Genomic DNA, 57671 nt, shown 5'->3' on the forward strand with positions numbered 1-57671 from the left:
TCTGCGCATCCGATTGCCACTTACTTCCCTTGTAAGGCGGATTACCACAAATGTAGGTTTCCCCACCAGCATTCTCAAAGTCGATTTCTGATTGATCGAGCGGCGTTTCGAAAAGGTCATCTGCTCTAACCTTCACGCTTGTTCCTGTCGGAGGACAGACGCTCAGCCAGTCGAGGCGAAGAGCGTTGCCGCAAGTGATCCAGTTCTCGCTGTCGAGCGGGAGGAATTCGGCCAGGGCTTCTTTCTGACCGCGATAGAGCACATCGCATTGATACTCGGCGATGATGAGCGCAAGGCGCGCAATCTCGGCAGGGAAATCGCGGAGCTCGATTCCGCGAAAATTGGTACTTGGAATATCAGTTTTGCGGTCGGGTTCGCTGCGCCTACAGTTAATCTCCGCTTCGATCTCACGCATCTGCTTGTAGGCGATGACGAGGAAGTTACCGCTGCCACAGGCTGGGTCGAACACCCTAATCTTCGCCATCCGGTTGCGTAGATTAGCAAGCTTTCGACCGTTATCGCCGGCTTCCTCCAGCTTCGCTCGCAGGTCATCGAGGAACAGAGGGTTCAAGACCTTCAAAATGTTCGGCACGCTGGTGTAATGCATGCCGAGCGCGCCGCGCTCCTCATCATCAGCGACCGCCTGAATCATCGAGCCGAAGATGTCGGGGTTGATCCTCGTCCAGTCGAGACCGCCAATATGCGTGAGATAACCGCGCGATGTCCCGCTGAAATACGGAACGTCGATGCTGCCGCTAAACAGCTCGCCGTTCACGTATGGGAAGCCGTCAGCCCAGCTCTTGATGCCGGCCGTCTTGCGATCGGCAATCGGCGTGTTCATGGCGCGAAACAGCTCTTGGATAACCTCGGCAGTGTTGTCCGCACCGCCGCCGCTCATGGTCGTAACCGTTTCGGTAAACTTATAGCTTGGATGAAATATGTCCGTGTCTTCGGCGAAGAAGCAAAAGATGAGCCGTGCCATGAAATGGTTCATGTCCTCGCGGCGGTTCTCCCAATCTGGATTGTCCTCACGCAGCTTCGTGTAGAGCTTGTTCAGCTTCCCCGTCGCACGAATGTCGATCGTGCTGTCTTTGATCTGCGGAACGGTGGTGACGCCGGCAAGGGGCAGCAGAACCCCAAAATGCTCGACCAGATCTTCATACTCACAGACGATCAGTTCGCCGCTTGAGAGGTCTTCCACATGGATGTGCTCGCCATCAGTGGAGAGGATGAACTTCGCCTTCTGGCTGGCCGTTTTGGGGCTCTCACGTAGCGCAGAAAGCGTATCCGCCGTCGCACCAGCCGCGCAGGTGGCAATGTGAATGTTGCTGCGCTGAAGAACGCCGCCTGCGACATCCGACTGATTTGTGGAGCCCTTACGCAGGCGATCGATCGTGGTTTTCTTGTTCCCGAAAGCAGTCAGGAACTGAAATGGAAATTCGGCAGCATCGAACGGCCGCTCAACAAGCTCTGATACAGCGTCTGCAATCTCTACGGGGTTCATGTGCATACCCCTACGGCGAATTCTTTCAGTCGCCAAGCAAGACAAGTATTGCGTGAGTGCATAAACAGAAACATAAAGATGTTAGTGACTTGTGACGGGTGGTTGTTGGGGGATGATGCATGGCGCTGACCCGCGCTGACATAGTCAATGCATTGGCCGGTGAACGTGCGATCAATATGCAGGGCGCACCGTTCGAGGTGTTGAACGCGGAGTGGGAGGAGGATCTGATCGTTCTCTCTGTCAAGCCGGGCAAGTCACGCAACAAGCTACCGCTTGATGAAGGTCTCGAAGGTGCTCGCATCCGCTGGGGTGTAGAGCTGGACCAAGGCGGTCTCATCAAGATGGTTGATCCCGACAAGGAGCGCATCGTCCTCCAACTGGTCGAGGGCCGCATGCCCGATGCAGGCAAAACCGCATGGGTATTCCAGAATGATTTCCTCGGTCCACTTATCGACATGTGGAATGGCCCAATGGCGAATCTCGCCGCCAAACGTCTGCGGCAATCAAAAAAGCAGTTGGAGCCGCTCCAGCTGATTAAGCCGTTACCAGACGACTACAGCGACTTGCGAGAACGTCAGGTGCTTGCGGTCCAGGGCACTGCCTACCGTTGCTCGATAATGATCGGGCCGCCGGGAACGGGTAAAAGTTATACGATCGGCGCGATGACCTCTTACCTCTTGCGGAGGTGGGAGAAGGGGCGTGTTCTCGTTGTCGGTCCTACAAACGTCGCTGTCGATACTGCTATTCTTGCGATCGATCACTGTTTGCAGCGCTTGGGGCGGCATGATCTCGCGAGGCAGGTGAAGCGTGTCGGAGCACATTTCGACCCAAAGAAATATGCCGATCGACCGCATCTTCTCGCTGACGGAATAGCCGACCGCGTCACTGAGTATCTCATGCTCGAAGCAAGCGAACCACCTAAGAGTAAGATCGTCGAATACGTGAAGTGGAAGGATCAGCTAGCGGCTGCGAGACGAAGCCTTGGCGCTGACATACAGGAAACAGCAGCTGCTGCGCGCGTCGTAGGCGTCACCGTAGCGACGGCTGTTCGCTGGCATGAGTTCTTGCGCGAGCCTGCGTTTCCCTTCGTGCTGTGTGATGAGGCGTCACAAGTTCTCGGCCCAGCGGCTATGATGGTGACCGCGCTCGGCCAGCAAACGATCTTTGCGGGTGACCCCCACCAGCTCTCCCCGATCGCGCGCACCGACAACAAGAGCGTGCACAGAAGGCTCACGCGAACTGCCTTCGACATCTTCGATCACGTTCATACGATAAGGCTAAACGAGCAGTCGCGCATGACGCAAGCGATCTGCACCGCGATTGGCACGACGTTTTATGATGGCGACCTGCGTGTGTGCAAAAAGGCAGTGAAGGATGCAGATTGGAAACGCGAGCGCAGCGCTTTCTTTGTCGATGGCCGTGAGGTCCCGCGGATATGTTTTGATCAAGTCAAAGAGCCGGCGACCTACTCGACCAAGTATGGCGGCTTCATCCGCTTCGAGTCTGCGCAGCTGGTGCTGAACGCCTGCGATCAGCTGGCCGGGTCATACGTAGACCCTACTGACATCGCGGTCCTGACGCCTTATCGAGCGCAAGTTGCACTGATCCGACAATTTCTCCGCCGCAACCACCCTCAGATCAGCGTGAGCACTATTCACCGTGCACAGGGCAGTGAGAAGACCTTGGTTATTGTTGACCCCGTCGATGCTTCAAGCACATTCTTCAATGGAGCCGAAGGGAGGCGGCTGATCAACGTGGCACTCTCACGCGCCAAAGCGCATGTGGTTATACCTTTTCATGAGCGAGACCTCGCCAACCCCTCACTCAAGAAGATCCACACGCAATCGACGAAGTTTTGGAACAAGGCGGGCGCTTACGCTGAACCGTTCAGTTTTCGATAGGAGCGGCGGTCAAACGCGAATGAGTTAGCAGAGGTCACGGAACCGTCTCCATGAATTGGTTGCGACAGAGAAGTCCTAGGGATGATTGCCATACCGCATCCTGATGCCGCCTATCGGGCGTAAGAAAAATGGTTTGTGCCATCCATCGATCCGCTTTCATTGTACCTAGTTCATGCACGAGTGATCGCATCACTCACCAAACTTGATCGTAATACGACTGATCGCAAATGTGCCAGCAGACATCTGTCTTGCTGGCATTCCACACAAGCTGCCCTATTTACAGATGGTTGTTCTGCTAATTTACTGCGGGGGATATGGATGAGCGAAATAAACAGCCAAATTTCTGACTTGCGCGATGCTATTGCCAACGAGCATCTGCTTAGCCATTTGGCAGAAGTGCCTTATGGTGAGGTCGAAAATGTCGCTTCCGCTTTTGTAAGCCTTGTCCAGGATGGCGAGTTGGACTTCATGTCCGAGTTCAGCGCGCGCACACTTTCTGGGCTGACACAAACAACATCTCGCCGGATTGAGCAGGTTCTGGCAGAGGTATTGCCGCAGATTGATTGTGAGCCATCCGTGGCGATGGATATCAGTCACGTGTTGATTGATTTGTGCGAGCAGCCGGGATCAGAGCACACTGCCATTTCCATGTTCGAGAAATGGCTGGATTCTCGCACTTCCAAAAGCTCGGAAGTGCTCGCCGCTTTGGAGGCTGACTCGCGCGATAGCCCACTCCTGCTAGGCACTTTACTAGCTCTCGCCAAGGTGAACGCTGATGAGGCGGTGACTCGTTCTGTGGCCATCTGCGATGATCAACGTCCGGTCATGCGCCGCCACGCCGTAATGGCGCTTGGCTATATGGAGCTAAGTGGAGAACACCTGCAATCGGCCAACGACTTCCTTGTGAAGCGCTCTGGCCCCGCATCGTTGGAAAGCGATCGTGTGAATGCCATCAGCGCTATTCATCGGCGTTTGCAGGGCATCGAAGACCCAAAAGATAAGCCCCCGCAGTTGTTTGAGGCTCTACAAGCAGCGTGCAACAACCCGCCCCCTGCAGTTCTTAACGAGCTTGTCCACGGGTTGATACTTGAAAAGATCAAGCATCCCACCTCTCTCAAAGAGAGCATCTTCGCCCTCATCCCCAATGTCCAGGCGGATCAGGCGCAAACCATCGATCTGATCGATATGGTACTCTACGGGCTTGATCTTGATACTGAGCGTGACTTGGTGTTGCGCGTCATCAAGGGGATGCTGACCGGCGACCCGCAGGCCATCGGAATTGATGCAATTGATTCGACGAAGCACAAGTTGGCCGGGGAACCTCCGAGTGTCCTTTGCTGGTATATCGTCGAACTTCTGCTTGATGGACGCCAAACTTTAGGCGAAGCGGCGGCGAGAGTTTTCCCTCCGCTTGATGTAAAGCTCTATCCCTTCGATCTAGCCCCGCATGACCTTTCGGAGGATGAGCTCTTCTATCTCGTCCAGAAGGTTTTCGCCTATTTGATGCTTTATCGCGGACCGGCGGTCTCGCTGCTGGCGGCATGCCTCGAACTCCTTTCTGGAGACGCGCTCAAGGCAATGGAAGACGAAATTGCGTCATTCTGGCTTGGGAATTACCCAGGTGATATTGCCCTGTTTGAAAGTGTGCTCGACACTTCATCGAAATTGAAGCCGTCGGTGAAGCGGCTTAAGAAAGCAAGAGATGAATACCTGAACGGTCTTTCTGATGGCCAAGGCAACGATGCATTCAAGCCGTCGCCACCAGAGCGTCAAGCCCAATGGGATCGAAAGCGCAAAGAGCAGCATCAGATTGCGAAGCAAGCCCACAAATCGTCGGTCTTCCTTTCTTTGATCCACACCAAGACGATGCTCTACGGGCGTGGTGCAGTGTCCTATGTCTATGGGTCTGGGGCGGATGAACCGACTAGGCATGAAATGCTTTACCAATCGCACGAGTCTTCGACGCCAATTCCCCGAATGGAAGTTCACTGTCCGGAAAGGCTTGCCTATTTGAGGTTGCGCTTTCGGTTGGAGGAACGACCCCAATGAAGGCACTCCTCAAACAATACCTAACGTCGCTCAAGGAACGCGATGAGCTGGATGTCGTATTGCCAGACATTCTGAGTGAAGTCGGTTTTAATGTGATCTCTCGCCCCAAGAGGGGGACGAAGCAATACGGCGTAGATGTTGCAGCCATCGGCACTTGGCCAAAGACCGGTGACAAGGCACTTTTCCTACTTTCAATAAAATCTGGCGATTTGAAGCGCACAGATTGGGATGTCGGCCAGCAGGCGCTGCGCCCGTCACTCAACGAAATACTCGATTACTACATCCCGAAACACATTCCGAAACGCTATCAGGACCTCCCGGTCGTAATTACCATGTGTTTTGGCGGTGATATCCATGAGGACATTCGTCCAACGGTCGATAGCTTTGTCGATAAGAACACCGTTGCTCAGCAGATCGAATTCGAGGAGTGGAACGGAGATCATCTTGCAGACCTGATCGCAACGGGACTCTTGCGTGAGAAGATATTCCCGAAGGAAGTCCAGTCGAACTTCCGCAAGGCAGTTGCATTTGTTGATGAACCTCAAGTTTGCCTAACACATTTCTATGGCGTCATTGCTGAGCTCGCTTCTCAGGATTTCAAGACAAAGGCCGCCCGGCTAACGGCGGTTCGCCAGATTTACCTCGCAGCGTGGACTATTTTTGTTTGGTGCCGCGATGTGAAGAATCTCGAAGCAGCTTACCTATGCAGTGAGCTTGCGGTGCTTTGGACATGGCACCTGACTCGCGATCAATTTGAGAAGCGGTCGAAGGTAGCAACCGAGTTAGAAAGCGCGGTCAATAAGATCATTCAGCTCCAGCGGAGTATTGGCGAGGCTTATCTCGAAAAGCACGTTTTTCCTCTGACCGAAGCCAGAGATGCTCTTGCATCCTCGGTGCCATCGTCTTCGCCGCTGGATGTTAATCTGAAGCTCTTCGATGCGATGGGAAGGGTTGCGCTACACGGATTCTGGATATTGTTGACGCGAAACCGACTTCCAGACGATACAGCCGATGAGGTTCTTGACCAGTTCAATGCGGAGATAGAGCGAGTTGAGCGAACGCTCATCAATATGGTTGAGAACAACCCTGTCTATTTCACGCCGATCAAAGATGACCACGCCATCGAGATAATGCTGGCGTGCCTGTTTCTTGCTCAACAGGGACGCCACGATTCCATTCACAAGTGGGTCGAACAGATCGCCTACGCAACGATGATGGCATACCGGCGTGGCGGTTACTATCCATGCACTTTGCAGGAATATTCCGACTTGGCGGAGCACCCGCAGCCATCTGACGAATATCGAAAAGAAGTAACCGCCGGCTCAATCCTCTATCCCACACTTGCGATCTGGTTGGCGATCTTGCGCCACGAGCAAGCTTTGAGCGACATTGCTGACTTCAGTGCCAAGGGTATGGAACATTGTACGTTTCAGCTTTGGCTTCCCGACAGCGCAACCGAAGATCACCTCTACCGGAATTCCGCGAGGCATGGTGTTGGACTGGATGGTTTCGATCTCGAAAATGGGTCTGAGAAGGTGATCGAGTTGATCGAGAAAGAAATCGAAGCAAGTCAGGCTTTTTACGAGCTATCAGCATCACGAACTAACCTGTGGCCGGTCATAATGATGGCATGCCGACACTATCGCCTTCCATTGCCACCACATTTTTGGACCGTCGGTCCATCTCAATCGGGAGAGTGGGACGACACCTCTGTTTAGCTCAGAGCCAGACATCATTGTGATATGAGCCCTTTAACGCCGCCTTGGGGGTCGGTTTGGGGGTCAAACGTGGAAATAACGGTAAAAAAAGACGTTCAAACAGTAGCTTATGTTAAAGCTGCGAGTCCTCTTCTGGCACCAGATTTTCCTATGATCCTGAAAGCGCTGATGAATCGTCTGAGAGACGATCCTCATCCAACACTTGCTCCGACCATCTGCTACATCGTAGCAGTCCACGATCCTCCAATTCTCCCCGCAAACGCGACGCTGATCGAACCGCAGAGTGCTACGACAGACTGCTAGGAGATCGTCCTCGTGGAGTGTTCCTTCGACGGAAACGATTCTACTGCCGACGCTCGGTCCCTAACTAAGCAGCGCTCAGCCGGCGCAGATGGACGCTGGCTCCCGGATCCGATGCCAGACAGATCATAGGGCTAGCGCGGCAACTTCGCTACACTGGATAGCCTTGGGACAAGAAGTTCGGGCTCGAGCTGATGAGGCTGACCATCAATGACGCTCAACGGTCTCGAGCTAGGGCACTCATTGGATATTCGCACACGAAGATGGAGAGGCCATGAGAGCCCCTCCATCCAGAGTTGAACCGTGAGACTCCAAGCGGTCAGAACTCACCGGCGATCCCGGCGCGCACTGCGGTTGAGTTGCCGCCCGCATAGGTGACCCCGCCGGTGATCGCGATGTCACCTTCGAAGCGATGCGTCAGACCCAGCGATACTCCTACCTCACCGCGATAGGTCGCCACATTGCTGGCGTAACTGGTCTTGCCAGCTTCGCTCGGGAAGTGCGGGTTCGCCTGCGCGGCAATCGACGCGATGCCACGCTGTGCGTCGCGGTCGATCGTTCCGGCAAGGTCAAAGAGCGTGTCGACCTGCCCTTCGAGAGTGGTGACCCGGCTTGCAAGCTGGCTGAACTGTGCATCTGTGACCTGACTCACGATAGGCGCGAGGCTTGGCGTGTTGGCCGCCGCAAGCGCACTGCTTGCTGGAGTGGAGACCTGCCGCGTCCCTGCATCAAAATCAACATCGGCAGGAGGCTCCGGCACATTCTGTGTCGCATCGTCCATTGCTACGCGTGCAGGCATGCGTTCGGATGCGATTTCCGTCACTGGGCGTCCCGGGGCGACCGATTCCTCGCCGCCTTGTGCCGGCGTGCTGGTCTGGATTGAACGCGACGCATCGGCGGTTGCGATGCCTGCTCCCGGCACGCCAGCTGGTCCGCCATCCACGCTGGTTGCGCTGATTACGGGGGCGTTGGATGGTGCCGTTGCTGTTGCCGGTGCAGTTGCAGTTGCAGTTGCCGGTACCGATACCGACGTCGGTGCCGATGTCGGCTGGGTTGCAGCTACAATGGCCGGAGCAGATGTGCCAGCTGGGCTAGCGTGCGTAGTCAGTCCAGGGGAGGTTATCATGTCGGTAAAGCCAAGATTCCCGTCCGCATCGACCGTGACATAGAACAGCGATCCGGATTGCGCCGCATTGGAATCTAAGGTCGGCAGGCTCGGCATCGTGATCGTCGCCGAAGGACCGCCTATCACGATCTGGTTCGCCCGCGTGGTGAACGCCCGGAAACCGATTGCTAGTGACTGGTCAAAGGCAGCTGTCGCGGCCTGCCCGACTGTCATCGAGTTAACGCCCGAGGCTGTTGATGACCCGCCCAGCGCCACCGCACCATTGGCGGTCGCGCGCGCGAAAGTGCCGATGGCGGTCGAGTTGATCCCGGTCGCTTCGGTCAACGCGCCGAGCGCATAGCTGAGCGCGCCGCTTGCCGTGGCATCGTTGCCCACTGCAATTGCAAAGTCTCCGGTCGCCTCCGCGCCGTCGCCATCATTCTCAACCGGGGTATCCCCGCCGATTGCGGTGGAGTTACTGCCCGAAGCAGTGGTTCCGGTGCCGAGGGCTAGCGCATCGGTGCCAGTAGCACTCGCCGCCGTGCCGCTCGAGTTGGTCGCCAGATAGGTGGAGCCATTGGCCGCGATACCGGCAATTGCCGTGTTAACCTGACCGACCGTCGCCGCATCGCTGTTGGCGGTGCCATTTGCAACATTGACGATCCTGCGCTCCGCACCCGCGTCACCGACTGACACGGTGTTCGCGACATCCGCGACCGATCCGTGTCCCAGAGCCACACTGCTAGTGGCTGAGGCAGCTGAACCAGTGCCCAATGCAACGGAATTGGCCGCGGTGACCGATGCACCTGAGCCCGCGGCCAATGCCGAGTTGCCCGCCGCATTGGCGCCTGTACCAAGCGCGGTCGCACTGCTTCTGGAAGCAGCGGCGCCTTCGCCAATGGCTACGGCTCCGGTCCCACTTGCGAAGGCATCGGCACCTAATGCAACGGTTCGTGTCGCGCTTGCCGAGCTCTGGCTGCCGATAGCAATTGCTTCGGAACCGGAAGCGCTAGCGGGATTGCCGGTCGAATTGACAATCACATAGTCGCTGCTGGCGAAGCCTGCGCTCGCCGCCACAGCGTTAAGCTGGGCTATCGTCGCCGCGTCGGTATCGGCTGTACCATCAGCCACATTGGTGATCCGGCGCTCTGCTCCGGCTGAACCCACAGAGATCGTGTTTGCTTGGTTCGCAACCGAGTAAGAACCGATCGCCACCGAGTCTCTGGCTGTGGAACTTGCGCCTAAACCGAATGCGATGTTGTTTCCGCTTCCGGTTGTGGACGCATCCGCACCGATTGCGATTGACGCTTCCGCGTTTGTGTTGGCGCCATCTCCAAATGCGATTGTCTCGTCTTCTCGTGCGACGGCATTGATACCAATCGCGATTGAGTCAGTTCCAGTTGCCGTTGCGGCAGCACCACTTCTGATGGCGATCTGCGGGATGGAAGCGCCCGCGACCGCCGCATTGAGCTGGCCCACAGTCGCCGCGTCGCTGTCTGCCGTGCCATCGGCCAAGTTCAGGATGCGGCGCTGATTGCTGCTCGAACCAACCGAAATGGTGTTCTCGACATCGGCAACAGAAGCGAAGCCGATAGCAGTCGCTCCTTCGGCAGTAGCAACAGCATCAGATCCCAGCGCGACCGCATCGACTGCGTTGGCCAGGGCCGAAGAACCCAGAGCAAGGCTGGTACCCGCACTCGCTTCTGAATCGACACCGAAAGCGGAAGCGCCAACGCCGGACGCGAAACTGTTGGACCCGACTGCAATGGCATCGAATGCCCTTGTCTCGCTGCCTCTGCCCACAGCTATGCTTTGGTCTGCGAAGGCATAGGCGTTGTCGCCGATGGCAACTGCACTGCCGCCGGTTGCATAGCTATCTGCCCCAAGTGCCACAGAATATGCTCCCAAGGCTTGCGCCCCGGCCTGGCGACCGACCCCTTCGACAAGGCAGGTGACGCCGTCGGCGTCGAAAGTGATGCAGAAGGTTTCCTCTGCGTCTGTCCCGTCAGAGCCAATCGCGACCGCCCCTTCCCCGCTGGCGAAAGCGAATGTGCCCATTGCGATAGCACGATCAGCACCAGGGAATACGGTGGCGGCTGCGCCCAAGGCAATGGAGAGATTGCCGCGCGCAAGCGTTCTTGAGGGCACAAGAGAGCCGTCTCCGGTCTGCCCGTTCAAAATTTCCGAGCCGAGAGCAATGGACGCCGTCCCGCGCGCATCGGCGTTCTCGCCGCCAGCAAATGCGCCATCGCCTGCGGCCCAAGCATCAAACCCGATCGCCGTCGACCCTGCTCCACCTGCGGAGGTCTGGCTGCCGATGGCAATCGCATCGCTACCGGAAGCGCTAGCGGGATTGCCGGTCGAATTGACAATCACATAGTCGCTGCTGGCGAAGCCTGCGCCCGCGACAGCTGCATTGAGCTGGCCCACAGTCGCCGCGTCGCTGTCTGCCGTGCCATCAGCAACATATGTCAGGCGGCGAGTGATGCCTGGCCGACTTTCGTCGACCCCGGAGGTCGCGGGATCATCAAGAACTTCAGCGCGGCCAAAGGAGACTGTGTCGGCCACATCAGCCACCGATAGAGAGCCGATCGCGATCGATCTTTCCGCAGTTGCCTGCGCACGACTACCCAAGGCCACTGTGCTTCCTTCGCTTGCCAGAGTTCCGTTCCCTAGCGCGACTGCCGAGACCTCAGTTGCCGAAGCAAATGCGCCGAGCGCGACGGAAAACCCTTCGATGGCCTCACTTGATTCCCCAATAGCGACGGAATTGTTACCCGAAGAAACGGCGTTGGTGCCGATTGCGATGGCATCAAAGAACGACGCTGCTGCGCCATACCCCATTGCCACGGAACGGGCCGCTGTGGCCGATGATCCGACGCCAATGGCCACGGTATTTTCCGCGCTGGCTTCCGTGTCGGCGCCTAGAGCTACGGAGTAGTCGCCCGTGGCGAGAGCGCCGATGCGGACCGAGCTGTCGTTAGGATCGTCGGTGTCCGGTCCGTCGCTGCCGATGGCTATGGAGCCTTCGCCTGATGCAATGATGGCTCGACCCAGAGCAATGCTGCGTTCGCCAATAGCCAAGGCGCCTGAACCGACTGAAGTCGCATCACTTGCACCTGCAAAAGCGCCTGCACCCAACGCAGTAGCATCAGCGCCACCAGCCAATGCCGCATTGCCAAGCGCGACAGCGTCATTTGCAGGGGCCACAGCGTTAATGCCGATAGCAACTGTGTCATTTCCGCTGGCAACGGAGTTATACCCGATTGCAATGCCGAAATCGCCCGTGGCGGCGGCGTTGTCGCCAATGGCGGCAGAGCGCAATCCGCTCGCATTGGCGTCTGACCCCAAAGCAACGGCGTAATTGCCGCTCGCCTGGGCACCGGTGGCTAGGCTTGTTCCTTCATCAAGGCAAGTGACGCCATCTGCGTCAAGTGTAATGCAGAAGGTATCCTCTGCATCATCACCGTCTCCGCCGATTGCGATTGCGCCCACACCCGAGCTTCCGGCGAAGGTGCCCAAAGCGATCGCATCATCCGCGTCGGCGGATGTGATCGCGCCAGCGCCAAAAGCGATGGAGCGATCGCCTTCGGCGAAGGTTCTCTCTCCGATCTCATCACCTTGAGCGTTTTGTCCGTTTGCTATCTCTGAACCAATCGCGATGGCCCCCAGACCCTCGACACTGGCGCGATAACCTGCCGCAATGGCTCCTTCACCTGCTGTGCCCGCACGCTCTCCGATAGCAATCGAATAGTCATCGATTGTAGAGGAGCTTTTGCCAAGGGCCACCGAGCCTGTTCCTTCGGCATCGGCGTCATCGCCAACGGCAACGCCCCCAACGTGGGACGCGCCCGAGCTGAAGCCCATAGCGATACTGCCAGCCGCCTGCGCGCTAGCATCGGCGCCGAGAGCGACAGACCCTACAGCAGTAGCCTCCGCGCTGTCACCAAAAGCCGATGAGTCTGTCGCGCTGGCCGAAGCACGCGATCCAACGGCAGTAGCGTTTGTAGCTGTCGCTTCGGAGCGTTCGCCAAGGGCGGTGGCTGTCAGGCCCGAGGCGAGTGCGCCGGTGCCAAGTGCAACTGTACTGACCGAAGAGGCATTAGCGTCGGGTCCGATAGCGACGGCGAAACTGCTGGTGGCTTGCGCGCCATTGGAATCGCTATCCGTTCCGTCGCCTCCCAGAGCGATTGAGGACAGGCCGCTTGCGTTCGCTTGGTCTCCAATAGCCACTGCGCTCGATCCAGCTGCGCTGCTGTCCGCCCCCAGAGCGACGGCGTAATTGCCGCTCGCCTGAGCGCCAACTGCCGGTCCGGTGCCTTCATCGAGGCACGTGATGCCATCTGCGTCGAGCGTGATGCAGAAGGTATCCTCTGCATCCGCGCCGTCCGCGCCAATGGCAATAGCGCCCACACCCGAGCTTCCGGCGAAGGTGCCCAAAGCGATCGCGTCATCCGCGCCGCTTGTGACGGTGGCACCGGCACCGAGAGCCGTGGAGCGGAAACCGTCGGCCTGGGTGTTGCTCGAAAGGGCGCTGCCGTCATTCGCCTGTCCATTGGCGACACTTGCACCCAGCGCGATGGAGGCCGTTCCTTGTCCTTCTGCATCATCACCGATTGCAATTGCCCCGTCGGCATTGGCGTAAGTGTCGGCACCAACCGCGACTGAATTGAGCCCTTCGGAGTTGGATGATCCACCGATAGATACCGCGCCTGCGGCATTGCTGAAGGCGCTGCTGCCAATCGCAACGCCATTGATTTCGAGGGTCACAGCGGAGTTGCCAAACGCAATACCTGCTGTTCCATTGCTGTAGGCAAACCGCCCAATCGCAATTGCGCGATTTGCATCCGCAGTTACAGTGTCACCAATCGCAATAGCTTGATCCGCAATTGCCGTCGCGCCGCTTCCGATGCCAATAGCCGATATATGAGTCGCGTCCGCCGCGCCGATCGCAATGGATCTGGAATTCCGGCTGTCGGCACCGTCACCAAGCGCCACTCCGCCTAAACCCGTCGCGCTCGCCTGATAGCCTACGGCAGTGCCCTGCAGGCCGCTTGCAACACTTGCATCGCCCACGGCGACGGCGCGGTTGCCGCTGGCGCTGCTGGCATTGCCCAGTGCGAGCGCCCCGAACCCGGAGGCGCTTGCCGCCGTTCCCACGGCAGTCGAGTCGGTAGCGTTCGCTGAGGCCTGATAGCCGAATGCTGATGATCGCAGTCCGCTTGCGACGCTGGAATCACCAAGAGCGGCTGAGCGATTGCCGGTCGCGCTGCTGGCATTGCCAACAGCTACCGCGCCAAAACCGCTGGCGAGGGTGTCTGTTCCTAGAGCCACGGAAAAATTGCCAGTCGCCTGCGCGCCGATTTGAACTGACGAATCGTTGGGATCGTCCGCGTCCATGCCGTCTCCGCCGATCGCAACTGCGCCCACTCTTGATGCTACAGCATTGGAGCCAAGCGCTGTCGAATCGTCGCCGGTCGCCTCTGCAGAATTGCCAAGCGCTGTTGCGTCGTCACCTGTGGCGACGGCATCGGGTCCGCAGGCCAAGGCATTGTTGCCGCTGCCATTCGCTCCGCCATCGGTATCTCCAAACTCGGTGACCTCATCATCGTCAGCGGTATCGAGAAGGCATTCTTCGGCCTTGGCCTCTTCAGGCGCGAGCGTGGCGGTTCCAACAAGGGCAAGAGCGCTGGCGCTAAGGAGCAGATGTGTGGTCTTCATGGTGTACGGTTCCCGTCAGTTCTGATCGCGCCAGAGCGCGTGAGTGATGGGGACGGGGCTATGGCGATGAAGGTTAATATAATCATTGGGAAGACTACTGAACCCACAGATTGAGACGCTCGCTAAACGAAAAAGAGACGCTGAGAAAACTCTCGCCGATCCGAGGCTTTCCGCATTCAGTGAAACTGGTAAGGTCCCAATCACAGAATGATGCTCCTCGCCTTTCGGGTTCGCACTCCGGGCGGAAAACAACCTGGACAAAAGTCCAGAAAATGAAACGATGACGATTGAAGATAAACCACTTCAGCCGATGCGGTTGGATACGCGCGGGCTCCCGCTCGAGGAGGGCCTGCGGCTTGGCCATGATCTTCTCGGGGGAGGAAACACCCTTCTTCCACTTCCGGGCGACCCGCAGAAATTTTCGCTGAGCGGCGAGCTGTGGGTTTTCGCGGAGCTTGCAGCGACAACCCAAATCGACATGAATCTTCGATGGTCACGTCAGCGCGGCACGCCTCCTGTTGATGCCATTCGTTATCATGTTGCCACTGAAGGTCGGCTCGACGGCATTATCGACGGTGAGATGGGTCAGCTTGTGCCGGGCGATATAATGGTCATGTCGAACACCGTCCCCCTCGTCGCCGATGTGGAAGCCTATGCGGGCCGTTTCGTCAGCATGTCGGTCGCCTCACTCGGCGATGAACGTGCGAGCGGCTTTGGATACAAGATCTTGCGCGCAGACGATCCTGAAACAAAGTTCATCGCTTCTTCGATCGAAACCTTCATCAATAGCCTTAAATCAGTGGACCTGCTCACCGGGCAACGTTTGGCGCGAATGCTGCGGGGTGTGCTGGAGACGCACCTAGACGGCTTACTGGATGACGTTGATTTGACTTCTGTCGGCGGACCCAAATGGCAGGCCCCGATGCTTCGTTTCATCGAGGAAAATTTGCACAATTCGGGATTGTCGGCTGAAATGCTTATCGAGTCATTCCCGGCATCGCGCGCCGTCATCTATCGCACTTTCGAGGAATTTGGCGGTGTGTCCCGGTACATTTCCCGGCGCAGGCTTGAGCGTGCTCTGAGCGTGATGCTCTTCGACCAGCCGGATGCTCCGGTGAACCAGATCGCGCGGGAGCTTGGCTTTGCCGGATCCAGCCAATTCTCGACAGCGTTCAAGAAACTATACGGTGTACCGCCAAGCGAGGCACGGGCGGCATTTTCAGTGGACGAGCAAAGTATTTCGGCGGCGCCAGGGATTTCCAACCAAGGCGTGCTCATGAGGGAGATGCATGAGCGGTCCGGACATGTTTGAGTTACCAATTACAACTCCAAGTACCGAAGCAAGAAGCCTTGAGCATCGTGGCGCGTCCCTGCGGTGATGTAAGCGCGGGTTTCTTGGATCCAAATACGCTGATCGATTGGAGTGCACAGGATCAAGGGCTCACTGACCTCGGCTTACTAAGCCTCGACTGGCGGTTTCGCAGCGACATGTGGTTCGGTCGGCTGGTTTACGGCGTAGTTTTTTGAAATCCACGCAAGCTGAGGCGGACCTTTCGAAGGTGCGAACGCGTCGATCACAAATCGATCAGGCCGCACAAGCGCAATGGTCTTTCCCTGTCCAAAACACTCCGCAAGCAAGCCCGCCTGTTCATTGCCGTCGCGCCGATTGGCGGCGTTTGAACCACTGGAGAGCGAAACCCTGTTTGCGCCTATCTGGTCGAGCACCGCTTGGTCTTCCCAACTGAGCTCTTCGTTGATGTCGCAATTCACACCAATTGCAGCAAACCCAAGTCCCAGCAGGTCATCGAGCGGCGCGCGGAGATCGCCGTTCTGAACCATCGGCTGGTCAATCATTTGGCCAACAGCTTCTGAACGGGCCCAGTTTACGAGCGGGGATCCTGCGATGCTCGGCTTGGGGATCATATCGCCGCGGTTCATCTTGTCCCGAGTGCGCTGGAAGCGCCATGAGGTCAGCATAATCCGATCGCGAAACCACGCCTTGATCGCGCTTGTCGGCATGATGGTGCCGCCAAGCTCAATGGCAAGGTCGGTCATAGCCTTCACATGGGGTCGCCGTTCTTGTTCATAGGTGTCGAGAATAGCGTCACTGAACACGCCGGATACAGCACCTGCCAGCTTCCAAGCGAGATTTGCCGCGTCACGCATCCCGCTGTTGAGGCCTTGGCCTGCAAAGGGCGGCATTACGTGCGCTGAGTCCCCCGCAAGCAGCACGCGCCCTTCGCGGAAACGGTCGGCAAAGCGCGCATGGAAGGTGTAAACTAGGCTCCGCTCGATTCTGTCCGCCTTGCCTGCTCCATAGCCCGCCATAAGGGCCCGCGCGCTTTCGTGACTGGCGAGCTCAACCTCGTCGTCGCCCGGCATTACCAGGAACTCCCAGCGCCGACGGTTTTTTGAGACCGGTAAGGTCACAGCGGGGCGCTTGGGATCGCAGAAGAAACGGATTTCGCGCCCCTCATAATCATCGCCTTGCACATCGATGACGAGCCATTTCTCGCGAAATGTGCTGCCTTCGAACTGGATGCCTAATTGACCTCGCACAGCGCTCGCGCCCCCACTGCAATCCACCACATAGGAAGCGGAGCAGGATCGCATTTGATCAGAGGTTGATCGCAGCTTCAGATCGACTGCATCGCGACCGTTTTCCAGCCCGATCACCTCAATACCGCGCTTTAGTGTGACACTTGGTCGGTCGGCTAATCCCTTGATCAGCGCCGCTTCAAGCTCGGGTTGATAATAGGTTCCCCGTCCTGAATGGCCGAACGAAGGAGGGCCGTCGGATATGTGCGCAAGGGTTTTGCCGTTGGCGTTGAAGTAGTGGACCGGCACGTCCAGTTCGAGCGTTTCGCTAAGCGCTTCATAGCAGCCTACTGTCTGAAACAGGCGCAAGGTTTCCGGATCGAACGCGATGGCGCGCGGTTCGCTGAACGGCGTCTTACGCTTTTCAAAGACGGTCGTTTGCACGCCGTGAAGACCAAGCAGATTGGCCAGCATGAGCCCGGTTGGACCCGCGCCGATTATCGCGACATCGGTTTGGATTGTAGCGGAGCTCGTCACGTTGCCGGCCTTTGTGATTTTGTGATGACATCTTCGAGCGTGCTGCCTTTGAGCCTTTGCGCCGCGTGCAGCGTCGCGGCGATCGCGCCTACAATGCCGCCCGACGGAACTTCATCGCGAAATTCGGAGCGCGCATCGAGTTGATCAAACCATGCCGAGAAGGACGGGTGCCAGCGAGCCATCGGATAGCCAGCCGCAAGCAATCGCCGCGCGTAAATGTACCAAGCTATATCGACCAAAGTCAGGCTATCACCCGCCAGATAGCGATGATGACCGAGCCCTTCTTCGAAGCGATTGAGCGCCTCTCGAAAGCGCGCGACCGCCTTATCAGCCTGCCCATCTGTGATCCCGCCATTGGTGTTCATATCACGCCAGAACGTCATCTCATGCTCACGGTGCTCATCCCGCTCGCCTTCGACTGTGCCGCTGCCGGCGCGCTCATAAGCTGAGATGTCCTTCTCGAGCCGCTTGGTCAGGAAGGACGGGAACACAAAACGCATGGTCAGCGCGCGTATATCTAGGTGCAGATCATCCTCCGCCTTGAGCAGCGTAGCTATGCGCCCGCTCTCGCCACTGGGGGTGAGCGCTGGCTCGGGGAACTGCGCTTCGAGATAGGCAAGGATATCGTTGCTCTCGATAATCACCTTTCCATCGTGCACCAATGTGGGGACGAGCCCGCGCGGATTGATGCCCATGTAGAAGGGCGTCAGATGCTGTTTGCGCGCCAGATCCAGATGATGCGAGGTCCACTCGATGCCCTTAAGCCGCAAAAAGATCCTGATCTTTTGCGAGCATGTCGAACCTTTGAAATGGAAGAGGTGTAGTCCTTTCCAATCCAGCACTTCTTTTGTCTGGATATCGCATTCCTGAAGCATCACCATCAGGGCGACCCCTTCGATACGACGGATGCAGAGCCGATGCGCCCGTAAATCATCTCGCCCAGCGCCGGATCTTGAAAAACAGCCTCACGCAGTTCGCTTTTTGCTTGCTCAACAATGGGGTGAGCGTGCGCGGTAATGGCCTGAGTCCAAGCGCTGCGCGCTTTCAATCGGCTGTAATAGCCGCTGACATGCTCAATGGTTTCAGTCTGTTCGAACCATTCGAGCCACCCCGTTTCATCAAGACGCAGAAGCACACTGGCGAGCGTGATGTCGGCCAGCGTATAGTCGCCCCCCAAAATCCAGTCGCGCCCATCCTGGTCAAGCGCCGCGTTTAATCGCACCAGATGCGCGCGCATGTGATCGCGGCTTTGGTGCATGATCGCGCGTGCAGGTGAGCGTTCCATCATGAATCGCAGACCAAGCAGCTTGGATGCAGTGAAGAGCGCCGGGCGCTTTTTGTCGAAATGAAACAGAAAACCCACGAGAATGTTGCGCAGCGGGATGTGCTGAATGGCGGTGACAAACAGCGGCATGGTGAGGCCCGGAATGCACGCTCCGGCGCGGCTCTCCATGCCCTCCATCGCATCCCCGCTCGAGATCGCGCAGAAATCCAGCCAGTCGTTCATCTCCGCAAGCTTTTTTGGATCTCCGGGAACCAACCGCAGTGCGCCGGCGCGCGCGATGTTTTGTGCGTAGGCGAGAATGTCGTCGGATTCGAAAACGGGATGGCCCTGATGGACCAAAGTCGGCACGAGGCCCGACGGGTTCACCTTTAGATAATCGGCACTGATCGTCTGATACCAGCCAGTTTCGATGAGATCGACGGCGTGGTGTTTGGTTTCGATGCCGAGTTCAGCGAGAACCAGCCGAGTCTTGCGCGAACAATGCGAAAAGGCGTTACTGTATAGCTCGACCTCGGCAGAGTGTGGCAGCGAAATGGAGCGATCAATTCCGCCTGTTACAGGGTGCGTACGGCGGCGCGATTTCTCTATGGCAAACCATGCGAGCGCAAGGGCTATCAACCCAAGAAGTGCGCATCCTAGAACGGTCATGATCTGGGCGTCTCGCTTCGCCAAAAACGCAGCATGCGCAGCGTCAAATGCCGATGGTGCTTTGAGGCCAGATGATAGAGCGCGGCGGCTACATGCACGACGATCAAAACGATAATCGCTTCCGTAGCCAACGCATGCACGGTGCGGATCGCGGCAAACAAGTCGGCGTTGCCAACACCATCGCCATAAACAAATAACCCGAAAGGCGAGACCGCCGAGTTCGCGTTAATGGCTGCGGCGATGCCGGAAACAATCAACAACCCGATCAAACCGTACAACGCCCAATGCGCCGTATGGGCCAACCGCGCCTGCCAAGCAGGAATGTCATCTGGCAACGGAGGCGCCCCGTGCTTAATTCTGAGATAAAGGCGGATGGCAAAGAACACCGCAACCAGCGTGCCCAAAGAGGCGTGGTCGCTGCGCGATTCAAATCGGTCCCAATCCTCCATCACCCCGCCGAATTTCTGCGCGATAAACAGGTCAAGCATGATCGCGATCCCAATAAGCCAATGGAGGACCTTTTGCGCCACGCGGTAGTCGAGCTGTGATGCGCCTTGGGGTGAGTGCAAGGCCACCTCAAGCCACTCCTTGCTCTTCCGCGACCACTACATTGCGTTGGGTGCCAAGATCGATCGCCCCATCGGGTGATCCGATATGCGATGTGACGACTTGACCGGGGCGCAAATATTGCGTCCGCCCTGCCTGTGCTTTTAGGAACAGCTCCCACTTCTTGGCTTCGGGCAGAAGCGCGGCGACCTTTTGCTTCCCAGACGATGGAATTGAGAGCGCGCACCCGGCTGGCGTGCCAGTGGCGAGCAAATCGCCAGGCGCAAAGTCTTGGACCGCGCTTAGCTCTGTCAGCGTGTCGGCCGGTCCGTAAACCAGGTTGGCGGTGGTGTCTTGCTGGCGCACTTCCCCATCAACTTTTAGTGTGAGTTCCAGCTGATCGAGCTTGGCGTAGTCGTCAGGCTCTAAAAGCGTAAGCCACGGACCAATCGGGCCAAAGGTGCGAAAACTCTTGCCTTTATAGAACTGCATCTGCGGAATCTGGATGTCGCGCGCGGAGTAGTCGTTCACCACGGTGATGCCAGCCACGTAATCCGCCAAATTCTCAGCGGTGACTTCGGTGGGGACTGTAATTGAGCGGCGCATGATCAGACCAAGCTCAATCTCGTAATCGAGAAAGCGGACCGCCTTGGGCATCACAACGGGGCTGTCCGCCGCGACGATGCAGCTCGCTGCCTTGGTGAAGATCATGTTGAAGTGCTTAGCATCGGGATCGATGCCTGATTCCAGCATGTGCTGGCGATAATTGGCGCCTTGGCAAACAAATTGTTGGTTGCGGGTGACGGGGCTCAAGAGCCTGACATTGGCAAGCGGGATCGCTTCGCTCTTCGTCGCCTTGATCGCTTCGATCGAGGCGGCTCCGACAAAACTGCCCGTGGTCGCGAACCTGGCTTCCAGCGGTTTGACATGGTCGCCCTCTACTACGCCCCAATTTGTTCGAGACTTGTGCTCAAATCGAGCGATATTCACTGGCATTAAATCTCTCCTGTCGGGCGGCGCTCTGGACGCTGATTAGGCCCGGTTGTTTTGGGATTGGGCGGACGAGCGTCGGAAAAAGCTTCTGAGCTTGGCATTGAGGCTCAAGACAAAGCTGAGAACGCCCGGACTGGGTCTCAATGCTCCAGCAAAAACCGGGTTGGGCATGCCCCATTGGACCGACAGCAAATCGTCGACCGTCGCTGTGTTGGAGCCATCGCTGGCCGTGAACAGATCACCGTCGGTCCAGTGTTCCAGTTCGTGGCCCCATGGGTCTTTCCAGTAGTCGAATATCTGGCTGCCGAGAACATGGCGCCCGATCCCCCAAGCCGCTTGGCGCTTTTGCGCTTTGAGGTGCGCATGGCCAAGCATAAGATCGTCCAAACATGCAACTTCAAAGGCCGCATGCATAAAGCCCGGCTTTTCCGGCAATTGTGTAAGAAACAATGTGTGATGGTCGGTCGGCTGGTCCCCGCGGTCACAGCGCATGAACGCACCAATCGCTGTCCCGCTTGAGGCTTCAATCTCATCGGACGTGATGAAGCCGAAACGATCTTTGTACCACCGCTCTGACGTGCGGAAGTCTGAAACGTTGAGCACGCAGTGACCGAGGCGCCGAACATGCGATGGGCCCGGTTTAAGGCGCACGGCTGAGCGCAGGCGTGCTTTGTGCGCCGCCGAGTTGCGCGCTGGGCCTTCAGAAAGGTGTTGGACGGAGGAGAAAGATTGTCCCGAGACCACTTCAACACAAAACCCATCCGGGTCTTGAAGTCGGACAACATGGCCGCCGCCCGGAGCTTCAAGCGCTTGGACCGGAACGTTTTCGTGCTGCGCCAAGCGCTCAAGCTCTTCAATACTATTTGCGCGAAGTCCAAGCCCGCGAAATCCAGCCGAGCCTTGCTCTGTCGAGTGACTGAATGGCGCCCCATCGCTGCCTTTCCCGTACAGAAACCCGTCGTTATCCATCCAGTTCTCAAGCCCGAAATCCGTCAAGAACGCCTGCATTTTGGTAAGATCAGGCGCGGCGAAGCGGACATGTGCGATGTCTTCGATTGTGATGACGCTCATGGCCCGATTCCCTTTCCAAAACTGAGTTGACTATCTGGTCAAATACGAAACTTGACCAAATAGTCAACTCTCAACTAGAAGCGCGCTTATGGAGGAAGCCAAGCCCGATCGCGCAACGCGGACCCGAAACGCCTTGCTAAATGCCGGGTTTGAACTGCTGGCGGATCGTTCGGTCGAAGCGATCCCGATTGACGACCTCATCTCAGCGGCTGGTGTGGGGAAAGGCAGCTTCTTTAATCACTTTGGTGACAAAGATGGCTTCAAAGCCGCCATCGCCATACACATTCGCGGCGAAATCGAAGCGCAAATCAGCCACGCCAACTCTGATGTCGAAAACCCGTTGGAGAGATTGGTTGGCGGCATGCGAGAAGTCACGAAATACGCGCTTGAGAACCGTACTCGGACCTTGGTCCTCCTACGGATGAACGCAGGCGCGACCACAAAGGACTATCCTCTCAACGAAGGGATCTTCGCAGACATCGAGGCGTGCTGCGCCGCTGATCTAATCAGGACGCAAAGCGTGGAAATGGCTGTTCTCTATTGGCTCGGGTTGTGCGTCGCACTGATGGCCCTCGTTGTTGAAAATAGCCTCTCACAGGCTGAAGCGGCTGGAAAACTGCAAGAGATGATAGTCCTCGGATTAACCGGCTTGGGAACGCAAGAAGCGTCGACCCACACCATTGCAAATCAGTCAGCAAGCCTCCTGAAACATGGGTAGCGCGAAGTGCCCCCAGTTCGGTCATATTCCGATAGCTCAAACTGAGGTCGATTGCGGATCGTCTGCTTTGAGGAAAGCCCTCGCTTAAACAGCCCGTTTCAATTCCGAGGTGCAGCGTCTTTGCTACGGAGGTCAGAGGCTTTCTCGATCAGCTCGAATAGCGGCAACAATTTCAAATCGTCGCGGCCGTCCGCCGAAAGTGGATAGCCGTTTGACAGACCGACACTGAAACCGACCTTGCACGTCGCGCCATTCTTATGAAGCCGGAGCTGTCGCTCATCGGATGCGTGCTCAATCCGTTTGCCCCTTCGGGTCGAGCGTTTCCAGCAATGTTCAACCGGCGCGTCAAAACCACGCTAAATTCCATTGCGATAACGCGCTTTCCCGTTGATCTTGGGACGAAAAGCGGACCCGTATCGGTCTGTTAAAATAGACCCAAACCAGATCCAGGACAGGCATCATTCGCTTATGGCGTCAGGAATGGCATAGCGAGTGCGCTCTGCTAAAACCACATAAGTGCTTGTTCTTTTTATATTTTCTCAGCGACTTCTTTTGTACGGCAACCAAAGCGTGATTTGAGTGCCACTGCCGATAGAACTGTGGCGTCTCAATACACCATGCAAAGCTTCGGCCCGCGCATTCATGCTGGTCAACCCTTTGCCTTGAGACACGGTGTCCGGAGCAAAGCCCACACCATTATCGATTATATGAACTTCGACGCCAGATACATCGTCATGCTGCGCTTCCTTGCATCCGATACTCATCACGCTCGCCTTAGAGTGTGCGACCGCGTTGCTTATCGCTTCTTGGAAAATCCTGAGGACGTGAAGGGCATTGGTCGCATCGAGCCATGGCAGGTTGCCGCAAGGCTCCACCTCCCATTTGCATTCGATCGCAGCCGCTTTCAAATCTGCGGCCATTCGGTGTCTCAAATTCCCAATCAGAGCAACGACATCGCCCTCAACTGGCTCCAACGAGTCGACAGTCAATTTCAGGTCGTTGAGAGCATTTGAAAGGACTTTCACCGTGCTGCTTGGCATGTCTTGCTGCCTTGCAACGGCCAAAGCGGTCACCAGGTTTGAACCTATACCATCATGCATTTCCTGCATTAAACGGCCATGCTCCGTCGCAATAGCTTGCTCAACACGCAATTGCTGCCGCGCCTCTTCACTTTCGGCAAGTTCGGCTCTTGTTTCTGCGATCCGGCTCTCAAGCACGGTGTTAGCATTTTCAGCACTGACGAAAGCATCCAGAGCACGCTTCCCGAAGGATAAAATGAACGCGAAAGTATATAAAAACGGCATGAAGACGCTGAGATAGATTGCCCCACCTGACCCGCCATATTGGTAGGCTGCGTAAATATCGATGATCGCAAACAACGGAGTGGCAGCCATAGCCAATCCCAACGCACCATATTCCAGATTACGATTGCGCCACAGACTAGCTATGCCGACTAACGCCATGGCAACAGACAGCAGGAACGACCATAAATAGTACACTGTCCAATCCAAGCCTAAGACCTTTTGGATGACAGTGATCGACAGCGCCATCACGAAAAAGCCACTTACAATATTTTGAACATGGCGAGCGCGGATAAAGTAAAAATAGAATGCCAGCGTGGACCATGATCCATACAACGAAGCGTTCTCGGAAATATCCGAGAAGAGCTGTAGATCGAATGGAATATCCTCGGCGAAGAAATGATAATATCGCGCGAACCAAAAAAATGTTGAGAGCGCGAGGAACAATAGCTCGATTTCGTGCCTGCGCCCGATCCAGAACAAGAACACCAAAACGCCGAGCAAAAGCATGGTGTAATTGGCGATTTGCGGCGCGGTGATGCGCCAGAAATACTGCGAACTGTAATAGGATTGAACAGCCGCACTGTCGCCGACCATTAACCGCCCGACTCCAACGGACCCTTGCGATACTGTCCGAATTTCAATCGTATTTGCGCCCTCCTTAAAGGTGCCTGGGGCCAAAGAGATAAAATAGGGACGGTTCCAAGATAACTTTTTGTTACTCACATCTGCGAAGTTGCGAAACACTTCAGCATCGTTGATCAGCACGACAAACTGGTCGCGCGTACTGATCGTATAAAGCGCCAACGGGCCATCAGGGAGGTCAGTGCGTTCAATCTGGAAGCGCCCTGTTACCGCGTGATAGTCACCAAATTTCCAACCCTCCCAATTGATCTGATAGACATTGGGAGTAGCGGCGGGTGCAAAGCCGCTCGTCGGCGCAATTTTGCCGGGGGCCATGCTGTATTGACCTTGAGTGAATTCGATAATCTGACCATCAGAATGCTCAAACTGCGCAAAAGCGCTCGGCGCAGCAAAGGCCGGGGCGCCCAAGATCAAAAAGCAAAAGATGATGAGCCGGACCATTGGATCACGCCTTACCCGGTCTAACGTGAAAGCAAACCATGCGATGATGCCTCGAACAGCGCTTCTGCCCGGCTGTTCACCTCCAGTTTGCGATAGATATTTTTGATATGAGTGGCGACGGTGTTGGCTGAGATGTTCAATATCTCCGCACATTCGGCGTTAGAAAACCCACGCGCGAACATATTGAGCACTTCGTATTCGCGCGCAGACAGCTGCGGGGCGCTGTGTGCATCGGTCGCATGATCTTGGCTGTGTTGATTGCCGCCCTCTTGCACGTCTTCTGATTGGGAGGGTGCTTGCCTGATCTGCCCCAAAAGCTGGCGCGCAATTATCGGGCTGATAGGGGACCCGCCCTCCCGAATATTACGGATGGAATCCAAGCATTCCTCGATGCGTTCATCCTTGAGCAGATATCCGCGCGCTCCCGCCTGGATTGCGCTAAGCACTTTGTTCTGGCTGGCGAATACAGTGATGACAAGGATGTCCGTGTCGCGTCCGCACGCCACTTCTTTACGGATTACATCGACGCCGCTGCCATCCGGAAGCCCAAGGTCGCACAACATCACATCATAGCCGCCCGCAGCAATAAGCGGCGTCGCTTCGGCTACGTTGGCGGCTTGGGCGACAACACGCATGTCACGTGACGCATTGATATTATCCGCCAATACCGCCCGCAGCACGGGATCATCTTCAACAATTGCGACGCTAATCATCGTTTGCACCTCATGACTGGAACGGTGCCCTTCACGCCGCATTGGATAATCGCAGAAGAGCCTGTTGATGGCCATCACCTGATCAGGTGATTTCGTTCTGCGCAATTCATGGCATTCAGCGCATCGGGTAATGGACGGGAGCCTTCTATGATTGCAATCCAGCGCACAAGTTCTTCGATAATGGCACCACGCATGATACTGTTGTCGATTGTAGCGGTATTTTTCCTTTGGACCACTGTCGCCAACGCGCAGTACATGCGGATCGAGAATCGCTGGAGCCGCGATTATGTCCACAACCAATATGGCAAAGCCGAAGCCGGCCCCATTCTTTCCAACTGGGCTAGTGCGAAATGGGCTGTCGAATCCGCTGATGGAGGCCGATATTTCCGGTTCAAAAACGCATGGCGCGGCACTTACATTCACAACCAGAACGGCAAGCTGGAGCTTAGCGAGGCACAGCCGGGTTGGTGGAGCGCCATGTGGCAGTCCGAAGATGTTGGCGGTGGTTTTTTCCGGCTAAAGAACCGTTGGAAGGGCACATATCTTTACTTGGATGATGATGGATTGCTGGCCGAGGGAGAAATTCCCTATCCCAACTATTTGCCAGCACAGTGGCGACTTACGGAGCTTTCGGATCCGATCAACAATGTGAAAATAACTCCGCTTGAACAGCAGTGTTTCGATATGATCGATGGTGTAATTCCGCACAGCCGGGTGCCTCAGGAATTCTATAACTTTATCTTCAACTATGCCAAGGCCAATATCGACGGATGGAGTAAAGCCCCGGGCAAGCTAACCTATGACCAAATGCAAGAAATGCGCGGCCAGTGGCTGCAATTGCAGCAAGGCAAAAATCTGTCGGTTGATTACGATAGAAATTATAAAAAACGCGAAGAGGCAAAGCGATATTGTGTCGGTGTGCCCAACACGTACAACATTTCCAATCGGGTCTGGTGCTATGTTTCGAACCAGATAGCTTCCGCGAACAACCCTAACCGCAATTACGGGCCCGGAAGATGTCAAGATGAGCGGACGCCAGAGGAAATACAAGAGGAAAAAGACCGTGCTATTGCCGCGCAAAAGGCATATTTTTTAAGATTAGACGCGATACGCCATCCCTTGCTGTCTGATACGACGCGGCCATGCAATCACGGCGCGCTCACTCTTAAAAAAGGCAGTGGCGATCGGACACTGACCTTAAAGAATGAGTCGGACCGCACGCTTTTCGTGACGATTGTGGGCACAAATTACAATCGACTAAGTAAGGTCAAGCTGCCGCGATCTCAATTCTTCGTCGTTAGCCGTGGGCAAACAAAAATTGCGCGACTGCGATCGCCAGGCATGCGGACCACGACATATGAATTCACCAATGTTCTGGTGTTTGACGATCAGATCAAATCAAACCGTAACAACAATCTGAATTGGTTTCGCCAAGCTTTCGTGGCTCTCAAAGATTACGCCAAATCGCAGCAATCCGACCTCAGTCAGCTTATCCAGAAAACCGTCAAGGATGTGGCTCTGGATGGCCGCGAACCGCCAACACCCACGCTTGAAAAGGTGATTGAGGCAGGGGTTGTGGGCATATCGGACGTCTGCACCAGCTCGACCTACGAGATGTGGGGCGCTGATGCACCGCTCTGGGTAACGCCAAATTATTGATCAGGGCATGACGTTGCCTCTGCGCAGCGCAATCCTGACCGACATTCTAACGAAGGGTCTTTATGACGAACGAGTACATCAAAGAGCAAAGCAGCATCGCCGCAAGAATTCGGCGGACCATGGGCGCCAAATGCACCAAAAGCATCGGCCTGGCCTGTGCTTTGACCCTTGGCATGTCGATCAGCGTGGATGCGCCAGCCTTTGCCCAAAGCGATGTTCAGCGCATGAACGAATTGGCGCGGCCTCATGGCGCTCCAGGCGGCACATACACGGTCATTACAGTGCCGCCTGACGCCGATATTATTGGGGTGCGCGTCTATGCAGACGAGAATTCACGCGACCGACAAATCTATGGCATCAAATTGCGGTATCAGGACCCCGCCACCGGCGAAGCGACGTGGACAGCCACGATGGGATCAGCTGCTGGTAAGACTTTCGAATTCACTCCGCGCGCCGACGAACGGGTCAATCGGATCAACCTTTGGACCCGCCGCAACGGTGCGCTCGCCGGTGTTCAGCTGGGCACCAATGTTCAAGGGTATGGTGTGTTCTCTCGCAATTTCGATGGACGGCGCACAATCGATATCGGTCGCAACCGCGAATTTGGCGGACTGACAGCGCGCACCGATGGCCAAGTTTTACTTGGGCTTGGCATTATCGGGTTTGATCCCAGCAATCCATCGGCGAACACCGCATGGGCCAGCAACCCGCCGCGCAGCACTTCACAACAAGGCGCGCAAGGCGAACCGCGCGCGCCTTGGGAAACGAACCCGCCCCCAAGGGTCGCAGCAGATGATCGTGATCCAAGGCCCAGAACTTCCACAAACACTCCCACAAGCACCGGCGGCAATACCGGCCAAACACCGTCGCCGCGCGTGCCCGCGGCTCAGCCGCCTACCTCGCGGCCACCAACAGTTGCCAGCGCTCCGCCAGCAAGCACTCCACCTACAAGCACACCGCCAACAACCACACCGGCGGATTGGAAACCGGATTTCGACGAATCGGTTGAGGCATTCGGCTTGCATCGGTTCGAAAATCGTTGGAAACCCGATCAAAGAATAGACACGCCCAATGGCACCAGAGTGATTACCCGCGTTGCCCCCGATGGATATTGGGGAGCGCAATGGGTTCTCGAACCAGTTGAAATGTGTTGCTTCCGAATTCGCAATCGCTGGACCGAGACCTATCTGGTCAACTCAAATGGCAGCGGCCCCGTCACATTGTCAGGCGATATTGAAGAAAATGATCGACGTGCGATATGGAAGATCGAGGGAGTGGAGAACGAACCGTTTCTCCGGTTCATAAACCTCTACAATGATGCAACGCTCCATATCGAAAACAGCTCATTGGTGGCGGGAGGCGCTAGTAAAGGTTGGTTGTCTGCGCAGTGGAGCGTCAAAAAGCTGGACGGCACCGACGTTTTAGATGGTGCATCCGAGCCTCCCCAGACAACCACGCCTGTTCCACAAACAAGCACGCCGCCTGTTCCAGCGACGAAACCACCTGCAATCCTCACACTCTTTCAAAACAGCGCGCTTTCGGTTCATTACAAGGTAAATTTTCAGGAGCCGGGCAAGCTTTGGGCGCGCGCCGCTGAAGAGAAGATGGTTCTGTTAGGTCAGAAACGGCAGGTGGTGATACCCCACGCTGCGCGTAACAGCGTTCGTGTGATTGTTTATGTTGAGAGCCTTCCTAAGGGTTCCGTGGTCTTTGACGAGGTGATTTCGCTTGATAACGGAAGGTGCATTTTGACCACGGGAACAGTGTTCTCAAACGAAACCCGACAGACAAATCTTGGCCAGTGTTGAACGGTGATGGCTGAGATTCGGGAGTAAGCGGAATGGTCGATGTTCGCTTCCCACCCGAATTCAAGCCCGGTAAACTTCGCCAACGCGTTGTGCGGTCAAAACAGGTTTGCAAATCCACGCTTAGATGCAGCAAGCCTGTGATCGACGTGTTTTTCGCCTACGCCTGCGTCAGTGCATCCCTGACGCTCGCCATGTTGCGGCGACTTACGGGCACGGTGCTGCCTTCGGACATTTCCAGACTCCCCGTGCCCGCGCTTTCGCGGGTCAGCGATTTGACGCAGGATGCGTTGACTATGTGGGAGCGGTGCACACGGATAAAGCCGTCCGACAGCTCTCGCTCCAGCGCGGCAAGGCTGGCATTGTACAGAGCGCTGCGTCCGCTGCGCAGGAACACCTCGACATAATCGCCCGCCCCGCTGAAGCGCACGATGTCGCTGGCATCGACAAATTCGACCTTGCCATTGCTGGTGAGCTCAATCCGCTTTGGCGCACTGTCTTCGGCGACCGGGGCCACGGTGAGATCGCCGCCGCGCGCTTGCTTGAAGAAGAGCCACAGCAGGCCCGCCGCGACCACCAGATAGAGCACGGTGTCGAGAAAGAAGCCGCCAAGCCAATAGATCGCCGCCGCCAGTGCCGCACTGGCTAGCGCAAGCCATGCTCCGCCGCGATTGCCTTGCCCGAAATATGCGGTGGCGCCGGCTATTCCTGCCGCGAGCAAGGCGGTGATCAAAACAAAGCCGGTTTTCAGGTCAAAGCCGGGCTGAAACGCGCTGATCCCCAGCATCACAGCAAGCACCGCCGCCAAGGCCAGCAGACGCCGCCGCGGATATGCACGGAACAGTCTAAGCAGTACGTACGCGACAAAGCTCAGGCCCAGACCAATCGCAAAGGTCAGGATCAGCGACAGCCGCAAATCATGCAAAGGATAGGGATAGGGCATGACGTCGCGCGCCGCCTCGGCCGCGAGTTGCAACGCGGCGGCGAGCGATAGCGCTGCGATTAGCGCGGAACCCTCACGATCATCGCCGCGCAGGGACCGCACACCGAAGAACACAAAGCCTGCGGCAAACAGCCCCAATGTTATCATTGCGAACCATGTCGCAGGCCCGGGCTTGCGCGGATCACGATAGGGCGCAAGGGCAATATTGTGGATCGGCGAATTGAGCGTGATGCCGCCGTTCATCGAGGACAGCCGCAAGACCAGACGGTTCTGACCCGGCTTCAGCGTGCCTTCCGGCACGAAGAACACAGCATCCATATCACCGGGCTTTTCGCTGCTTTGCGATACGCCCGGCCTGCCGTTCGTGCCAATCGGCACCCCATTGAGGGTCGCCTCACTAGAGGCCTTGGCGCTCACGAAAAGACCAAGCGGCCTAGTGCCTTCGAGCAGGGCTGGCTCTGCCTCAAACACGATTTCCGCCCACAACATCCGGTCTTGCGGGTCGGCCTGATAAAACAGGACAGATCGGCAATTCGTGCCTGCAAAATCCGGGGCCGCATCAGAGGACGTATCCGCATTACAAACCCGCGCGGGATGATCGATAAAGCTCTGATAATCCTGCGCCTGCACCTGCGCCTGTGCAGCGGCAGAAAACGTCAGGAGTGACAGTAAGAAGATTGCAAAACGCAGCACTGCAATTCCTATAGCTTCCGATAAACGGGAAGTCCCCCCGCTCACCGATTAGAACCCCCCGTTAACAGATCGGCCCCTATTCAAAGCGCCGATTTCCGCCAGTTTCAGGCTCAATCCACGATCAACCAATCGGAAACAGCCGCAATGAAAAAACCACACCTGATCAGCGCCCTTGCCCTCGTGCTGGGCGCCCTCGCCTTCACGCCCAGCGCGGCGCACGCTGCGCCTTATGAAGAAGCCATCACCTTTGAGGCGCGCAGCGGCGAGAGCGTGGAGGCCTTTCAAGGCACGTTGACCGTGCCGATGAACCGCAGCGATCCGGCAAGCGGCACCACAGAGCTCACTTATGTACGCTTCCCGGCGACGACCGACACGCCCGGCAGTCCGATCGTCTATCTATCAGGCGGCCCCGGCGGCTCTGGAATTGGCACCGCGACAGGACCGCGTTTCCCGCTGTTCATGGCGATGCGCCAGCACGGCGATGTGATCGCATTTGACCAGCGCGGCACCGGCCAATCTCAACAACCAGAACGCTGCACGTCCAGCGTAACAATCGGTGAAATGGAGCGGATCAACGACGCAGACCATGCCATGCGCTATCGGCTGGCGGTGCGTGAATGCGCGGGGCGCTGGGCTGAGCAAGGCGTTGATCTGCGCGGTTTCAGCACGGCCGAAAGCGCGCAGGACCTTTCTGACCTCCGACAGCATCTTGGGGCGGATCAAATTTCGCTGTGGTCGATTTCCTATGGCAGCCACTTGGCGCTGGCGGCGCTGGCCGCAATTCCGGACGAGCTCGACCGCGTGATCATGGCAGCGACCGAGGGCCTTGACCAAACGGTGAAACTGCCATCTCGCACACTCAGCTATTTTGAGCGCCTGCAGGCCGCCGTTGATCAGCAGCCTGAAGCAGCCCAGCTCTACCCCGACATTTTGGGCCTGATCAGCCGCGTTCACGCCAAGCTAGACGCGGAACCGATGACGGTCACCGTGCCGAAGCGTGATGGAACGACCTACGACATCCTCCTGCAAAAAAGGCATTTGCAGCAATTTGCGGGCGGAATGATTTCCGATCCGCAATTCGCGGCTGTGATGCTGATGATGTACCGGCAGCTTGAAGAGGGCGATCCGACTTTGATCACCTTTGTTTTGCAGCGTTTCTGGACCCCGGATGAGCCGATTACATTGTCGGCCATGTCAATGGCGATGGACCGCGCATCAGGCATCACGCCCGCCCGGCTTAAAGCGTTTGAACAGCAGACCGCGGCCTCTCCCGTGGGAGCTTATCTGAACTTTCCGATGCCGCAGATCCTTGGCGAGCTACAAGAGATCGACGCGGGTCCCGATTTTCGCGATGGCCCATTCGGGGACACGCCGGTCCTGATGTTAACCGGAACTTTGGACGGCAGAACCTATCCCGAGGGGCATGCCGAGGCGACCGCAGGGTTGAGCAATGTCGAGCAGATCATTGTCGAGAACGCAGGCCACAATCTGTTCATGACGTCACCGCAAGTTGGCGAGGCGATGCATACCTTTATGCGCGGCGGAGTGGCGAGGTCAGGTCGAATATTTGTCGAAGCCCCAGATTTTTCAAAGCTGCCTGAGCTCGGGGAGTGACCGCTTTTGGCATTGGTAAACCGATGGGGGATACTCCGCACGCAGCCCAGCTTCGGCCTCACCTTCGCAGGTAAAGCCGCCCCTTTTTATGTGCGGCAATCGACCAAGATTAAAGCGCACAGAAAACGCTAGACCAACCTACGGCCTAAAACGCATTAGACTGCGCATGCTGCCTTCACTTTGACGCCGGTGTTTTCGGCTACCGTGTTCTCGGGCCGGGTGAGAGCACGTAGAACTCAAACTCCCTAACGCCCGAACGAAAGAACGGCTGTGCTTCGCGGTACTTTTCTGTTTGCTGAAGCGCGCGAAGACTATCGGGATTGTCCCATTCCACCAGAGTCAGCTGTCCGGGCGCACCACCTTGAAATGCGTGAGTTTCGAATGTCGGAGCGATCATCTTGTACATGAACCGTCCACCAGCCCTGCCCACATCGTCTTCAATAATTTCAAAGTACCGCGCATAGTCCTTTGAACGGTCTGGGTTCAGCCACGCAATCGCCAGTGTATAGAACTTGTCGGGATCAAAACGCAGTGTCAGATCCTCTTCAAGTTCATCGGAGTAGATCCGAAGGTCATCCCAGCCCTTGGCTCTAAGTGACTTGATTTCAGGCCAATCAGGATGACTTGTGAATTGCCGCTCCGCATCAGAGCTCGGCCAAGAAAATACAGTCAATGAGGTAGCAGGGTATTCGCCAACAATAGCCCGATCAATGTTTAGCGTAACGTCACGCGATAACCCGAAGGACTCTGCCAATGGGAAGGCGCGGCGGTAATATTCTGCTACAGCCGCCTCACCGCCCTCGCGGTTGTCTGGAAAAACAAACGATATGCTTTGGCCTGCCTTGTATTCCAGAACCGTGGCGGCAGACGGTTCTGCTGTCCCTTCCGAGTTGGCAATCGTGGCGGCGCGATTGCTATCCGCAGTCAAAGGCTGCTGCGCACAGGATGCACCTACCAAGCAGAAAAGACCGATAGCAAGCATTCGTGGGCAGCTTCGCTGACACTGGTTCTGGAGCACTAAATTCACCTTCAATCGAATTGCATGAGTGCTAGGCACTAACAGGTTTCGACCCGAATATTTGGATAGACATCCTCCACCATTGGTGCAAAATCACACCACATGATGAATTGGGATGATTATCGTCTGGTGCTCGCCATGGCCCGGGCGGGCTCGATAAGAGGGGCGGCATCGCTGCTATCTGTCAACCATGCCACCGTATCTCGGCGCCTAGCTCAGTTGGGTGATGCCATTGGCGACCCGGTGTTTGAACGGGTCGCTGGGGGCTATCGACCCACGCTTCTTGGCAATGAATTGGTCGCCGCAGCCGAAAAGATGGAACTTGTATCTACAGAGGCGGAGAGGCGATCGCGCGCTTTGTCGAGCGACCTAAGGGGGCCGGTAAAATTATCCATCCCGGAAGTAATCGGCCGCCACCTTCTGCTTGATGACCTGAATGAATTGGTGGCGGAATATCCAGATATCGAACTGACGATCGATGTGTCTTATGACTTTGCCGACCTCAATCGTTCACAGGCGGATATTGTTGTAAGGAACACACCTTCACCGCCCGATCATTTCGTGGGCAGGCGCTTGTTCCCCCTCGCTTTATGCCACTACTGCAAGCGTGGATATTTGGAGGCTGTGCCGGAGAATGATCGTGTATGGCTGACGCGTTCGCGCGATACCGCTCATCTCGAGTGGATAGCTCGATCTCCCTTTCCCGATGCCGGCCTGGGCCCTGTGATCGAAGATATCGGTCTTCGTCACGAAGCCGCTGCGCGCGGTCAAGGGATGATTTTCGGAGCATGTTATATCGCGGATTCCGATCCGCGCATGATGCGTATTGCTGGAAGCACGCCTGAGCCGCTTGCAGACTTATGGGTGCTCACACATCCCGACCTGAAAAAGGTACCGCGCATTTCGCAGACAATGAGCTTCCTATACGAACGACTGTCCCGGCATCGTGACCTTATTGAGGGGCGCTTGCCGCGCGACAACTCTCTCTAGCATTTATCCTCGCGGTGAGAAATCGCACCACCTTCAGCGCAAATCGAACCATAGCTGAGATCAGCACACATGATAGCGGGCCACCTTTCTTGTCCTCCATAAAGGTGCTGCCTAATGAATTCTCTAAAAGCGCGCATTGCGCGAACGCTGTCCCATATCGCAATTGCGAGTTGCGTGGCGTGCTCGCCAGCCTACGCACAGGACGAAGCAGGATCCGCAACAACCGATCCCGTTGTCTATGATGAAGCGTATTTTGCGCCATTCGCACCGCGCACATCACTAGACATGGTGCGCCAAGTGCCCGGCTTTGCAATTGTGTTGGCCGATGATCGCAGAGGGCTGGGTCAGGGCGGCGCCAATGTGTTGATCGATGGGGAGCGCATTCCAGGAAAAGCTGAAGATGCGCTCGATGCTCTGTCACGTATTGCTGCTGCTGACGTTGCTCGCATCGAGGTAATTGATGGTACGACACTCGGGATCTCCGGTCTTGTTGGGCAGGTAGTAAACGTGATCCGACGGCGCTCGGGCATAAGCGGCAGTTTCGGTTATGAAGCCAGTGTCGGGACCGACGATGCGCCGCCGCAATTTGGCAAAGCAAACTTAGCCGTGAACGGAGGCACTGACCGACTATCTTGGTCCGTAGCATTGGCTCATGATCAGGTTCGCTCAAGACTGTTTGGCCAGGAAGTTGTCCGCGGCCCGGCCGGAAATTTGTTGGACTCGCGGATAGACGAGCAATTCTTCATTGGTGATCAACCGACGCTTTCTGGGAGCATCAAACGCACCGGGCCTGGCGGCGACATCCTCAATCTTAGCGCAGAACTACAGTTACTATCGTTCGAGTTTTCCGAGAATTCAGAACGGTTTGGCAGCGATGGTCTCCAAACTGCGCCAGATCGAACACGCAACTTGATCAGAGATGAGGGGCGTACGAAATACGAAATTGGAGGCGATTATGCATTTGACCTTGGCGAAGGTCGCTTCAAGCTCATTGGCCTTCATACCTCCGATGATACATTCCGCGCGCCCGCAGTTGTTACCAGTTTTTCCGATGTTAGCCCCGTCGCAGGAACCGAATTTCGGCGAGACGCCCGGGCCATTGAGAGCATTGCACGGGCAGAATACGCGTGGTCGGCGGGCCAGTCCAATTGGGAGATTAGTGTAGAGGGGGCGCTCAATAGCTTGGACGTGGAAAACGCACTTGCAGTGCGTGATGCCAACGGCGCACTACAAAATATCGATTTTCCAGACAGTAGCGTGAAGGAAGAGCGCGCCGAAGCGATCATCAACTATGCTCGCCCATTATCGCCAAACTTGTCGCTGCAGGCGGCATTGGGCGGAGAATACTCACAGATTCAACAATCTGGCGCTGCCGATCTGACGCGTAGCTTTATACGTCCGAAAGGCTCGCTCGCGCTGGCATGGCGCGCGTCGCCGAACCTTGATGTATCAACCAGCTTGGAACGTGAAGTCGGTCAATTGAACTTCTTCGATTTCATCGCTTCGGTTGATCCCAACAACGGTGATGACGTCGGGACCAATCCGAACCTCCGCCCGCCACAAAGCTGGGTCTTGGATGTGGAAGCAACGCGGGCGCTCGGTAAAGCGGGTAACATCACGCTACGCGCCTACAGAGAATGGATCAGCGACATCGTTGATCAGGTACCCATCGGCGCTGATGGAGAAGCCCCCGGCAACATCGATACCGCGAGCCGTTATGGTCTTGAATGGACCAGCACAATTTTGGGCGATGCAGTCGGTATTCCCGGAGCCAGACTGAACACGACGCTTGCCTTAGAGCGCAGCAGAGTCATCGATCCCCTGACAGGCGCGAGACGCGAGATAACTCGCAACCGCCAACGACGACTGAAAATCGATTTCCGTCACGACATCCCGCGCAGTGATATAGCCTGGGGTGCAAGCTGGCAGAATGATCGCGATGCGGCGATAGTCAGGTTAGATAGTGTTTTCCGCGAAACGCGCACTCCGGGCCATGCTGAGCTATTTGTCGAGCACAAGAACTTCATGGGCCTCACCGTTCGAGCTGCAGCCGTAAATGTGCTTGATGATAAGAGAGCAGGTGAGCGGCGGGTGTTTAACGGCCGCAGAACTGACCCGCTGGCATTCAGCGAAAGCAGGATGCTGGGAGAAGGGCTAATTTTCCGGCTGCGCATCGAAGGAAGTTTTTGAGGCATGGATGCGTGGAGCCAGACCCTGAATGCAGTTGCCTAGTGCACTTCGTTGACAACTGCGACATCTTTGACTTCAAAATCCGGATTGTCGTTTTCAGGATCGCAGATCTTGGATGGCAACGTCTACGCGTGCAGCGCAAACCAGCTGACCGGAGTGACAACGATCAAAACATCAAGTTTCATGTCATTTGGTAACATCGAAGCTGATAAGTCATGCGCGGGTCAGTGCTAACTAGAACACTCGCCGAGCCATCCGCGCTAGCTGAGTTGCTGCCCATTGTGCGAATGAGCGTCCTTCAGTGCGAATTTGCACCGTTCCGGGAATGAGTTGAATCTGATAGCCATCTCCTCTCACCGCACCTTTCTCCGCAATCATACGGACACGGTAAAGCGCCTCTCTTGGAGCAAGCTCCTCGCCACTCTTATCGACAGCGATAGGCCCGCCATTGGTCGAGGCGAGAATAGGCTGTTCGAGCCGAGCAACCGCGCTGGATGACAGCTCAACCAGCTTTGCTGAGCGGGAGGGCCCGCCCGCATCCGACGCAACAAATGTGCCGAGCGCACCTTGCTCCAGCCGCCAAATCTCGTCTTCGGGTACATAAGCCTGAACATCGTAGTCGCTGGGCGTGACGACATGAGCGAGGACCTCTTCGCCGCTGATCCATCTGCCGACATGGATGTCTGGAGTCAGCCCCGACACAATTCCTGCGCTGGCAGCCCTTAGGATGAGCTTGTCCGCGCGCCGCTCCAATCCACTCAGCTTGTTGCGCTCGCGGGCCAGCTCCCGCTCGATCACGGCACGGTTTGACCGATCCCGGTCGTCTGACCCAGATCGGCCCATTTGCAGTTCCAGTTGAGCGATACGCACTTTAGTCGATGCAGCCTCTGCCCGTAGTTCAGGCGCTTCGAGCTCGATGATCGGGTCCCCTGCTGCAACGCGCTGACCATTGGCGGTAATCACATTGACGACGCGCGCGGGCTCTCCCGAGACAATCGGAGCAGCACCAACAGGCGTTAAGACTGCATAGCCATCGACGTGCCTATCAAGCGGCAGGAACGCTGCGATCAACAATCCGCCGAGCACCCAGAGCCATGCTTTGCCGCGGCGGGAGCTGACTATCTGCTCTCGCAATCCGTTCCATTCGCGCAATTCCGCGTAAACGGGCCGCCCGATAAACACTGCCAATTCAACGACAGCCAGGATCAGACCCAGCGGCTGAAAGAACAGATTGTAGACGAGGATCGCAATGCCGGTGAACAGAAACAGCCGGTATATCCATGTGCCATAGGCATAGAGGATCATGCCATTGCGCATCTTGTCAGGCACCGCTTCTGGTGCGGGAGCGCCAAGAGAGAACAGGACTTCGCGCATTTTCCATTTGCCCAGAGCAAAGGCACGCGGCTGCAGATTGGGGACGTTCAGGAAATCTGAGAGGACATAGTATCCGTCAAACCGCATGAACGGATTGAGGTTGATCGCAAGGCTCATGATCCAGCTGGTCGTCGCAAGGATAAAGGCAACGCTGCGAGCTGTCCCGTCGGGCAAGAGTACCCACGCCATCGTCGCAACGCTGGCCACCATCAATTCGGTGGCGACACCTGCGCAATCAATCGCAAGCCGTTTTTTGCGCGACGTCAGCCGCCATGCCGATGTTGTGTCTGTGTAAAGGACAGGCATCATGACAAGGAAACTGACACCCATTGTAGGCACCCGGCAGCCATATCGGGTCGCGGTGTAGGCGTGGCCCAGCTCATGCAGGATTTTTACGAAGAACAGACCCGCGCCATAAGCGATCAGACCCTGCCAACTGAAGAAGTAGAGGAACGAGGCGATAAACGCATCCCACTGGCGAGAAACCAGAAACAGGCTCGTTAGCGCCAAAACAACGAAGAACACGAGACTGTAGAACGACCAAAGTGGCCGCACAGCATCTATGGTGCGATCAAGAAAGCGCGCGGGCTTCACCAGCGGAATGCGGATGAACAGGTAATTGTCGAGCAGCCATTTCCACGCCGCTTTTTTGTTGCTGGTGCTCTGCTCCATAAAGGCGGCAACACTGTCTCGGCCGACCGGACCAACGGTCAGTCCGTTGGTCGCGGCGAATTCAATCACAGAGTTGAGCGCTTCATTCGCATCATCGGCACTCAATCCGCGCCGCTCCAGATCTGGGCCGATCCGCACCAACTTCCCGCTCGCCCAATGGGAGAAGATGATGAATTCCACCCGCCCCAGTTGAAAGAAAGCATGGCGGACGGGGTCGAACAATGTCCAGCTCGGGGCGCCGTTGATGAGCGGTGCACCAGGCTCAATTCGCAGCTCCTGCCGCAAAGCAGGAAGCGGAGGCGGAGAGGCCGCTGGCAGGTCAATCAGGATCGCTGCGGCGGTCATAGTCCGATAAATTGGCGCAAAGCAGAGATCGGACGGCGCAGCAGCGAGTAGATGAGCGGCACCCATCGGCCATAGACCTGAGCGGTGCCACGTGACCCGATCCGCGGATTGTCACCGTCGAGTTTCGCCGTCAGTGCAAAGGCCAACGTCCCGTCTGGCGTTTGACGCGCCTGATAGCTCGCCGTGTCAAGCCGAGCGTCGATGGCCCATAGAGGCTGGGAATCCAGCCACATTTTGATCTTCGCGCCTTGCTCAAGCGACATTTGCTCTGCTGCAGGCAAATCAATCCGCATCATGATTTCATCCGGATTGACGATCTGCATGATTGGATCGCCTACATTCACCGCGCGACCTTCCCAATCGCGGCGATCGCTAAACAACGCCATGCCATCTCGCTGTGCGGTGATGGCCGATTGCCCGGCCAGCTCCTTGGCATAGTCATATTCCGCCTGCGCGACCTCGACCTCTGCTTGCATGATCGCAATATCAGACGTTTCATCTTGCGCGCCAAAGGCCGAGCTGGTGGATCGCTCCAGCCGTGAACGTGCCACAGCGAGTTTTTCCTCGGCCAGTTCCAGCTCGTTTTCCAGCCTCACATCATCGAATTTTAGCAGCACCTGCCCAGCCTTGACCGGAGCGTTGGGCGTTACTTCGATTGAGGCAATCCGGCCCGAGAATGGCGCCGCGACAATATAGGGACGCTCTGCCACAATCTCTGCTGGAGCCAGCGCGGTAAGGCGAACCGGGAATAACAGAATAATCAGAATAGCCGCCGCGATCCATTTCTTCTTTGCAGTATCGATCACAGGCAGGCGGCGAACCGGTTTTCCGCCGCTCAGCGCCAGCCATGCATGTGCGGCTGTCTCAGCGATCCGCGCCGCCCGGTATTTCTCACCCTCGCGCAGAGGCTCTTCACGGGCGATCAAGAGTCCGCCAAACACGCCTCCATCTCTGCCAAGCAGCGGCTGCCAATGGAGCTCTCGGTATGGATACTCATCCATCGCCTCACCAGAGTGGAGGCTGCCAGCGCGGAAAGCGTGGGCCTTTCCCAGACCATGCTTATCAGCCAGCGCTTCGACCGACTTTTCGAGCACATGGATGAGTGGTGCATGCCGATCCACCGTTGCAAGGGACGATGCGCATCGGACTTCAAAACCCTGCCCGATCCGCGATTGGAGCAGCACAAATGCTTGCCCGTAAGGCAGAACCTGTCGCGCTTCGTTTGCGACAAAGTACTGAAGTTCCTGAACCGTTTCCTGACGGCGGATGTCCGCCTCGAATTGGAGCAAAGCCGCTAATTTCGCGGCATCCGGCGTCCCGCCTTTGGCCGCAGGCGCAGCAATCGCGCTTACCGGAGGCTTCGCCTCTACAGGCTCAGGACGGCTCGTTGCCACTGCTCTCAGCCTCGCCGTCGCCGCCAATCTCGGTGGCGTCGTTTTCCGCTTCGGTCGTATCCTCTGCGGGCTCTTCTTCTGGTTCCTCGAAGGTCGCCGTGCCGCTCATCCCCGGAAGCACCATAGCATCACCGGGTACGATGTTCGCCGAAACGCGGATCGTCTTGCTGACGGGATCAACAGAGGCTCCAAGACGTGTGACTTCTCCCGTAATCGTCGCACCCGTTTCATCGATGACGAAATCAAAAGCGGCGCCGGGCCGAAGCCAAGTCAGCCAATTGCTTGGGACGATCAGATCCGCCTCCAGATCGCCGCCACTCTGAATGCGCAGCAGAGGCTGACCACTGGCGGCGACTTCGCCACGGCTTGCGATTTCCTCTACCACAGTGCCTGCGAACGGCGCGTAAACCGAACAGTCCTTGAGTTGGGCGGAAATCGCGTTTGCTTCAGCCTGAGCGCGGCCCAGATTGGCTTGTGAGATTGCTACCTCGTTGCGACCAACCGCTTCATAGCTATCCAGTTCGACATTGGTTTCATAGGACTTTTTGTATGCGACCGTGGCTGCTCGTGCAGCTCTCAGTTCTGCTTGAATCGTCGAACAGTCGAAACGCGCAAGCAGCGCACCCCGGCGAAAACTGCGTCCTTCGCGGAACGGCATGGCTGTGATCCGCGCCGTCATACGCGATGCAATCGTCGATGTGTTCTTGGCCGCAATCACCCCGCGCGCATCGAGCACAGGCTCCGGCTCGGGTTCTGGAGCGGCAGCAATATCTTCGCCCGCTCCTGCTTCTGCATCGGCTGCAGATACGCTTTGGTCCTCCGACCAATTGGTATCGCCGCTATTGGCGTAGACGATCCCCGCAACCATTGCCGCAGCCGCCAGTACACCGCCGCCGATCAAAAGCTTTTTCTTATCGCTTTGATCCTGCGGCACCTCTGCAGTCGCATCATCAATGTCGGTCATTACTTACTGCCCAGATAGCTTCATCGCAGCTTCGCGGTCTTGCCACAATTTCGCAAGCGAAGTCTGCAGCGTCGCTACATCTTCCTGCCCCGTCAGATCAGGGGCGAATTCATCAATCCCCATCGATGCGAACAAGTTGGCATAGGCATTTTGCGCTTCAGCATAGGCGATATCGTACTTCACCTCGGAAACCAGCGTGTTCATTTCCTCACGAAGTAATGTCTGACGGCTCATTGCCCCAGCTTTGTAACCTGAGCGAATTTGACCAAGGATCTTGTCCTGCACCGCCATCTGCCGTGATGCCGTTTCAAGCTCCTGACTGAAATGGCCATACCGTGCGCGCGATACATGGACCTGCGTTATCACAGCCATGGTGAGCGCCAATTCGCGCTGCTCGAGCAAGTCGTCCTGTGCGCGGACCGCCTTTTTATGGGCAGGCAAACGGAACAGGTTGAGCACGTTCCAGCTCGCCTGCGCGCCGTAATTCACCCAATTGTTGTTGAACAGGAAGTCGTTGGAATTGACGTTCACACCCAAAATGCCGCGGAAACTCGGCAAAGCAGAGAGAAGTGCAGCATCCAGTTCACGCGAATTTATCCGCTGGCGATAGCTGACTTCGCGCAGCTCGGGGCGATTGAGCAAGGCTGTCATCATCATGTCTTCGCCAGCATACTGCACCGCTGGCAATTCGGTTGTGCGGTCAGGCAAGACGAGCGAAAATTGCGTGCCTGGACGCAAGTTCATCAAGGCCGCCAATTGCGCCTTGGCGACCACCAATTCGCGTTGCAGCTTGCGGATTTGCGCCTGAATTTCGAGCAATTCGCGTTGGTATGTCAGCGCTGTCAGCGGAGCGGACAGACGCCGCTCAGCCAAACGCTCTGAATTCTCAAGCGTGGTCGAAACTGATCCTTCGAGCTCTTGTAGCTTCGTAAGCAAGCGCTCTGCGCTAACCGCGCGCCAATATGACGAGCGGACATCCTCTATGACGCGATTGGCAACTTTACGACGACGTTCCTGCGCAATCAAAATCTCGTCAGCGCCCTGCTTTGCGCGCACATAAGAGAGGCCGAAATCGAGCACGTCCCAGCTGAGCGCGAGGTCCGCTGTGAACAGATCGCGCTCTTGCGAAGTCGACGGCTCCAGCGATTGCCGCCGGGTGATCAGCGACAGCGAACTAGCACCAGCAAAGTTGTTGCGCCCGCCATAGCCAGCGCTCGCCACCAATTGCGGCAGCATATCGTAACGTTGTAAATCAAGCTCGCGGTCGCGCAGCGCGATCTCCATCAGCTCAACCTTGTAGTCGAGGTTGTATTTCAGCGAGCGCGCCATCGCCTCGTAAAGGTCGATCGGCGCCGACACCGGCTCTTGTTCCGCATCGACCCGCTGAAAATTGCTGGTCGCGGTTTCATTGAGCTCCGCCGGTGTGAACGGCTCTGGTACAGTCGTGCACGCACCCAAAGTGAGTGTCGACGCGCCGAGCAGTGCTAGTCCCTTATTCATTGGCCACCTTCATCCGTTCTCTAAGTTCAAGAAAAAGCTGCAAGCAATTTGCTTGCCTCATCATCAGCTTCGGCACTTGCTTGTGCCATCATCGTTTCGAGTTTTTCAGCCTTCATGGCGGTTTCTGTTGCAGCTTCATCGAGCTGGATTTCACCAGTCGCACCCTGAATAACAACAGGGATTTCAATCACCTCGCCATCTTCGCGAAGGGCGCGAACGATCAGCCTCAGCGTGTCGGCATCCACAGGACGTTCGATGATCGCGAGACCACGCGCATCCATCCGGATCCAGTCCGGCAGCGGTGTGCCATCACGGGTGAGGAGCTGATATTCAATGATCCGCGGAGCCTCATCGCTGCCGATATCGCGCATTTCGACATAAACGACGCGGTCACGAACAATGCTTTCGATCATCACCTGATCATTGCCGGTATCAAGCTGGCGAACGGAGAAGCCGGTAAGGCTCTCGACCTGGAAATCGCCAAAGCGCGGATCGAACAGGCGGTCCACACCAAAGCGCAGATCGCGGATATGATCGATATGAGCGACAACATCATCAATCGGATGTCCGCTTGGATCAAATCCGCCAATACCGTTGAGAGACCGCAGATTGTTCACCGCGTTGAGCAGAGGCATATCAACGTTGAGACTGCCTGTTCCGCCCAATGAACGGAAATCATTGACCGTATCGAGGATTATGAGCGGAGTGCTGATAAAGCTATCGGTCTGATCAAGCACCCGGTCGACAAGATAGGCATCCGGAATACCCGGTGCTGGCTCATCGCCCAACAGGAAGTTCAGATCGGCGCTCGCTTCGACCACTGTGATCGTCACAAAGCTCTCGACAAAACCGCCTTCGCCATCGGAGATGATGTAGCGGATTGTCGCTTCGCCAAAGAAGCCGGGAGGCGCGCTGTATGTCAGCGTGCCATCAGGATTGATAATCACCGTGCCAGCATCGACGCTGGCAAATATCACTTCGAGCGGATCACCGTCCGGGTCACTGGCATTGTCCAGCACATTGATGATTGTATCCGTGCCGCCAATGACTTGAACGGCTTCGGGTTCATCAACTGGCGCTTCGTTGGTGTTGATCACCTCGACTGTTACGGTCGCCGTCGACGTACCGCCATTTCCATCACTGATCGTGTAAGTGATCGTGTCCGTGCCGAAGAAATCGGGGTTCGGCACATAGGTGATCGTGCCATCGGGATTGATCGTCACCGTGCCGCTATTCGCACTGGCATCTGTCACAGTCAGCGGATCGCCGTCTGCATCCGTGTCATTGACGAGCACCGGAATGGTGACCTGACTGTCCTCAAGCACGCTGGTGATGTCATCCACTGCAACAGGCGGATCGTTGACCGGATTGACGGTGACTGTCGATGTCACTGTGTCAAACCCGCCCATACCATCGCTGATCTGATAGGTGATCGTGTCGGTCCCGTTGAAATCGGGGTTCGGCGTGTAAGTGATCGTGCCATCAGGATTGATCGTGACCATGCCGTTTGGCGCATTGGCTGATACGACTGTCAGCGGATCACCATCGACGTCATTGTCGTTGGCTAAAACAGGGATCGTGATCGGCGTGTCTTCGTCAGTCGTGGCAGGATCAGGCTCGCCCACCGGCGGATCGTTCACCGCAGCAATTGTGACATCAACCGTGGCTGTTGCTGTGCCGCCATTGCCATCATCTATCGTGTAGGTGATGGTGGTTGGGCCGTTAAAGTTCGGATCCGGAACGAAAGTGATCGTGCCATCGGGATTGATTGTGACCGTCCCGTTAGGCGAAGTTGCCTCGGTTATTGTCAGTGGATCGCCATCGGGATCGCTGTCGTTGGCTAGGACTGGAATAGTCAGCGGCTGATCTTCCGTACCGGCGGCGCTGTCATCGATAGCGACAGGCACATCGTTCACCGGATCGACCGTAATCGTCAGCGTAGCTGTATCCGTACCGCCCATCCCGTCGCTGACGGTGTAAGTGATCACATCCGTGCCGTTGAAATTCGGATCGGGCGTATAGGTCACCGTGCCATCGGGATTGATCACAACCGTGCCGTTTGGCGCGGTCGCGTCGGTCACTGTCAACGCATCACCATCGGCATCGCTATCATTCGCGAGGATAGGAACGGTGACAGGGGTGTCTTCCGGTGTTGTCGCGTTGTCATTGACCGCTACTGGCGGATCGTTGACCGGAGCTACATTGACCGTAACTGTCGTTGTCGCCGTACCGCCCATACCGTCATCTATTGTGTAAGTGATTGTGGTCGGCCCGTTGAAGTCGGGGTTCGGTGCGAACGTAATCGTGCCGTCCGGGTTGATCGTAACGGTGCCATCTGGCGATGTCGCATCGGTAACCGTCAATGGATCGCCATCGACGTCAATGTCATTGCCCAGAACAGGAATGGTGACCGGAGTGTCCTCATCCGTGGTCGCCGTATCCGGCGTTGCAACTGGAGGATCATTCACGGGCGCAATGATAACGGTGATGGTTGCGGTGTCGGTGCCGCCATTACCGTCATCAATCGTGTAAGTGATCGTATCGGTGCCGTTGAAGTCCGGATCGGGCGTATAGGTCACCGTGCCATCCGCATTGATCGTAACAGACCCGTTCGGCGCAGTTGCATCCGTTACCGTCAAGGTGTCGCCATCCACATCACTGTCATTGCCGAGCAGCGGGATAGTAACCGGCGCATCCTCATCGGTCGTCGCGCTGTCATCGACAGCAACCGGCGGATCATTCGCTGGGTCCACCGTTACCGTCACGGTAGCAGTTGCCGTGCCGCCATTGCCGTCGCTGATCTGATAGGTGATCGTGTCTGTGCCGTTGAAATTGGCATCCGGTGTGTAGTCAATGGTGCCGTCTGGCAGGATCGTGACAGTACCGTTTGCAGCAGACGCGCTTACCACGCTGATCGTATCGCCGTCGGGATCGCTGTCATTGGCGAGCACATCAATGTTGATAGATGTGTCCTCTGTCGTCGAAGCCGTGTCATCCACCGCGACCGGAGGTGGGTTGGTGACAGTCCAAGCAAATGTGGTCGAAACGGTGCCGCCATTGCCATCATCAGCGGTAACGGTGACGGAATAGACACCGTCGCCCAGAACGCCGCCTTGCGAGGCCGCTGGATCAATCGTGCCGGAAATAACGCCAGTGCTGGGATCAATGGTCAGCCCGGCGGGCAGGCCGGTCGCATCGAATGCAAGGGTATCGCCATCCACATCGCTGAAGTTGCCAGAAGTCGGCACGCTAACAGCTGCGCTATCGACATTGTCGCGCGAGGGCAGCGGAGTGACGACCGGATCATCGTTCACAGGTCCGACCGTGACAGTAACAGTCGCCGTCGAGGTGCCGCCATTGCCATCCGAGATCTCATAAGTGATGGTGTCGGTGCCGTTAAAGTCAGCATCTGGCGTATATGTGACAGTCCCATCCGCCTCGATCACAACTGTGCCATTGCCGGCGCTGGCCTGCGTTACGGTAAGCGGATCGCCATCGGGATCGCTGTCATTGGCGAGCACGGGGATGTTGACTGGTGTGTCTTCATCGGTGGTCGCGTTGTCATTCACAGCCAGCGGTGCAGGGTTGCTTATGGTCCATGTGAATGTCGTATCCACCATGCCGCCATTGCCGTCATCCGCAGTGACTGTGACCTGATAGATGCCATCGCCATTCGGCCCGCCTTGCGAGGCGGCAGGGTCAATCGTTCCGGTAACATTGCCAGCTGCATCAATGCTGAGCCCGGTCGGTAGGCCGGTGGCCGTAAATGTCAGCAAATCACCATCTGAATCGGCAAAGCCCGGCGAAAGGTCGAGTGCGATCACATCGGCATCGTCATTACCGATAGCGGGCAGAGCAGGCGCTGTTGGGACGTCATTCTCTGCACCGACAGTCACCGTGACAATGGCAGTGGAGGTGCCGCCCTGACCATCATCAACCTGATAGGTGATCGTGTCTGTGCCGTTAAAATTCGCGTCCGGCGTATATTCAAGCGTTCCGTCCGGGTTGATTACAACCGTGCCGTTAGGCGCGCTTGCAGAAACGACGGTGAGATCATCGCCGTCAGGGTCAACATCATTGCCGAGTACATCAATCGCAGGGATCGGCGTATCTTCTGTGGTAGATGCAGTGTCATCTGTAGCGGTCGGGCCGGGGTTGGTCACAGTCCACACGAATGTCACATCGGTTGTGCCGCCATTGCCATCATCGGCAGTAATCGTGGTCTGATAAACGCCGCCATTCACCTGGCTTGCATCCGCATCGATTGTGCCCGTAACTTGTCCAGTGACCGGATCAATCGAAAGGCCTGCGGGCAGGTTTGTTGCGCTGAAGCTCAGCGTGTCGCCTTCCGGATCAGAGAACAGCGCGCCTGCATCAATGGTGATTGCATCGCCATCTGCATCATCCCGGTTTGGCAGAGTCGCTGCGTCTGGCGCATCGTTTTCCGGCGCGATCACGATTGTTGCGATCGCAGTGGCTGGATCGCCGTTCGCGTCTTCAATCGTGTAGGTCACGGTCGCCGTGCCGTTAAAGTCCTGATCGGGCGTAAATGTGATTGTACCATCGGGATTCACAACAGCCGTACCGTTGGTCGCCTGCGCATCTATGATGACGATTGGTGTCGTGGCATTACCATCCGGATCAATATCATTGGTCAGCACATCGAGCACTTGCGGCGTGTCTTCGGTGCCGGTGTAACTGTCATTGACTGCGGTTGGCGGCTGGTTGTTGATCGTCCAGGTAAAGGTCGTATCGACCGTGCCGCCATTGCCGTCGCTTACAGTCACAGTCACGGTGTAGACGCCGTCACCAAGAGGTCCGCCGGTGGAGGCCGTGGCATCAGTAGTGCCAGTGACTTCGCCGGTGGCTGGATCAATCGACAAGCCTGCGGGCAACCCGACCGCGCTGAATGTAAGCGCGTCATTCTCCGCATCGCTGAATGCGGAAGCGAGCGGCACATTGATGACTTCGTTATTGCCATCGGTCAGATCCGGCAGGCCGACAGTTTCGGGCGCGTCGTTCAGCGGATTAACCGCGATCGTAACAGTCGAAGTCGCTGTGCCGCCTTCGCCATCACTGACCGTGTAGATCACCGTGTCGGTGCCATTAAAATTGGGATCAGGCGTGTAGGTGACAGTGCCATCTGCATTGATCAGCACAGAACCGTTCGCCGCGTCCGCAGCAATGACAGTCAGAGTATCGCCATCGGGATCGCTGTCATTCGTCAGCACATTGACCGTGACAGGTGCGTCTTCGTTCGTTGAAGCCGTATCCGGCGCAGCGCTTGGCCCCGGATTGCCGACAGTCCAGACGAATGTCGATGTGACCGTGCCGCCATTTCCATCATCCGCCGTAATAGTGACAGTGTAGAGACCATTGCTGTTCGGCCCGCCTTGCGAGGCGGATGGGTCCAGCGTGCCTGTGATCAGACCATTGGCGTCGATTGACAGTCCGGCAGGTAGGCCAGTGGCCGTAAAGGTCAGCGCATCGCCATCGACATCATCAAAATTGCCTGACACATCCAGTGAAATGACATCGGCATCCTGATCGGTTTGATTGGTAAGCTGCGGATCAGCCACAGGATCATCGTTCACCGGATTGACCGTAACGGTGACGCTGGCGGTGCTCGTGCCGCCTTCGCCATCGCTGATCTGATACGTGATTGTATCGGTGCCGTTGAAATCGGGGTTCGGTGTGTAGGTAACCGTGCCATCGGCTTCGATCACAACGCTCCCATTTGGCGCGGTTGCAGAGGTCACGGTCAGCGGATCACCATCGGGATCGCTATCATTTGCCAGAACCGGAATGTTTACCGGCGTATCCTCATTGGTCGACGCCGCATCATCTGCCGCGACAGGCGGCGGATTGGTGACTGTCCAGGCAAAGCTGGTGGTAACCGTACCGCCATTGCCATCATCCGCCGTGACCGAAACCGTATAGATACCGTCGCCAGCCGGGCCGCCTTGCGAAGCGGATGGATCAATCGTGCCGGAGATATTGCCGTTTGCATCAATGCTGAGTCCGGCGGGCAGTCCGCTCGCGCTGAACGTCAATGTGTCGCCATCCAGATCGCTGAAATTACCAGCAACCGGTACATTCACCGCCGCGCTATCAACATTGGCAAGGTTTGGAAGCGGTGTGCCGACGACCGGATCATCATTCACCGGATCGACCGTTACCGTGACAGTCGCAGTCGAGGTGCCGCCATTACCGTCGCTGATCGTGTAAGTGATCGTGTCAGTGCCGTTGAAATCGGCATTCGGCGTGTATGTGACCGTACCATCCGCCTCGATCACAACCGTACCGTTTGGCGCGGTGGCCGAAGTGACCGTCAACGGATCTCCGTCAGGATCGCTGTCATTGGCGAGCACTGGAATGTTGACCCGCGTGTCTTCATCGGTCGCCGCGCTGTCATCCACGGCAACAGGTGGCGGGTTCGTTACCGTCCATGCGAAGGTGGTTGAAACAGTGCCGCCATTGCCGTCGTCGGCTGTAACAGTGACGTTGTAGACGCCGCCTGTACCGCCTTGGCTGGCATCTACAGCAATAGTGCCGGTAATCTCGCCAGTAGCGGGATCGATAGAAAGACCCGCTGGCAGACCGCTGGCGCTGAAGGTGAGCGTATCGCCATCCAAATCGCTGAAGTTGCCCGCCGTCGGCAGCGACACATTCGCGCTGTCGATATTGTCTTGCGGCGCAATCGGCGTGGCGACCGGATCATCATTCACCGGATCGACTGTGATGGTGACAGTTGCGGTGGAGGTGCCGCCATTGCCATCGCTGATCGTGTAAGTGATCGTATCGGTGCCGTTGAAGTTCGGGTTCGGTGTGTAAGTGACCGTTCCATCGGCCTCGATCACAACCGTGCCATTGCCCGCATCCGCAGCCGTGACGGTCAGTGGATCACCGTCGGGATCACTATCATTGGCGAGCACAGGGATGTTGACCGGCGTATCTTCATCGGTCGCCGCAGTGTCATCCACGGCTTCTGGCGGTGGGTTGTTCACCGTCCAGATGAATGTCGTATCGACCGTACCGCCATTGCCATCATCGGCTGTCACGGTGACGGAATAGACCCCATCGCCCGCTGGGCCGCCTTGCGAAGCGTCTGGATCAAGCGTGCCAGTAACATTGCCATCGGCATCAATGCTGAGACCGGGCGGCAGGCCAGTGGCGCTAAACGTCAGGTCATCGCCGTCTACATCAGAGAAATTGCCGCTGACATCGAGCGTGACCGGCGTGCTGTCATCATTGGTTTGCGGCGCGATTGGGGCAGCCACAGGATCATCATTGACCGGGTTCACTGTGATGGTTGCGGTGGAAGTTGAGAACCCGCCATTGCCATCACTGATGGTGTAAGTGATTGTATCCGTACCGTTAAAGTCCGGGTTTGGCGTGTAATCGACACTGCCGTCCGGGTTGATCACAACCGTACCATTGGCCGCTGTCGCAGCAGTCACAGTCAGCGCATCACCATCGGCATCGGTGTCATTGGCGATCAGCGGCACATTGACAGGCGTGTCCTCATCGGTGGTCGCCGCATCAGGGTTTGCAACCGGCGGATCGTTGATCGGGTTGACCGTAACGGTGACGGTCGCGGTGTCCGTGCCGCCATTGCCATCCGAAATCTCGTATGAAATCGTGGTTGTGCCGTTGAAGTTCGGGTTCGGCGTGAATTCCAGCGTGCCATCTGGATTGATCGTGACTGTACCATCCGGCGAGGCCGCGGTCGTGACGGTCAGATCATTGCCATCAACATCGCTGTCATTGCCCAGCACGCCGATGGTGACCGGCGTGTCTTCATCGGTGGTGACCGCATCATCGACAGCCACCGGATCATCGTTGATCGGATTAACAGTGACGATAACCGCAGCGGTCGAGACGCCGCCATTGCCATCATCGATCGTGTAAGTGACCGTGTCTTCGCCATTGAAATCGGGATTTGGCGTATAGGTCAGCGTGCCATCGGCCTCGATCACTACTGTACCATTCGGCGCGCTCGCGCTGGTTACGGTCAGCGGATCGCCATCGGGATCATTGTCATTGCCGAGCACATCGACATTGACGCTGCTGTCTTCATCAACGCTCGCATTGTCATTGACGGCAGTTGGTGCGGGGTTGGTGACGGTCCAGACGAAGTCTTGCGAGACGGTGCCGCCGTTTCCGTCATCCGCCGTCAGCGTGACGGTGTATGGGCTGCCCTGGCTTGCATCGATGTCGAGTGTGCCCGAAATAATGCCGGTCGCCGGATCAATCGAAAGACCTGGCGGCAGGCCTGCCGCCGTGATCGTAAGATCATCGCCGTCGATGTCGCTGAAGAAGCTCTCCGTTGCGATGGAAACCGACTGATTGTCTTCATTGGTGACGTCAGGAATATCGACCGCCACGGGCGCGTCGTTTTCGGCAGTAACCGTTACAACCAATGTCGCGGTCGCTATCCCGCCCTGCCCATCGCTGACCGTGTATGTGACCGTCGCATCGCCGTTAAAATCATCGTTGGGCGTGAAGGTAACGGTGCCATCTGCATTGACAACAACTGAGCCATTGTCCGCGCTCGCGCTGGTAATGGTCAGAGGATCGCCATCAGGGTCGCTGTCATTGGCCAGAACCGCCACGGTAACCGGCGTATCTTCCGGCGTGGTCGCGGCGTCATTTTGCGCAATCGGCGGGATATTCTGCACCGAATAGACGAATGTCGTGCTGACCTCTTCACCGGACGGGTCGGTCGCAGTCACAGTCACGACGAACGGGCCGTTTTGCGAGCTATCCGAGGCCAAAGTACCAGAAATGACGCCCGTATCAGGATCAATCGAGAGCGCAGGCGGCAGGCCTTCTGCGCTAAACGTCAGGACATCGCCATCGACATCGTTAAACGCGCTAGCGGTTGGGATGGAAACAACCTGGCTGTCTTCACCGTTCTGATTGGGCAGTCCGACAGTCGTCGGCCCATCATTGACCGGAGTGACGGTTACATCGACGCTGGCCGATGAGACCCCGCCTTCGCCATCATCAATAGTGTAGACGATGGTATCCGTACCGTTGAAATCTGGATTTGGCGTGTAGACCAATGTGCCATCGGCATTAATTGTGACCGTGCCATTGCCCGCTTTGGCCTCAATTGCCGTCAGATCATCTCCGTCTGGATCGACATCGTTGGCCAGCACAGGAATATTGACAGGGGTGTCTTCGTCAGTGGTTGCCGTATCATTGCTAGCGACAGGCGCGGGGTTGCTGACATCCCAATTGAATGTCTGGGAAACGGTGCCGCCTCGCCCATCGTCAGCCGTCACGGTAATGCTGTAGCTGCCACCGTTCACCTGGCTCGCGCTGTTATCAATTGTTCCAGTGATAACGCCCGTATCAGGATCAATCGTCAGACCCGCAGGCAGGCCGTTCGCCGTAAAGCTGAGCGCATCGCCGTCCGGATCGGCAAAGCCGCCTGCGACGGGAAGATTGATATCTTGGGCGTCAAGATTGGTCTGATCGCCAATCGATCCGCTTGTGACAGGTATGTCATTGATGTCGTTGACCACCACGGTGACCGTCGCAATCGACGTACCGCCATTGCCATCCGAAATCTCGTAAGTGATCGTGTCCGTGCCGTTGAAGCCCGGATTTGGCGTGTAGGTAACTGTGCCATCAGCGTTGATGGCCGTGGTCCCGTTTTGCGCATCAGCCGAAGTCACCGTCAGCGGATCGCCGTCCGGATCACTGTCATTGCCAAGCACATCGATGGTGACCGCCACGTCCTCATCGGTAGAGGCGTTATCGTTCACCGCCTCTGGCGCAGGGTTCGCGACATTGAATGTGATTGTCTCTGTGGTGGTGCCGCCATTGCCATCATCAACAGTGATGGTCGCGGTATAGACACCGCCACCCGTTTGGCTGGCATCAGGCGTGATCGTGCCAGAGATGACGCCTGTATCGGGATCAATCGTCAGGCCCGGCGGCAGATCAGTCGCGCTAAAGGTAAGCGTGTCTCCGTCGACGTCGCTGAATGCACCCGCAACCGGCACAGAGACTGTCTCACTATCGACCGCATCGACTGGTGGGATCTGAACTGAATCCGGATCATCGTTGACCGGATTCACCGTAACCGTGACGGTCGCCTCAGACGTGCCGCCTTCGCCATCGCTGATCCTGTAGCTGATCGTAGCCGTTCCACTGAAATTCGCGGGCGGCGTATAGCTGATCTGATTACCAACCAACGTTGCCTGCCCGACAGAGGCAAATGCCGAAATCAGAGTGATAACATCACCATCAGGATCGCTGTCATTCGGCAGTACGTCTATGATAATAGGCGTATCTTCATCGGTGCTGGCGGTATCATCAGCGGCGACAGGGGCAGGGTTGGTGACAGTCCAGGTGAAGTCCTGATCCACAGACAGACCGCCCGGATCAGATGCAGTGACCACCACATTATAGACGCCGCCGGTGCCGCCCTGGCTGGCTGAATTATCGATTGTTCCAGTGATCTCACCGGTCATCGCATTGATTGTGAGACCTGTTGGAAGGCCGGTCGCGCTAAATGTAAGTGCGCCGCCTTCGGGGTCCGAGAACGCTCCAGAGACATCGACTGAAACACCGCTATCGGCATCAACATTTGTTTGCGGCGGAAGCGCGCCCGCGACAGGCGCGTCATCGACAGGCACAACATTGATGGTCGAAATTGCCGTGTTGGAATCCGATTGCCCATCGTTCACCGTGACTTCGATGGTGCGCGGCGTCGTGTCTGGAGTATCGCTGGTATTGTTGAATTCTATGGCTTGAATAGCAGCAGCGTAATCCGCCTCGCTCGCCGATCCGGTCAGCGTGATTTCAGTGCCATTGTTGGTATATGTTATGCCGCCGGGGAGTGTCCCGGTGGCCGCGTTGGAGCCATTCACCAGCAGCTCGTCACCGGGCATCGCGTTGGTCAGAGTGATGCGGCCTGATTCCATATTTACATCGTCAGTATCCGACACAAATGCATCGGTATCAGCGATGGAAATAGGCGGACCGTTTTCCGTAAATGTGTCTTCGAAGCTGGTGTCACGCTCAATCGTGAAAATCTGGAAATCGTCGAAGATCGGCGGCGCGCCAGATGCATCGTAGATATATACGCGGACCTGATAATTGGTGCCGGGCTGCAGCGTGAAATCATCCGCGATATCGTTGACGGTCGGATCGTAAACCGGCCCTCCAGCCTGTGTCGCCTCGAAATCGCGCGTCAGGACAGTCGAGGTGGCAAAGTTGTCCGTCGAGATTTCAACTGCGATTTTGTACGTGCCGCTGGCATCCCAATCGGCGTTATATAGACCTGAAATGACCGTATCTGGAGAGATATCGCCGGCAGTGGTGAAACGGTATTCGAAATAATCATCGGCAGCTTTCGCCGCTTCAAAAGTCGCCTCATCCGCACCCGATACGACCACGCGAGTATTGCTGTAACTGGCGGAAATACCGGGGCCGACAATCTCTGGCTCGCCGCTCGCAACAGTGCCATTGTCAAACCGCCCGGCATTTGTCGTGTTGGCCGGATTGTTGTGCTCCCAACCGACCGCAGTCCCTTCGGACTCCGGACCATTCAGATCAACAAAGGGCGGAATAATCACTTCGGCGACATTGATCGTCAAAGTGGCCGTATCTGTGCCGCCCTGCCCATCGCTGATCGTGTAAGTTACGGTCGCTGGTCCGGTGAAACCATCATTGGCTACAAAGTTGATCGAGCCGTCCGGATTGATCGTGACCGTGCCGTCAGGCGAAGTCGCCGATGTGACAGACAGTGTGCCGCCATCGGGATCGCTGTCATTGGCCAGAACATTCACGTTAACCGGCGTTGTTCCATCGGTGGATGCGGTGTCATCGACCGCGACGGGAGGGTCGTTTTGCTCGGTTACGAACAGATTGACGGTCGCCGTACTCGTGCCGCCTTCACCATCGCTGATAGTGTAGGTTATGACCTCGGGCCCGCTGTAATCGGCATTCGGCGTATATGTGATCGTGCCGTCTGCGTTGATGACTACGCTGCCATTCGGCGCAGTGGCCGAAACGACGCGGATATCGTCGCCATCGGGGTCTTGGTCATTGGCCAAGACATCAAACGTGATCGGCGTGTCTTCGAGAGTAGAGCCGCCGTCATTGTTGGCCTGAGGCGCAGGATTGGTGACAGTCCAGCTGAAATTCTGGGTCGCTGTTAGACCGCCAGTATCAGTAGCAGTCACAGAGACATTATACACTCCGCCAGAGCCGCCCTGGCTAGCTGAGTTATCGATAGTGCCCGTTATAAAACCGGTGCTTGGGTCAATTGATAAGCCTGGCGGCAAGCCAGTTGCCGTGAAGGTCAATCCGTTTGGGTCTTCAACATCGCTGAAGCCGCTGGCCGCGTTTACGAAAATGCCCTGTTGCGCGTCGACATGAGCCTGCGGAGGCAAATTGCCATTGGTCGTTGGGTTATCGTTAACCGCATCGATGACAATCGGAACGGTGGCAGTAGAGGTCCCGCCGCGCCCGTCGCTGATCGTGTATGTGATCGTGTCGGTACCGCTGAACTCGGCATTTGGTGTGTAATCCAAAGTACCATCAGCGTTAATCGTGACGGTCCCATTGCTGGCATTGGCGCTGATCACGCTCAACGTGTCGCCATCCCCATCAGAATCATTCCCAAGTACGTCGAGGTTTGTAATCGACGTGTCTTCATCAATCGTCTGTTGAGGGTCATTCACCGCTGTGGGCGGATCGTTGACCTCGACGACCTTGATGGTTGAGGTCGCGACGTTCGAATTGAGCGCTGCGTTCTGGAAACTGATATTGATAGTGCGATCAGTCTCGCTGGGCCGCTCACCTGCACTCGTGAATGTGATCGCTTTTAAAGCGTTCTGATACTGTGCAGCGTTCGCCGCGCCGGTCAGAATGATCTCGGTTGCAGTCCGAGTATAGGTAATTCCGCCGTTCAAACTTCCTATCGCCGCGTCGGAGCCGTTCACCAGCAAGCTATCGCCGGTCTCAGGGTTCGTCAGCGTAACCGTAACGCCCTCAACGGAGCCGTCGGGGTTGGTGATCCGGACGTCATTGTCCACGATCGAAACGGCAGAGCCATTCTCGACGAATGTGCCCATATAGCCGGAGCCGTTGGCGGTGCTGTTGTTATTGTCGAGATCAAGGCGCGGAATAGAAACCGTCGTGCCGCCAGTACCGAGATTAAAATCGGCATCACCATCGTGGCCAAAGAACGCACCTGTAAACCCGGGTGCGAGATTATATTCGATTGTGAAACTGTTGGTATCGAGCCAGTTGAAGCGTGCGGCTGATGGCACCCCACTGTTTTCGTTGGCCGAGCCTGACGCAGTAACTTCACCCGGCACTGAGGTATCGAACAAAACGCGCGATCCATTGGCAGCCTGGAATGATGACAGCGTGTCAGTATCAATAACCAGATATTCGCGGGTTTCCGGTCCTCCATTTCCATCAATATCCGCAACGGTAAAATTAATATCAATGTTGGCGGGAGCGCCCGTTGCCGTGAAAAAAATATCCCAGCGGATCTCCGCAGTGCCCGTTCCCCCGGAGCCGTTCTTGCGCAGGAACACACCGAAATCATCACCCGATGTTCTGAATTCGACACTCTCTCCAGCAGAGATAGCAGTTATAGTTGCTCGTACGCTGATAGACTGGCCGTTAACGGTAGCGACATTCGACCAAACAGCCGAAGAACCGGCCGCTGTCAGGCGAGTATTGTCCGCCACCTGAACGCCATTTTCGTTGAATGAATCATGTCCCGTCGCAACAAGTGCGACCGGCGCGAGCAACCCTTCCCATTCACGCGCTACAAGCGACGCGGTTTCGATCACACCCAAACGATTCTCGAGGGTCCAGTCACCACCGCGAGCAATACTGCCAGTGTCATCGATTGATGCGGCGATATCGGCGCCTGTTATAAGCGCCAGATTGTCGAGCAGGCGCTGCCCGTCTTCTCCGGCGCCAGTGTCGCAACCGTAAAGAAGGATATCACCGCCTTCACCGAGTTTGGAACCGATGGAAGCGAACGCCGATGACAGCTCACCAGTAAGCGACGCGGAGTCAATTCGGGTATCACCCAGCCAGAACATTCCGTTCTCGCCATGGCTGACAATATGAATTGCGCCAATATCGGATTCGCCAGCAAGGGCCGACAGAACTTGATCGACACCGTCACTGTTGCCATCGATCAGGACGATCGTCCCACGACCCTCCCAGGTTTCGACAAGCTCCTGATAGTTCTCGACGCTCGTGTCGATAAATATGAAGTCATTGGCGCCGCTGGAATCCCCTATAGGCGGCGCAAGATTATCGCCGGTCAAATCAATAGGGACGCGGTCATATTGATACACATCAGCGGACTGATGCTGTTCGCCAGAAGGGGCGAACGCCAACGGGTCCAACGCGATTGCGCTTACTTCTTGGCCCTCCGCACGGCTCAGTCCTGAAACCGCAGCATTTCCGCCAAAAAGTACGGAAAAATCCTCTATGATGCCGATGGACGAGCGTTCTCCCGGCAGACCGAGTCCAAGCCCATCAGCGAGCACCTGCTCCTTGGAAACACCAGGGAAGCCCTGAACAGGCGGTTCGTCGCTATTTGCTGCGTCAGCAGCGACGCCGTCATCACCTTCGCCGTCATCGCTTTGGCCATCATCGCGCTGAGCTGCGTGTACGAGCTCCGCATCAGCCGACGAATTATCTGACGCGTCGGGGTTGCTGCCCACAACAACGCTGCGCGAAACATCAAACGCACCCAAGGCCAGTGGAGAAATCGCCGAAT

Annotated in this window: 27 protein-coding genes (2 of these 27 only partly in view); 10 read left to right on the forward strand and 17 right to left on the reverse strand. The window is 56.6% G+C overall.

Annotated elements, in window-relative coordinates; genetic code table 11:
- Nucleotides 1–1504, reverse strand: partial view of a DNA methyltransferase gene (locus MWU39_RS11210; protein WP_247160094.1) — the 5' portion only. The gene continues 1238 nt to the left of window position 1, outside the view; only the first 1504 of its 2742 coding nucleotides appear in the window; the start codon lies at nt 1502–1504; the stop codon falls past the left edge of the window.
- 119 nt (nt 1505–1623) lie between these two features.
- Here MWU39_RS11210 and MWU39_RS11215 point away from each other — a divergent pair, with 119 nt between their 5' ends.
- From MWU39_RS11215 to MWU39_RS11225, 3 genes are all read left to right on the forward strand, one after another.
- Nucleotides 1624–3405: an AAA domain-containing protein gene (locus MWU39_RS11215; protein WP_247160096.1), complete on the forward strand. Its 1782-nt coding sequence runs from the start codon at nt 1624–1626 to the stop codon at nt 3403–3405.
- A 180-nt stretch (nt 3406–3585) separates the two neighbouring features.
- Nucleotides 3586–5454, forward strand: a complete 1869-nt coding sequence (locus MWU39_RS11220) for a hypothetical protein (RefSeq protein WP_247160097.1) — start codon at nt 3586–3588, stop codon at nt 5452–5454.
- A gap of 59 nt (nt 5455–5513) precedes the next feature.
- Complete coding sequence (locus MWU39_RS11225; RefSeq protein ID WP_247160099.1) at nt 5514–7172, forward strand: hypothetical protein; 1659 nt, start codon at nt 5514–5516, stop codon at nt 7170–7172.
- Nucleotides 7173–7791: 619 nt separating this feature from the next.
- On the opposite strand, the gene MWU39_RS11230 is transcribed toward MWU39_RS11225, so the two are convergent.
- Nucleotides 7792–14298 carry a YadA-like family protein gene (locus MWU39_RS11230; protein WP_247160100.1) on the reverse strand — a complete coding sequence of 2169 codons (6507 nt, stop codon included), beginning with the start codon at nt 14296–14298 and terminating at the stop codon, nt 7792–7794.
- Nucleotides 14299–14578: 280 nt separating this feature from the next.
- Here MWU39_RS11230 and MWU39_RS11235 point away from each other — a divergent pair, with 280 nt between their 5' ends.
- The gene (locus tag MWU39_RS11235) at nt 14579–15610 is read left to right on the forward strand and encodes an AraC family transcriptional regulator (protein ID WP_247160102.1); all 1032 of its coding nucleotides are present in this window, start codon (nt 14579–14581) and stop codon (nt 15608–15610) included.
- Between the two features lie 146 nt (nt 15611–15756).
- Here MWU39_RS11235 and MWU39_RS11240 read toward each other — a convergent pair whose 3' ends face one another.
- The 6 genes from MWU39_RS11240 to MWU39_RS11265 are packed head-to-tail and all read right to left on the reverse strand — an operon-like array spanning nt 15757 to nt 21916.
- Entirely contained in the window at nt 15757–17373 is a 1617-nt protein-coding gene (locus MWU39_RS11240; protein WP_247160103.1) for a bifunctional 3-(3-hydroxy-phenyl)propionate/3-hydroxycinnamic acid hydroxylase, read from the reverse strand.
- On the reverse strand, nt 17370–18254 hold the full coding sequence (locus tag MWU39_RS11245; protein WP_247160105.1) for a glutathione S-transferase family protein: 885 nt from the start codon (nt 18252–18254) through the stop codon (nt 17370–17372). The genes MWU39_RS11240 and MWU39_RS11245 overlap by 4 nt, the downstream gene beginning before the upstream one ends.
- Complete coding sequence (locus MWU39_RS11250; protein ID WP_247160106.1) at nt 18254–19306, reverse strand: glutathione S-transferase family protein; 1053 nt, start codon at nt 19304–19306, stop codon at nt 18254–18256. Before MWU39_RS11250 ends, MWU39_RS11245 begins: the two co-directional genes overlap by 1 nt.
- Nucleotides 19303–19881: a cytochrome b/b6 domain-containing protein gene (locus tag MWU39_RS11255; RefSeq protein WP_247160108.1), complete on the reverse strand. Its 579-nt coding sequence runs from the start codon at nt 19879–19881 to the stop codon at nt 19303–19305. The genes MWU39_RS11250 and MWU39_RS11255 overlap by 4 nt, the downstream gene beginning before the upstream one ends.
- Nucleotide 19882: 1 nt before the next feature.
- Nucleotides 19883–20848, reverse strand: coding sequence for a fumarylacetoacetate hydrolase family protein (locus MWU39_RS11260; protein ID WP_247160110.1), 966 nt, complete (start codon nt 20846–20848; stop codon nt 19883–19885).
- A 36-nt stretch (nt 20849–20884) separates the two neighbouring features.
- Nucleotides 20885–21916 (reverse strand): VOC family protein, encoded by a 1032-nt coding sequence (locus MWU39_RS11265; protein ID WP_247160111.1) that lies wholly within the window; start codon nt 21914–21916, stop codon nt 20885–20887.
- A gap of 88 nt (nt 21917–22004) precedes the next feature.
- Between MWU39_RS11265 and MWU39_RS11270 the strand changes: the two genes are divergently transcribed.
- Nucleotides 22005–22634 carry a TetR/AcrR family transcriptional regulator gene (locus MWU39_RS11270; RefSeq protein ID WP_247160113.1) on the forward strand — a complete coding sequence of 210 codons (630 nt, stop codon included), beginning with the start codon at nt 22005–22007 and terminating at the stop codon, nt 22632–22634.
- A gap of 539 nt (nt 22635–23173) precedes the next feature.
- Here MWU39_RS11270 and MWU39_RS11275 read toward each other — a convergent pair.
- Both MWU39_RS11275 and MWU39_RS11280 read right to left on the reverse strand, forming a co-directional pair.
- Nucleotides 23174–25021 carry a sensor histidine kinase gene (locus MWU39_RS11275; RefSeq protein WP_247160115.1) on the reverse strand — a complete coding sequence of 616 codons (1848 nt, stop codon included), beginning with the start codon at nt 25019–25021 and terminating at the stop codon, nt 23174–23176.
- A gap of 20 nt (nt 25022–25041) precedes the next feature.
- Complete coding sequence (locus tag MWU39_RS11280) at nt 25042–25734, reverse strand: response regulator transcription factor (protein ID WP_247160116.1); 693 nt, start codon at nt 25732–25734, stop codon at nt 25042–25044.
- 180 nt (nt 25735–25914) lie between these two features.
- On the opposite strand from MWU39_RS11280, the gene MWU39_RS11285 reads away from it, so the two are divergent.
- Together MWU39_RS11285 and MWU39_RS11290 are read left to right on the forward strand one after the other, a co-directional pair.
- Nucleotides 25915–27393 carry an RICIN domain-containing protein gene (locus MWU39_RS11285; RefSeq protein WP_247160118.1) on the forward strand — a complete coding sequence of 493 codons (1479 nt, stop codon included), beginning with the start codon at nt 25915–25917 and terminating at the stop codon, nt 27391–27393.
- A gap of 62 nt (nt 27394–27455) precedes the next feature.
- The gene (locus MWU39_RS11290; protein WP_247160120.1) at nt 27456–29201 is read left to right on the forward strand and encodes a hypothetical protein; all 1746 of its coding nucleotides are present in this window, start codon (nt 27456–27458) and stop codon (nt 29199–29201) included.
- Between the two features lie 157 nt (nt 29202–29358).
- Here the strand turns inward: MWU39_RS11290 and MWU39_RS11295 are convergent, their stop codons facing one another.
- Nucleotides 29359–30834 carry a LytTR family DNA-binding domain-containing protein gene (locus MWU39_RS11295; RefSeq protein WP_247160121.1) on the reverse strand — a complete coding sequence of 492 codons (1476 nt, stop codon included), beginning with the start codon at nt 30832–30834 and terminating at the stop codon, nt 29359–29361.
- A 144-nt stretch (nt 30835–30978) separates the two neighbouring features.
- Here MWU39_RS11295 and MWU39_RS11300 point away from each other — a divergent pair, with 144 nt between their 5' ends.
- A complete protein-coding gene (locus MWU39_RS11300) occupies nt 30979–32448 on the forward strand; it encodes an alpha/beta hydrolase (RefSeq protein WP_247160123.1) in 1470 nt (489 codons plus the stop codon).
- Nucleotides 32449–32647: 199 nt separating this feature from the next.
- Here MWU39_RS11300 and MWU39_RS11305 read toward each other — a convergent pair whose 3' ends face one another.
- On the reverse strand, nt 32648–33430 hold the full coding sequence (locus MWU39_RS11305) for a hypothetical protein (RefSeq protein ID WP_247160125.1): 783 nt from the start codon (nt 33428–33430) through the stop codon (nt 32648–32650).
- A gap of 138 nt (nt 33431–33568) precedes the next feature.
- Here MWU39_RS11305 and MWU39_RS11310 point away from each other — a divergent pair, with 138 nt between their 5' ends.
- Complete coding sequence (locus tag MWU39_RS11310; RefSeq protein WP_247160127.1) at nt 33569–34456, forward strand: LysR family transcriptional regulator; 888 nt, start codon at nt 33569–33571, stop codon at nt 34454–34456.
- A 114-nt stretch (nt 34457–34570) separates the two neighbouring features.
- Nucleotides 34571–36646 (forward strand): TonB-dependent receptor, encoded by a 2076-nt coding sequence (locus MWU39_RS11315; RefSeq protein ID WP_247160128.1) that lies wholly within the window; start codon nt 34571–34573, stop codon nt 36644–36646.
- A gap of 234 nt (nt 36647–36880) precedes the next feature.
- Here the strand turns inward: MWU39_RS11315 and MWU39_RS11320 are convergent, their stop codons facing one another.
- The 5 genes in view from MWU39_RS11320 to MWU39_RS11340 are tightly spaced (at most 26 nt apart) and all read right to left on the reverse strand, a layout consistent with a single transcriptional unit that may run on beyond the window.
- Nucleotides 36881–39037 carry an HlyD family efflux transporter periplasmic adaptor subunit gene (locus MWU39_RS11320; RefSeq protein WP_247160129.1) on the reverse strand — a complete coding sequence of 719 codons (2157 nt, stop codon included), beginning with the start codon at nt 39035–39037 and terminating at the stop codon, nt 36881–36883.
- A complete protein-coding gene (locus MWU39_RS11325; protein WP_247160130.1) occupies nt 39034–40431 on the reverse strand; it encodes an HlyD family efflux transporter periplasmic adaptor subunit in 1398 nt (465 codons plus the stop codon). The genes MWU39_RS11320 and MWU39_RS11325 overlap by 4 nt, the downstream gene beginning before the upstream one ends.
- Nucleotides 40412–41395: an efflux RND transporter periplasmic adaptor subunit gene (locus tag MWU39_RS11330; protein WP_247160132.1), complete on the reverse strand. Its 984-nt coding sequence runs from the start codon at nt 41393–41395 to the stop codon at nt 40412–40414. The genes MWU39_RS11325 and MWU39_RS11330 overlap by 20 nt, the downstream gene beginning before the upstream one ends.
- Before the next feature lie 3 nt (nt 41396–41398).
- Nucleotides 41399–42895, reverse strand: a complete 1497-nt coding sequence (locus tag MWU39_RS11335) for a TolC family protein (protein ID WP_247160135.1) — start codon at nt 42893–42895, stop codon at nt 41399–41401.
- Between the two features lie 26 nt (nt 42896–42921).
- A protein-coding gene (locus tag MWU39_RS11340) for an Ig-like domain-containing protein (RefSeq protein WP_247160137.1) crosses the window boundary here: on the reverse strand, nt 42922–57671 show its 3' portion. Its footprint extends 139 nt past the window's final position; the window shows 14750 of its 14889 coding nt (coding positions 140–14889); its start codon lies beyond the right edge, outside the window — the gene reads right to left on this strand; its stop codon occupies nt 42922–42924.

It is taken from the genome of Erythrobacter sp. F6033, from assembly GCF_023016005.1.
In the GTDB taxonomy this organism is placed as follows: Bacteria; Pseudomonadota; Alphaproteobacteria; order Sphingomonadales; family Sphingomonadaceae; genus Erythrobacter.

Bases quoted from the DNA above. Each gene is read 5' to 3' on its own strand.
- MWU39_RS11215 (WP_247160096.1), top strand. From the start codon at position 1,624: ATGGCGCTGACCCGCGCTGACATAGTCAATGCATTGGCCGGTGAACGT.
- MWU39_RS11230 (WP_247160100.1), bottom strand. From the start codon at position 14,298: ATGAAGACCACACATCTGCTCCTTAGCGCCAGCGCTCTTGCCCTTGTT.
- MWU39_RS11235 (WP_247160102.1), top strand. From the start codon at position 14,579: ATGACGATTGAAGATAAACCACTTCAGCCGATGCGGTTGGATACGCGC.
- MWU39_RS11245 (WP_247160105.1), bottom strand. From the start codon at position 18,254: ATGGTGATGCTTCAGGAATGCGATATCCAGACAAAAGAAGTGCTGGAT.
- MWU39_RS11250 (WP_247160106.1), bottom strand. From the start codon at position 19,306: ATGACCGTTCTAGGATGCGCACTTCTTGGGTTGATAGCCCTTGCGCTC.
- MWU39_RS11260 (WP_247160110.1), bottom strand. From the start codon at position 20,848: ATGCCAGTGAATATCGCTCGATTTGAGCACAAGTCTCGAACAAATTGG.
- MWU39_RS11265 (WP_247160111.1), bottom strand. From the start codon at position 21,916: ATGAGCGTCATCACAATCGAAGACATCGCACATGTCCGCTTCGCCGCG.
- MWU39_RS11270 (WP_247160113.1), top strand. From the start codon at position 22,005: ATGGAGGAAGCCAAGCCCGATCGCGCAACGCGGACCCGAAACGCCTTG.
- MWU39_RS11275 (WP_247160115.1), bottom strand. From the start codon at position 25,021: ATGGTCCGGCTCATCATCTTTTGCTTTTTGATCTTGGGCGCCCCGGCC.
- MWU39_RS11280 (WP_247160116.1), bottom strand. From the start codon at position 25,734: ATGATTAGCGTCGCAATTGTTGAAGATGATCCCGTGCTGCGGGCGGTA.
- MWU39_RS11285 (WP_247160118.1), top strand. From the start codon at position 25,915: ATGGCACCACGCATGATACTGTTGTCGATTGTAGCGGTATTTTTCCTT.
- MWU39_RS11290 (WP_247160120.1), top strand. From the start codon at position 27,456: ATGACGAACGAGTACATCAAAGAGCAAAGCAGCATCGCCGCAAGAATT.
- MWU39_RS11300 (WP_247160123.1), top strand. From the start codon at position 30,979: ATGAAAAAACCACACCTGATCAGCGCCCTTGCCCTCGTGCTGGGCGCC.
- MWU39_RS11305 (WP_247160125.1), bottom strand. From the start codon at position 33,430: ATGCTTGCTATCGGTCTTTTCTGCTTGGTAGGTGCATCCTGTGCGCAG.
- MWU39_RS11310 (WP_247160127.1), top strand. From the start codon at position 33,569: ATGATGAATTGGGATGATTATCGTCTGGTGCTCGCCATGGCCCGGGCG.
- MWU39_RS11315 (WP_247160128.1), top strand. From the start codon at position 34,571: ATGAATTCTCTAAAAGCGCGCATTGCGCGAACGCTGTCCCATATCGCA.
- MWU39_RS11320 (WP_247160129.1), bottom strand. From the start codon at position 39,037: ATGACCGCCGCAGCGATCCTGATTGACCTGCCAGCGGCCTCTCCGCCT.
- MWU39_RS11330 (WP_247160132.1), bottom strand. From the start codon at position 41,395: ATGACCGACATTGATGATGCGACTGCAGAGGTGCCGCAGGATCAAAGC.
- MWU39_RS11335 (WP_247160135.1), bottom strand. From the start codon at position 42,895: ATGAATAAGGGACTAGCACTGCTCGGCGCGTCGACACTCACTTTGGGT.